This window comes from Mycobacterium sp. E802 (assembly GCF_001666875.1).
Classification (GTDB): domain Bacteria; phylum Actinomycetota; class Actinomycetes; order Mycobacteriales; family Mycobacteriaceae; genus Mycobacterium.
Genome location: NZ_LZJD01000153.1, coordinates 1 through 57,671, shown reverse-complemented (window position 1 = coordinate 57,671; position 57,671 = coordinate 1). Strand labels below are relative to the sequence as shown.

Here is a 57,671-nt window from a genome sequence, read left to right as displayed (position 1 = left end):
CGGGCCATTCCGTCCGGTTTCTGGTCCGCAACCCTGACCGGCTGCACACGAGCGTCGCCAGACTGGGGGTCGATGTCTCCGATTTCGCCGTGGGCGACATCACCGATCGGGATTCGACGCTGCAGGCGATGCAGGGGTGTGATGCCGTCCTGCACAGCGCGGCCTTGGTCGCCACCGATCCGAGTCAGAGCGCACAGATGTTGGCCACCAACATGGATGGCGCCCAGAACGTACTCGGCGGTGCCGCCAAGCTGGGACTCGATCCGATCATCCACGTGTCGAGTTTCACCGCGCTGTTCCATCCCGGACTCAAGACGCTGAACGCCGACCTGCCGGTGGTGGGTGGGACCGACGGGTATGGGCAGTCCAAGGCACAGGTCGAGATCTACGCGCGCGGAATGCAGGACGGCGGTGCACCGGTGAACATCACCTACCCCGGCATGGTGCTCGGACCGCCGGTCGGCGACCAGTTCGGTGAGGCCGGCGAGGGGGTGGCCGCCGCACTGCAACTCGGCGGCATTCCCGGGCGCAGCGCCGCCTGGACCATCGTCGACGTGCGTGACCTCGCCGACCTGCACGTCGCGCTGCTCGAACCCGGACGCGGACCGCGCCGCTACATGGCCGGCGGAAAGCGGGTGGCGGTCAGTGAATTGGCAAGCCTGCTCGCCGATGTCGGCAAGAAGCGCATGCTCACCGTTCCGGTACCCGACACCGCGCTGCGGATGGCCGGTCAGGTGCTCGACCGTCTCGGCCCGTTCCTGCCGTTCGAGATACCGATCACCGAGGCCGGAATGCAGTACTACACCCAGATGCCCGAGTCCGACGATTCACCCAGCGAACGGGAACTGGGTATCTCCTACCGCGATTCCCGAACCACCCTGGCCGATACGGTCGCCGGGTTTCGGCAACTCGACCGCTGAAGGGCCGGGTCAGCTTCCGGCGATCTCACCCGCGGTCTGCACCACGGCCGCCGCCGGCGCCGGGGCACCCAGTTGGCGGGCGGCGAAATCCGCCGCTTGGATTGCCATCCCGTTGCTCTTGTACGAGCTGTGTGCTGCGCGGTCCCGGCCGCCCGGGAAGCAGATCGGGTCGCCCGTCGCGCACAGCTGGATGGTCTTGGTCACATACGGCTGACCGATCGTCAGAGGCGGTGCGCTGCGATCGGCCAGTCCCAGCACCCACTCGTCGGGGGTCCCGAACAGGGCCACCGCCGCCACATGCGAGGCGACCGAGGCCGGCATAGGTCCACTGATACCGGCCGGCAAGACGAAGCCGTCGGGCACGCTGCTGGCCGTCGTGTAGCCGGCGACCGCCGCACCCTGCGAGTAACCACCGAGCACGATCTTCGTGGCCGGGCAGTTGGCGGCGATCGACTGGATCCTGCCGCTGGCGTCGGCGATTCCGTCGGCGGCCTGGCCGAAGTTCAACGATGCCGGGTAGTTCACCGCATAGACGTCCACACTTTCACCCGGCAGCCTGGCGGTGAGCGCATCGACGAATGCCTGTCCGGTCGCGCCGATGCCGGGGGCTTCGAACGTGCCTCGGGCGAAGACGACCTCGACGTCGGCGCAGGCGTCGTCCGCCGCACCGGCCGAGGCGATCATCGGGCCGGTCAACGCGCCAACCGCGATTGCGGCCGAGGTCAGCACGGTGAAGATGCCTTTTCGAGCCAGCTGCCTGATGTTCATGTGCGTCCCGCCCATCCGTCCCGTGTGCCATCACCCGCTGTGGAAGTGGCAACTACCTGCTACAAGACCAACGAGCCGGGCCCTGATTCCGGATCAGTCAAGTGATGTACGCCACCTGAGCACAGCGCGGTTGTGGGAATTGCGCAGCAAGGGCCGAGTGATCAACGCTGCCTGCATCGCGGTCTGATCGGTGAGCCCGGCGTGACACACCACATCATCGACCCGCTTTAATGGCCCGATGGCCACCTCGCGTGTCCGCACAACCGCCCTGGGGTACGCCCTTGTCGCGCCCAGCCTGTTCGGCGTCGTCACCTTCCTGCTGTTGCCGATGCTGGTGGTGGTCTGGCTGAGCCTGCACCGCTGGGATCTTCTGGGCCCGATCGAGTATGTGGGCCTGGACAATTGGGCCTCGGTGTTGAGCGATTCGTCGTTCGCCATGTCGTTGGCGGTGACGTTGCTGTTCGTCATCCTCGTCGTGCCGGTGCAGACCGTGCTAGGTCTGATCGCGGCCGCGTTGCTGGCCCGTGGCCTGCCCGGCACCGGATTTTTCCGCACCGTGTACGTGCTGCCGTGGATCTGTGCTCCACTGGCCATCGCGGTGCTGTGGAAATGGATTCTGGCCCCGACCGACGGAGCGCTGAGCACCGTGCTGGGTCGGCCGGTCGAGTGGCTCACCGATCCGGGTCTGGCCCTGCCGGTGGTGTCGGCGGTCGTGGTGTGGACCAATGTCGGCTACGTGACGTTGTTCTTCCTGGCCGGCATCCTCAACATCCCCGCCGACGTGCACAACGCCGCCCGGACCGACGGCGCCACCGACTGGCAGCGGTTTCGCCACATCACGTTGCCGATGTTGCGTCCGACCCTGTTCTTCGTGCTGGTCACCGGAATCGTCAGTGCCGCGCAGGTATTCGACACCGTGTACGCGCTGACCGCGGGTGGACCGCAGGGGCGCACCGATCTGGTGGCCCACCGCATCTATGCCGAGGCGTTCGGGGCGGCGGCGGTGGGACGCGCCTCGGTGATGGCCATCGTGCTGTTCGTCATCCTCGTCGGCATCACCCTCGTCCAACATGTGTACTTCCGCCGCAGGATCAGCTATGACCTCACGTAACGCACTGATCTATACGGGGCTGCTCCTCGGCGCGGTGATCACGCTGCTGCCGTTCGGGCTGGGACTGCTGACCTCGGTCACCTCGGCCGAGCAGTTCGCCACCGAAGCCCCGCTGTCGCTGCCCGCTCCGCCGACCCTGGCCAACTACGTCGGGCTGTCCGATGCGGGTTTCGGTCGCGCCCTGATGGTGACGGCATTGATGACCGCGGTGATCTTGTTGGGCCAACTGGTGTGCTCGGTGCTGGCCGCCTACGCCTTTGCCCGGCTGCGTTTCCCGGGACGCGACGTGCTGTTCTGGGTCTACATCGCGACGCTGATGGTGCCGGCAACGGTGACCGTGGTGCCGTTGTATCTGATGATGGCCGAGGCGGGGCTGCGCAACACTTTCTGGGCGCTGGTGTTGCCCTTCATGTTCGGTTCGCCGTACGCGATCTTCCTACTGCGCGAGTACTTTCGGTCGATTCCGGGTGACCTGATCAGCGCCGCCCGCCTCGACGGCGCCAACACTCTCGATGTGATCACCCATGTGGTGGTGCCGGCCAGCCGGCCGATCCTGGTGACGTTGGCGTTGATCACCGTGGTGAGCCAGTGGAACAACTTCCTGTGGCCGTTGGTGATCACCAGCGGCAGCAAGTGGCAGGTGCTGACGGTGGCGACGGCCGGGTTGCAGACGCAGTACAACGCGCAGTGGACGCTGGTGATGGCGGCGACGACGGTGGCGATCGTGCCGTTGATCGGGTTGTTCATCGCCTTCTCGCGCAACATCGTCCGGTCGATCGTCGTGACGGGGATCAAGTGAGGCGCTCCACGTTGCTGGCCGCGGGGCTGGCCCTGACCATGGTGATCCTGTTGGTGGCCGCGGCGCTGTTGGGCCGGACCACCGAACCCGCGGGCCGCACGGTGGTGACCGTCCGGCTGTGGGATCCGCAGGTGGCCGCCGCGTACCGGGAGTCCTTCGCCGAGTTCAGCCGGGCACATCCCGACATCAAGGTACGGGTCAACACCGTCGCCTACTCGTCATACTTCGACAGCCTTCGCACCGATGTGGCCGGCGGCAGCGCCGACGACATCTTCTGGCTGTCCAACGCCTACCTCGCCGGCTACGCCGACAACACCCGGCTGCTGGACATCGGGAACACGTTGGGCGCCAACGCCTCCCGGGCCTGGGAACCCTCGGTGGTCAACCAGTTCACCCGGAACGGCACCCTGTGGGCGGTCCCCCAGCTGACCGATGCCGGTATCGCGGTGTACTTCAACGCCGACCTGCTCGACGCCTCCGGAGTGGACCTGGCCGAGCTCACCACGCTGCGCTGGTCGGACGGCCCCGACGACACACTGCGGTCGGTGGCGGCCCGGCTGACCCTCGATGAGCAGGGCCGCGACGCCACGGCCGAGGGATTCGATGCCGGCCGGATCCGGCAGTGGGGCTACAACGCGGCCAACGATCTGCAGGGCATCTACCTCAACTACATCGGCTCGGCCGGTGGAGTTTTCACCATCGGCGACCGCTTCGCATTCGACAATCCGCAAGCGGTCACGGCGTTCCGGTATCTGGTGCGGTTGATCAACGACGATCATGTCGCCCCGCCGGCCTCGGCCACCAACAACATCGGCGACTTCTCCCGCAACGTCTTCCTGCAGGGCCGCATGGCGCTGTTCCAATCCGGCACCTACAACCTGGCCGCCGTCGCCAACCAAGCTCGGTTCCGGTGGGGCGTGGTGATGCTGCCCGCCGGCCCCAAAGGGCGCGTCAGCGTCACCAACGGCATTGCCGCAGCAGCGAACTCGGCCACCCGCCACCCCGACGCGGTGCGCGAGGTGCTGGCCTGGATGGGCAGCAAACGCGGCAACGAATACCTGGGCGCCGGCGGGGCGGCCATCCCGGCCGTACTGGCGGCGCAGCCCGTGTACCACGACTACTGGGCGGGGCGTGGGGTTGATGTCAGCCCATTCTTCCGCGTCCTGCGCGGCCCGCGCATCCCGGCGCCCGGAGCCGCCGGTTTCCCGGCCGGTTACCAGGCGCTGCAGCCGTATTTCGACGAAATGTTCCTGGGTCGCGTCGATGTCGAGAAGACGCTGTCCGATGCGCAGTGGGCGGCCAACACCGCCGCGGCCCGCTAGCGCCCGGTCATCGACGCGGCAGGCTGGTCGGCAGGATGGTCAGCTCCAAGGCCAGGGCGCTACCGCAGACCAACACGAGGACGGCGAAGGTGATCCAGTCCCGCGCACGGGGCCGCGACGGCGCGGCCGAGAACTGGCCGGCCCCACCGCGAGCGGTGATCGCGTCACCCATCTCGTCGCCGCGGCGCAGCGCCACGGTGACCGCGGCCGCCAACAGGTCGACGAGGTTGGACACCCGCTGCTTGCGTCGTTCCCGAAACGTCTCGGCCGGTTCGACCGGACGTAACCGGTGCGCGGCATACAACGTGCGGAACTCGTCGATCAGCATCGGGAAGGCCCGCAACGCCAACGCGATCGTCACCGCCCAGTCGTGCACCGGAATACGCACCAGCCGCAGCGGGCGGCCCAATGTGGCTACCGCCGGGGCGATCTCGGCGACGTTCGTCGTCCAGGACACCAACGCGCCCAGGCCCAGGAGCACGACCGCCAGTGCGGTGATCCGCAGGTAATTGAGCAGACCGCCCAAACCGATCTGCACCGAACCGATGTCGATGAACGGGGATCCGCCGGCCAGCGATGCCAGCGCACCACCGATGAACAACAGGATCCACAAGAAGAACGGGATCGACGGCACCACGCCACGCGGAATGTGCGCCAGCCGGGCCGTCACCAAGACCAGCACCGCGACCGAGGCGATGGGCACCCATCCGGGATAGAACGTCAGCAGAACGCCGATGCCGGCCACCGCCAACAGTTTCGTACCGGCCCACAACCGGTGGATGACGGTGTCACCGGGGACCGGGCGCAACAGCACCACGGGCTTGCGTTGCCCCCGTGCAGGTGTGGTCATCGGGGACCTCCGGCAGCCGTTGGGGCCAGCGCCAGTTCGCCGCGGTGCAGGTGCAGCGTGCGGGGGCACAGGCCTTCCAGGCCGGTGAAGTCGTGCGAGATGACGACGACGGTCAGCCCGTTGTTGTGCCGCAGGTCTTCCAGCAACCGCAGCAGCCCCCGCTGGCTGGCGGCGTCGAGCCCGGCGAGTGGCTCGTCGAGGATCAGCGCACGCGGCGAGCGGGCCAGCAGGCCCGCCAACACCACCCGACGCATCTGACCGCCGGAGAGTTGGTCGATGCGCCGCTCGCCCAGCGCCGCATCCAATCCCACCATCTCCAGCGCAGCAGCGACCCGGTCATGCTCCCGCACCGAGAAGCCTGCGGCCGAGGCGATTTCCTTGTCGACGGTACTGCGCATCAATTGCAGCCGAGCGGCCTGGAAGGACAGCGCCACCGAGCCCACCTGTTGGGCCACCGGCACCCCGTCGAGAAGGCAGGCGCCGTAGGTGGGCACGGTCAGTCCGGCCATGATCCAGGCCAGGGTCGATTTGCCCGAGCCGTTCAACCCGTGCACCAGGACCCCATCGCCCTCGTTGACCGTGAAGGTGATGTCACGTAAAGCTGTTTTGGCCCACGGGGTTCCGCTGGCGTACTCGTGCCCGACACCGGTCAGCTCCAGCACCGGCGCACCGGCATGCGTGGTCGATGCGGCGGCAGTGGGTACCGCCGACGTGTGCACCATGTCGGTGTTGTCTGCGGTGCCGCCGTTACCGCTGAGCGCCACTGTCCGGTCGGCGGAATCGGCCTCGTCGTTGTAGTGCGTGATGTGCACGAGCGACATCTGGTGATGGTCGGTCAGCCCGGACAACACGTTCATCAGGGTGTCGCGGCCCTGTTGGTCGACCATGCTGGTGACCTCGTCGGCGATCAGCAGCGAGGGTTCGCGGGCCAGCGCACCGGCGACGGCCAACCGCTGCAGTTCGCCACCGGACAGTCCCCCGGTGTCGCGCTCGGCCAGGCCGTCGAGCCCGACCTCACCCAGCAGTCGCTCCACGTCGACGGCCGTGCCGACGGGAAGCCCCCACACCACGTCGTCTGCCACCCGGGTCCCCAGCACCTGGCTTTCCGGATGCTGCATCACCACCGCGGTGCCGCCCATGCGGCCCAGCCCCACCGCACCGGCTCGCTCGATGCTGCCCGCGCTGGGTTGGCGCCCGGCCAAAAGCAACATGAGGGTGGTCTTGCCCGAGCCGTTGGGACCGGTCACCGCGACGTGTTCACCCGGCTGAAGCTCCATCGACACCGGCCCCAGCGCATCGCGCTCGACACCCGGATAGCGGAACCGCACGTCGTTCAGCCGGGCCGGAACAGGGGCTACGACGGCGTCCCCCTCGGCGTCGGCGTCGAGTTTGTGGACGTCGGGAACCCCGAGCAGGCGCGCCAGGATGCGTGACAGCGCCCACCAACCGACCATGCTGACGGAGGTGATGCTGAAGACACCGAGCAGCAGCATCAACAGCGGCCAGTAGTCCAGCATCGTGGCGAAGGTGGCCCGCAGCGGATCGGCGGCCGCGTCGAGCATCGGGATCTGCTCGAGCACCTTCGCGATTCCCTCGATGCCTGCGGTCAGCGAATCGAAGATCAGGTTGCGCAGCCGGGTCAGCACGGTGAGCGCCACGACTGCTGCGGCCCCGAACACCACGCCGGCGACGACGGCGGCGCCGAACGCCGTGGCGGTGCCGCGGCCCCGGCGCTTGACCACACCGGTCAAACCGCCGATATAGGCGCAGTCGATGACGGTCATCATCCCGCCCATGCCGGCGATGAGGAAGGCGATGGCACCCGCGGCGACGGTCGCGGCGACCAGCACCCGCAGCCGGTAGCGGTAGGCCAGCAGACCCATCGGCACGGTTCCCAGGACCGAGAGGCCTCCCGCGAACGGCACCACCACTGCGATGATCGCGGTGGCGGCACACAGCGCCGCCATCACCGCTGCCTGCGCAAGTTCGCCGGGAGTGAGGCCGCGCCGAGGCGTCGTCGCCGGAGGTTTCGCGGTCATTGCTCGATTCTGCCAGCCGGAATCGTCCCCGTCGGATGGCCGTCCTGTGAGGCAGAGCACGCGAAAGAACTCGACTGCATAGTAAATCTATGTAATTATGGGCAGATGCCCACCGAGGATGTCATGGTCACCGACGAAACCGAACTCGGCGCCGACCTGCTGTCGGTCGTCGCCCGGTTGAACCGGCTGGCCACGCAACGCACCCGGCTGCCCCTGCCCTGGGCGCAGGCCCGGCTGCTGTCCACCATCGAAGATCAGGGCGAGGCGCGCATCTCCGATCTCGCCCTGCTCGACCACTGCTCACAACCCACCATGACCACACAGGTGCGCCGGTTGGAAGATGCCGGCCTGGTCACCCGCACCACCGATCCCGGCGATGCTCGCGCGGTCCTGATCCGCATCACTGAGCAGGGCCGGCGGACCCTCGATCAAGCCAGGGCCGATCGTGCCGCGGTGATCAACCCGAGGCTTGAACGGCTGAGCCCGCAGGACCGCCAGACGCTGGCAGCCGCCGTCGACGTGATCCGGCGCATGCTCACCGACGTCAACGAGCATCCGCTCTCCCACGAAACCAGTTAGGAGTTACCGCCCCGATGTGGCGCCAACCCAAGGCCGTTTGGGCCGTCGCTTTTGCCTCCGTCGTGGCCTTCATGGGCATCGGACTGGTCGATCCCATCCTTAAACCGATCGCCGACAACCTCGACGCCTCGCCCTCGCAGGTGTCGTTGTTGTTCACCAGCTACATGGCGGTGATGGGGGTGGCGATGCTGATCACCGGTGTGGTGTCCAGCCGCATCGGCCCCAAGCGCACCCTGCTGCTCGGCCTGGTGATCATCATCGCCGGGGCCGGCCTGGCCGGGATGAGCGACACCGTGATGCAGATCGTGGGCTGGCGCGCACTGTGGGGCCTGGGCAATGCGCTGTTCATCGCGACCGCCCTGGCCACGATCGTCAGCTCCGCGAAAGGGTCTGTGGCGCAAGCCATCATCCTCTATGAGGCCGCACTGGGCCTGGGCATCGCAATCGGGCCGCTGGTCGGCGGCGTCCTCGGCTCACTCTCCTGGCGCGGCCCGTTCTTCGGCGTCTCGGCCCTGATGGCCTTCGCGCTCGTGATCACCGCGTTGCTGTTGCCGGCCACCCCGCGTGCCGCGCGCGCCACCACGCTGGCCGATCCGTTCCGGGCGCTGCGCCATCGCGGGCTGCTCGGTGTCGCGATCACCGCACTGCTCTACAACTTCGGCTTCTTCACCCTGCTGGCCTTCACGCCCTTCCCCCTGGACATGACCGCCCACCAGATCGGGCTGATCTTCTTCGGCTGGGGCGTGGCCTTGGCCTTCACCTCCGTGGTGGTCGCCCCGCGACTGCAACACCGGTTCGGCACCGTGCGGGTGCTGATCCTCAACCTGATCGCCTTCACCGCCGTGCTGACGGTGATGGCGGTGTGGACCGATTCCAAGGCCGTACTGGCCTCAGGCGTGGTGATCGCCGGTTTGTTCATCGGCATCAACAACACGCTGATCACCGAGACCGTGATGAAGGCCGCGCCTGTCGAGCGCGGCGTGGCCTCGGCGGCGTACAGCTTCCTGCGCTTCGGCGGCGCGGCCGTCGCACCGTGGCTGGCCGGCGTGCTCGGCGAACAGGTCAACGTGCACCTGCCCTACTGGGTGGGCGCGGCAGCCGTGTTGGCCGGCGCGGGTGTGCTCTTCGCAACCCGACCACACCTGACCGGGATCGATGCCGAGGAGGACGAACTCGACGAGCTGACCGATGAGGCGGCTGCCGTCACCGTCGGCTCCGACACCTGACGGCTGTTGCGCGCCGGCCGACTCGCCGAGATCGACGTGAGGGTCGTGCTTGTGTCGATTTCACGACCCTGGCGTCGATCTCGATGCGCCAAAGGCCTACATCGCGAACAGTAGGAACTGCGTGACCTGGGTCGGTGAAAAATTGTCGTCACTCACCGCGATCACCGATTGCCGGCCGTCGGGCAGCTTGGGCCCCAAGGTGATTCCCTCGATGTTGTCCAGCGGCGCCAGTCCCGCAGTGTCGGTCAGATCTACCAACAGCGTCTTTCTCATTCCGGACGAACCGTCGTCCAGGCGCGCGGAAAAGATCCGAACCGCCACATGGGTGCCGAAGCCACGCTCGATCACCAGAAAGCTGCCGTCGTCGAGCGCCAATAGATCAGACAGACCGTTGTCGCCGCCCGGCCCGGCGCTGACCGGGTCCAGCGGATAGGTGTACTGGCCGTCCACCGCCCCGGTGTCCGGGTCCAAGCGGACGACGCGGGTCCGTGCACCGTGGTGTTCATCCGGTGGCGGCCCGTCGTCGTAGCCGGGACCCTCCATCGCGGCCCACAGGTACCGCCCGTCCGGACTCAGTGACAGGCCTTCCAGGGCGCTGTTGCGACGCGGGCCGTGCTCGCCCGCCGACATCCGCATGGCGTCGGGCAGGGCGAACTCACCGAGGAAGCTGCCGTCGAGCCCGGCAGTCCGCACCCACGGGTCCAGCAGAATCGGGGGCCCCGGCCCGTCCACCCGCCGCTCCCCCTCACTGGTCCAGTACAGCCGCTGCCGGCCTGGATCGAACGCGATGGCCTCGGGATCCGGCGGAACCACCGGCGGGACGACGTCACGGCGCAAGGGGCGAAAGGGTTGTCCGTCGCGGTCCAGCCAGGGGTGGGTCCCGATGAATTGGACGTCATCGATACCGTTGTCCGACAACGTGATCCGGGCGGTGTAGAAGCGTGCCGGATTGTGGGCCGAGCGGTCGTCGCTGACGATGTAGTAGAGGTCGGCGGCCGGGTCGTAGCTGATTCCGGACAGGCCCCCGATCACCGTGCCGTCCAGCGTCGCGCCGTGGGCGACCTGGTGTTGACCGAGAAATTCGAATTCCGCCGAGGCGCGGGCCGGCGCGCACCCGGACAAGACCAGCAGACCGGCCGCCAATATTCGGATCAGCATCAGGTGATGACGGCGCCAACCAAGATGCCGACGACATAGGTGCAGGCGATCGCGATGGCTCCGAACAGCAGTTGTCGCAGCCCCGCGACGGCAATCGGCTTGCGGGTGAACCGTGCCGCCACCGCGCCGGCGATCAACAGGCCCACCCCGCCACAGGCCAGCCCAGCCCACAACAACTCGAAGCCGAGCAGGTAGGGAATGAGCGGGATGATCGCACCGATCGCGAACATGACGAACGACGAACCCGCGGCCACGAACGGCGACGGCTTCTCCCGGGGGTCCACACCCAACTCCTGCACAAGATGGAAGTTCAGGGCCCGATTCTCGTCACGGTGGATTTCCTCGGTTGCCTTCAGCGCGGTTTCGGGAGTCATTCCCATCTCTTGCAGCATGGCCACGAGTTCGGCCCGCTCAGCGCTGGGGTTCTTGAGGAACGACTTACGTTCCACACTCACCTCAGAATCGACCTGCTCATTGGCCGTGGTCACCGAGGTGTACTCACCGAGCGCCATCGAGAAGGCCCCGGCCAATAGGCCCGCCACACCGCTGAGCACGACCGTCTGGGCCGAGGCGCTGGCCCCGACACCGGCGATCAACGCGGTGTTGCTGACCAGACCATCCATCGCACCGAAGGTCGCCGCACGTAGCCAGCCGCCGGTGACGTCGGCGTGCCGGTGATAGCTCACATGCGGCAAACCCGTGGGAGACAGTGACTTACCGACAGACTCCGGCATGACGCCAATCTTGCGCTGCGGTGTCACCAGTGTCCAGGAAGGTAGACCTTGGTAACAACCGCCGCACAGGAACCGTCGCACACGTTACCGTCGGGTATGACCACCACTGCCGAGCATCTTCGAAACGCGTTGGACGGCCGCTGGCGCGACGTCAAGAACGCCATGCGGACCAGACTGTCGGACGAGGTCTTCCGGCCGCACTACACGCCCAACACCGTCATCGCCCGGGCCAAGGTGGCCGAGCAACTCAAGATCATGGCGGCGGCCGGGGCAGCCGAGGACGGCTTCCGCAAGGAGCACGGCGGCAACGGCGACGTCGGGGCGGCCATCACCCAGATCGAGATGCTCGCCATGAGTGATCTGTCACTGATGGTCAAGGCCGGCGTGCAGTGGGGCCTGTTCGGCGGCGCCATCGAGAACCTGGGCACCGAACGCCACCACCAGGCCTACGTCCGCCCACTGATCGACCTGGAACTGCCGGGCTGTTTCGCGATGACCGAGACCGGTCACGGCAGCGATGTGCAGTCACTGGAGACCACCGCCACCTACGATCCGGCGACCCAGGAATTCGTCATCCACTCCCCCACCCCGTCGGCCCGCAAGGACTATATCGGGGGTGCGGCCGAGACCGCCCGCGTAGCAGCCGTTTTCGCGCAGCTGATCACCCCGGACGGCGAAGGGCATGGGGTGCACTGCTTCGTCGTGCCGATCCGCGACGAAGCAGGCAACGACCTGCCGGGCATCACCACCTCGGATTGTCACTACAAGGGCGGGCTGCCCGGCGTCGACAACGGCCGCATCGTGTTCGACCAAGTGCGTATCCCGCGGGAGAACCTGCTCAACCGCTACGCCGACGTCGCCGAGGACGGCACGTACTCCTCGCCCATCGAGAACCCGGGGCGGCGGTTCTTCACCATGCTGGGCACCCTGATTCGCGGCCGTGTCACCGTGGGCGGAAGCGCGGCGGCGGCCGCCCGGGTGGCCCTCGACATTGCCGTCCGATATGCGTTGGAACGCAGACAATTCGACGCTCCCGACAACGAGGGCGAAGTTTTGATCATGGACTACCTGGTGCACCAGCGCCGGCTGTTGCCGCTGATCGCAAAGTCATACGCGCTGCAGTTCGCCCAGAACGAACTGGTGGCCAAATGCCATGAGCTGCAGACCTCCGACGACCCCGACGCCGAGGAGCAGCGCGAGCTCGAAGCGCGGGCCGCCGGCCTCAAGGCCGCCAACACCTGGCACGCCAGCCGCAGCATCCAGGAGGCCCGCGAAGCTTGCGGTGGCGCAGGCTATCTGGCCGAGAACCGGTTGATCGCGCTGCGCGCCGACACCGACGTGTTCACCACCTTCGAAGGGGACAACCATGTGCTGACCCAGTTGGTGGCCAAGGAACTGCTGACCGCCTACGCCGATGACATCAAGGGCATGAGCCCGGTCGAATGGGTGCGGTTCGCCGCGAACTATGCCGGGGAACGGGTGCTCAAACGCACGGCCGCCCAGACCATCATGCAGACCATCCTCGACACCCGCCAGGACAACGAGGAGGAAGGCAGCCTGTTCAACCGCGGGACCCAGGTCCAGATGTTCGAGGACCGCGAGGAGTACATGTTGGCCTCCGTGGCCAGGCGACTACAGGGCAAGGCCAAGGAGATGTCGGCCTTCGACGCGTTCAACGCCGTGCAGGACCACGTGCTGCACGCCGCGCAGGCTCATATCGACCGCGTGATCCTGGAGGCCTTCGTCGCCGGCATCGACGCCTGTGAGGACGAGACCGCCCGCGGCCTGCTCTCCGATGTCTGCGACCTGTACGCCTTGTCGGTGATCGAGGGCGACAAGGCCTGGTTCATCGAGCACCGCTTCCTGTCCACCGAACGGGCCAAGGCCGTCACCCGTGGCATCAACGAACGCTGCCGCTCACTGCGACCGCACGTGGAAACTCTCGTCGACGGGTTCGGCGTCCCCGAGCAGCTGCGCTACGCGGCGATGCTCGATCCCGAGGAACTGGTCAACGGTTAGGGCTTCGGAATCGGGTCGACGGCAACCAGTTTGCCGTCGTCCCCGATCCGGAACCGCACCGTGGCGATGCCGGTCGGCGACTTCGGCGAATCCTGGCCCTGCTGCCACTGGTAGTTGACCACCACACTGTCGTCGGCATTGGTGACCACGTTGATGTAGGGCCGCGGCTCCGGGGTGGCGGGGCCCAGTGGGGTCTGCCGGTCGAAGAACAGCAGCTGCCCGACGCTGTTGGGCTCGGGATCGGACTGGCCCACCTGTACCCAGTACAGCCGGCAGTTGGTGGTGTGTCCGGTGTTGACCTGGGTCCACTGCTTACCCGCCTCGGGGGCGGGCAATTTGGCGATCTCGGCGGCGATCGTGTCGGCGCTGGGACCGTCGGACGGCGCGCAGGTATCGGGCTTCGGCGGCGGTGCCGAAGGCGGACTCCAGCCGCACCCGACCGCGAGGAGACCGACGAAGGCGACGATGGCGATCAGCCGTGGATACACATCCCCGAGCGTAGCGAATCCGGCCGGCTCGACGGGCGGGCTGACGGCGGCGCGCCGATAGGTGACACTGTGTGCGGTCTGATCACGGACCGTCCGTACCACCTACCCAAGGAGACACTGATGGCTTGGTTCCTCGCGATGGAAGGCCCCGCCAACAAGGCCGTCCTGTACGAACTGCAGGAATCAGTCAACGTCCACCAGATCGCCGAGGAGATGGCCAGTGCCGCCACCCTCGACCGCCCGGTGCCGGTGCCCGCGGTGCTGCAGAACAACAAGCAACAGGTGACGGTGTACGTGCGGCCGGCGGCCTGGGGGGTCTGGACGTTCTACCAACTGACCGAAGAGGAGCGGAAGGCCCTCGCCTCGGTGTCGAATCCACTGGTGGAAGCGCTTGCGCAGGCGGCCCGGCAGAAGCAGGCCCGGCCTCAGGGCTGAAGCCGGGTCGGGAGAACTGGCTCCCCCGGATGGACTCGAACCATCAACCGCCCGATTAACAGTCGGGAGCTCTGCCAATTGAGCTACAGGGGACTACCTTCCGCGGAAGCTCCGCGGCCGAGCGTTGACTCTAGCGTACGGACCGCCGCCGCCGCCAACTCGCTCCCGGACGGGCGCGCCGGGCCGGTGGTGAGGCAGGATGGAACCCGCACACATCTGTCGTCTGGGATGCCCGTCGCTGTGGGAGGAATGCTGTGATCCGCTATGCCGCCGTGATCGCCGTCGGCTACGTGCTGGGCGCCAAAGCCGGCCGACGCCGCTACGAGCAGATCGCCAGCACCTATCGCGCGGTGACCGCCAACCCGGCCACCAAGGCCGTCCTGGACGCCGGGCGACGCAAGATCGCCAAGCGCGTGTCACCGGATCCGCAGTTTCTCACCTTGACCCCCATCGACGCAGAAACGTCGGTGTTCTCCACGAAGGAGAGCACCGACGCTTCGTCGAAAACTCGCTGGTAGGGCGCCTAGCCGATTCCCTGGCTGATCGTGCTGCCGGGCAGCAGCGGGCCCGTCACCACACCGTTCTGCCCGACGCCGACCCACGGCGTGCCGACCTGGGCGGGCATGCCGTTGGAGTAGGACAGGCACTTGCCGTCCTCTTTGTTTCCGAACCAGGCCAGGCAGGCCGGCCCGGCCGTGACCTCGGCCGGGGTGGTCGCGACGAACGCCGGGGCGGCCGCTGCGGCGCCGGCCGCCAGGACGAATGCGCCGACTGCGACGAACCGCCGCGTCTGTGTGCTGAAAAGTGTCACCGGGATTGCCTCTTTCACATCTGGGTGCCCGACTGCGCTCACCCTATCGCGATGTCGTCGATCACGCAGTCAGGTCGTCCCCGCTGGCCTGTTCCAGCAGGCTGCGCCGGTAGGACTCCATCGCCACCAGGTCGCCGAACAAAGCGTGATATTCGTCTCCCTGCTCCACCGGCGACATCCGCTGCAGCTTGGATTTCACCTCGGCGATCTGCCGCCCCACCCACACTTCCTGCAGGCGGGCCAGCACGCTGCCGATGTAGCGCGGCAGATGCTCGTCGTCCTCGACGTTGATCGCCTCCACGCCCAGTTCGTTGACCAGGCCGGCCGCCGCCGGGGACGACGCCTGTTCCCGGACCGCCTCGATCCACTGCGCACCGGATATGCCCGCCGCGGTGCCGCCGGCGGCCTCGATGGCCGAGCGCACCGCGGCGTAACCGGGGTGGGTGAAGCTTTCGGCGGTCAACGAGTCGAAGACCGGTCCGGCGATCGCCGGGTACTGCAGGCCGGCTTTGAGCGCCTCGCGCTGCGGCCATAGCGTCGGGTCGGACGGATTCGGGCGTTGCACGGCCGGCGCCGCGGGACGGCCCGGCGCCCCTGAGGAACGTCGGCTGTCCTTGCGGCCGCCGGTGGCCTCCTCCCGCACCCGGCCGATCACCTGAGCCACGTTGTCCCAGCCGACCCAGCCGGCCAACTGGCGGGCGTACTCGTCACGCAGCGTGGGGTCTTTGATGCGCGCGGCCATCGGCACGCACCGCCGCAGCGCGGCCACCCGGCCTTCGGCGCTGTCCAAGTCGTACTCACCCAGTGCGCTGCGAATCACGAACTCGAACAACGGAGTTCGTCGCGCCACCAGATCCCGCAACGCGCCGTCACCGGAGCGTAGCCGCAGATCGCACGGATCCATCCCGTCGGGAGCAACCGCCACGAACGACTGTCCGGACAGGTTCTGCTCACCCTCGAACGCCTTGACCGCGGCGGCCTGGCCCGCGGCGTCACCGTCGAACACGTAGATCAATTCGCCGCGGAAGAAATTGTCGTCCATCATCAGCCGGCGCAACATCGACAGGTGTTGCTCACCGAAGGCGGTGCCGCACGAGGCCACCGCAGTGGTCACCCCGGCCAGGTGCATCGCCATCACGTCGGTGTAGCCCTCGACGACGACCGCCTGGTGCCCCTTGGCGATGTCGCGTTTGGCCCGATCCAGCCCGAACAGCACCTGAGACTTCTTGTACAGCACCGTTTCCGGGGTGTTGACGTACTTGGCCTGATTCTGGTCGTCGTCGAACAACCGGCGCGCGCCGAAGCCGATGGTCTCGCCCGAGGACACCCGGATCGGCCACAGCAGGCGGCGGTGGAACCGGTCCATCGGCCCGCGTTTGCCCTCCCGGCTCAGCCCGGCGGCTTCCAGCTCCTTGAACTCGAACCCTTTGCGCAACAGGTGTTTTGTCAGCGTGTCCCAGCCTGAGGGGGCGTACCCGCAGCCGAATTGGGCGGCCGCCGCAGCGTCGAAGTTTCGCTCGGTCAGGTACTTACGCGCCTCGGCCGCGTCATCCGAGGCCAGCGCCTGGGCGTAGAACTCCTGTGCGGCGGCGTTGGCGGCCAGCAACCGGCTGCGGCTGCCCCGATCCCGCTGGACGTTGGTGGTGGATCCGCCGGTGTAGGTGACGGTGTAACCGACTTTGTCCGCCAGCAGCTCGACGGCTTCGACGAATGTGACGTGCTCGATCTTCTGGATGAAGGCGTAGACGTCCCCACCTTCGCCGCAGCCGAAGCAGTGGAAGTGACCGTGGTTTGGCCGCACGTGGAACGACGGCGACTTCTCGTCATGGAACGGGCACAGCCCCTTCATCGAGTCGGCCCCGGCCCGCCTCAACTGGACGTAGTCGCCGACAACGTCTTCGATGCGGATTTTTTCGCGAATGGCGGCGATGTCGCGATCAGGGATTCTGCCAGCCACCGGCCTAGTGTATGCGGGCGCCGAGGCCCGCAATTCGCGAACATCGATCGTCGGCTTGTGTTCGACGGCTCTCAGCCCAGGGGCCGGGGCGAGCGGGCCTCGTGCACTCGTTCCAACCGGCTCTCGGTGTAGGACGCGATCTGATCGACCACGACGCGCAACCGGGCGCCGTCGTCGTCGGCCCGGTCGAATTCCGGGGCGAACTGCGGGTCCAGACTGCCCGGGGCCTGCGCCCACAGCGCCAGCGCCACCTCGTGGATCAGGGTGCGCTGATCGGCCTGGATCTGCAGGTGCCGGTGGTCGGACATGATGAACTGCAGGGCCAGCATCTTGAGCAACACCACCTCGGCGCGCACCAGTGGCGGCACCGCCAGGTCGGCATCGAACCTCCGCAGCGGCCGGTCGTCGGCGACGGCCCGGGTCTGGGTGATCGCCGCATTGGCAAAGCGGCCGACGAGTTCACTGGTCATGGTCTTGAGCGCAACCGAGGCCGCCAGGGTGCCGTCGTAGCGCCCCACCGCGGCGACCACCGGGATCTGCGACAGCCGCTCGGCGGCGGCCAGCAGATCGTCGTGGCCGACGCTGGGAAACGACCTCGCCCCCAACTCGGCCAGCGAGGCAGCGGCGTCGCGATCGCCGAGTACCCGCAGGTCGATCCGCCCGGAGATCACCCCGTCCTCCACGTCGTGCACCGAGTACGCGACGTCGTCGGCCCAGTCCATCACCTGGGCTTCCAGGCACGGCCGATCGGCCGGGGCCCCGACCCGCATCCAGGCGGCGGCCTCGGCATCGTCGTCGTAGAAGCCGTACTTCTTGCGGGTGCCGAGGCTGGCCCACGGGTACTTTGCGACGGCATCCAACGCCGCCCGGGTCAGGTTGAGCCCGGCCGAACGTCCCTCGCCATCAAGGACTTTGGGCTCCAGCCGGGTCAGGATGCGGAAGTTCTGCGCATTGCCCTCGAACCCGCCGAACGGTTTGGCGATCTCGTCGAGCGCCCGCTCACCGTTGTGTCCGTAGGGCGGGTGGCCGATGTCGTGGGCCAACCCGGCCAGATCCACCAGGTCGGGATCGCAGCCCAGCCCGATCGCCATCCCGCGCCCGATCTGGGCCACCTCCAGCGAATGGGTGAGCCGGGTGCGTGGGGTGTCCCCGTGCCGCGGACCGACCACCTGCGTCTTGTCGGCCAGTCGCCGCAGCGCCGCACTGTGCAGTACCCGGGCGCGGTCGCGCGAGAAGTCGGTTCGGTGCTCGGCGTCCGTCCCGGGCAGGGCAGCACCCTTGGGCGCTTCGACCACCAGACGTTCCCGGTCGAAGTCGTCATACACCGACTGCCTATCCGCGTTCACCGACGCACAGTCTGCCAGGAACCGACGCGCCGCCTCTGCAGCGCACTAGATTGGCGGTCATGCGTATCGCTCGTGTGCTGTCCATGCTGCTCGCGATCCTGATGACCGGGCTGCTGGTCGCCCCGGCCGCCGCCGCCGAACCACCGCTGCGCTTGGCCACCCAGCTCACGGACGACGCCAGGGTGCTGTCGGCCGCACAGACCGGCAACGTGCAGCGCGCCATCGACCGCCTTTACGACGACCGTCACATCAAGCTGTGGGTGGTCTTCGTCGAGACCTTCGACCGGCAGAACCCGATCGGCTGGGCGCAGAACACCATGCAGCTGAGCGATTTCGGCGACGACGACGTGCTGCTGGCGGTGGCGACGGTGGACCGGGCGTTCGCGTTTCAGGTGCCCGACACGGTGAGCACCTCGGCGCGCGCCGACGACCTCCGGCGCAACAGCGTCACCCCGGCCCTGCGTCGAGACGATTGGGCCGGGGCGGCGATCGCCGCAGCCAACGGGCTGAACTCCGAACCGGAATCCCCCGCCGCAACCGGTATCTCGTGGCCGGCGATGTTGATCGCCCTCGGCGTGGTGCTGGTGCTGGTCGGGTTGTTGTGGTGGTGGTCGCGCCGGCGTCGGGCCAAGCGCCGCCGCGCCGAGTTCGAGGCCGCCAAACGTGTCGACCCCACCGACGCCAATGCGCTGGCCGCGGTCCCGTTGGAGGCGCTCGACGAACTGTCCCGATCGATCGTGGTCGACGTCGACAACGCCGTGCGCACCAGTGCCGCCGAGCTGGAGCTGGCCGTCGAAGAGTTCGGCGACCACCGCACCGAACCGTTCAGCGCGGCCCTGCAGAATGCGAAAACGGCCTTGGCCCAAGCGTTCAACGTGCGCCAGACCCTCGACGACGACGCACCCGAGACACCGCTGCAACAGCGTCAGCTGTTGACGCAGGTGGTGGTGTCGGCGGCCCGGGCCGACCGTGAGCTGGAGGCCCAGAGCCAGGCCTTCGAGCAGTTGCGTGACCTGGTGATCAACGCGCCGGCGCGCCTGGACACCATGACCCAGCAGATGGTCGGCCTGACCGCGCGCATCGAACCGTCGGCGCAGACGTTGCAGAACCTGCACACCCAGTTCGACGCGAGCGCACTGAGTTCGGTGGCGACCAACGTGGACGCCGCCAAGGAGCGGCTCGCGTTCGCCGACCGCAGTATCACCACGGCCCGCGGCCTTGTGTCGCGGCCCGCCACCGATCAAACCGCACTGGTGGATGCGGTGCGCTCGGCCGAATCCGCACTCGATCAGACCCGGACTCTGCTCGATGCCGTGGACAGTGCGGCATCCGACATCAACCGGGCCCTGGCCGGGTTGCCCGCAGCCATCACCGATATTCAGGCCGGCATCGACCAGGCGAATTCTCTACTGGCCCAACCTGATACACCACAGGCGGACAAGCTGAGCGTCACCCGGGACGCCGCGGCCAAGGCCGCCGAGGACGCGAAGTCCAACGGCAACGCCGACCCGCTGGGCACGTTCACCCGGCTCACCAAGGCCGACGCCGAACTCGATCAGCTGCTGGCCGGTGTGCACGAACAGCAGGAGGCGGCCGAGCGGCTGGCCCGGGCGCTGGAGCAGGCGGTGTTCACCGCCCAGTCACGGATCAAGGCGGTGTCGGACTTCATCGAGACCCGGCGCGGCAGCATCGGACCGGAAGCCCGAACTCGGTTGGCCGAGGCCCAACGGCAACTCGAGGCGGCGTTGGCCAAGCGGGCCGACAATCCGAACGAGGCCGTCGCGCACGCCAACGGCGCCTCGACACTGGCCGCACAGGCACAAGGTCTGGCCAACGACGACGTCCGCGCCGCACAGCGGTCTTACACCTCCCAGTACGGCGGAGGTGGCGGGTCCGACATGGGCGCGGTGCTCGGCGGGATCCTGATCGGCAATGTGCTGAGGGGCGGCTTTTCCGGTGGCGGCTTCGGAGGTGGATTCGGCGGTGGGTACGGCGGCAGCTGGGGCGGAGGTTTCGGCGGGGGACGCAGCATGGGCCGGCCGACCTCCTACGGCGGCGCGTCGCACTCGTCGGGCCGCAGCTACAGCGGAGGCAGTGGTCGCTTCTGATCGCGAGAAGACATAAACCCGTACCTTCTCGGGCGAAAAAGTACGGGTTTGTGTCTTCTCGGCGAGGAAAGTCAGCAGCCCTTGAGCCGCACCGCCAGGTAGTCCGACACCTTGTCCAGCGCGATGCGCTCCTGGGTCATGGCGTCGCGCCCGCGGATGGTGACCGCGTTGTCCTCCAGGGTGTCGAAATCGACCGTCACGCAATACGGTGTGCCGATCTCGTCCTGACGGCGGTAGCGCCGGCCGATCGCACCGGCGTCGTCGAATTCGACGTTCCAGTTCTTGCGCAGCTCGGCGGCCAGGTCGCGGGCCTTGGGCGACAGGTCGGCATTGCGCGACAGCGGCAGCACCGCGGCCTTGACCGGGGCCAGCCGCGGGTCGAGCTTGAGCACGGTGCGCTTGTCCACCCCGCCCTTGGCGTTGGGCGCCTCGTCCTCGGTGTAGGAGTCGACCAGAAACGCCATCAGCGAGCGGGTCAGACCGGCCGCCGGCTCGATCACGTACGGCACGTACCGGGTGTCGGTGCCCTGATCGTAGAACGACAGCTCCGCGCCGGAATGCTTTGCGTGCGTGGACAAGTCGAAGTTGGTGCGGTTGGCGATACCTTCCAGCTCACCCCACGGGTTGCCGGCGAAGCCGAACTTGTACTCGATGTCGACGGTGCCGTCGGAGTAGTGCGACAGCTTTTCCTTGGGGTGGTCGTACAGCCGCAGGTTGTCGCGGTCGATGCCGAGGTCGACATACCACTGCAGCCGCGTCTCGATCCAGTACTTGTGCCATTCCGGGGCGGTCGAAGGCTCGACGAAGAACTCCATCTCCATCTGCTCGAACTCGCGGGTGCGGAAGATGAAGTTGCCCGGGGTGATCTCGTTGCGGAAGCTCTTGCCGATCTGGCCGATGCCGAACGGCGGCTTCTTGCGTGCCGTGGTGACCACGTTGGCGAAGTTGACGAAGATGCCCTGCGCGGTCTCCGGCCGCAGATAGTGCAGACCTTCCTCGGACTCGATCGGGCCGAGGTAGGTCTTGAGCATCATGTTGAAGTCACGCGGCTCGGTCCACTGCCCCTTGGTGCCGCAATCCGGGCAGACGATCTCGTCCATCGACACCGAGTCAGGGTCATCGAGCCCCTTCTTCGCCGCGTAGGCCTCCTGCATGTGGTCCTGACGATGACGCTTGTGGCAGTTCAGGCACTCCACCAGCGGGTCGTTGAAGACGTCGACGTGACCGGAGGCCACCCAGACCTGCCGCGGCAGGATGATCGCGCTGTCCAGGCCGACGACATCGTCGCGGCCGGTGACCATGGACTTCCACCATTGCCGCTTGATGTTCTCTTTGAGTTCCACACCGAGCGGCCCGTAGTCCCACGCGGACTTGGTGCCGCCGTAGATCTCTCCGGACTGGTAGACCAGGCCACGGCGTTTCGCCAGGTTCGCAACGGTGTCGATGATCGAAGACGGAGCCACGGTGCAACAGCGTAGCCACCGGCACGCTGGCAGCGATAATCCGCCGCGAGTCGCCGGACCGGTTGACATGCAATATCGCGCATGTATTGTGAGCGGTAATGAAAACGGTTTCCAATTTGGCGGACATTCAGCACGATGACGCCCGCGAGCACACCACTGCCCCGGCACCGGCGATGCCGCCGCGTGAGGTCCTCGACACCGCAGGCGAACTGCTGCGTGCGCTGGCCGCCCCGTTGCGGATCGCCATCGTGCTGCAGTTGCAACAGTCGGCACGGTGCGTGCACGAACTGGTCGATGCGCTCGACGTGCCACAGCCGCTGGTCAGCCAGCATCTGCGGATTCTCAAACAAGCCGGAGTCGTCTCGAGCGAGCGCGCCGGACGTGAGGTGCTCTACCAACTGGTCGACCACCACTTGGCCCACATCGTCGCCGATGCCGTGGCCCATGCCGGGGAGGAGCACCCGTGACGGGCGCGGTCCGCTCCACCCGGCAGCGGGCGGCCATCGCCGACCTGCTCAACGAGACCGACGGCTTCCGCTCAGCCCAGGAACTGCACGACGAGTTGCGCCGCCGCGGCCAAGGTATCGGCCTGACCACGGTGTACCGCACCCTGCAATCCATGGCCACCACCGGCAGCGTCGACACCCTGCGCACCGACACCGGTGAATCGGTCTACCGACGCTGCTCGGAAGACCATCACCACCACCTGGTGTGCCGGGCCTGCGGCGCGACCGTCGAGATCACCGGAGGCCAGGTCGAGACCTGGGCCGCCGACGTGGCCCGCGAGCACGGCTTCTCCGACGTCAGCCACACCATCGAGATCTTCGGCATGTGCCGCGGTTGCAGCGACGGGGACAGCTGACGCGACTTTCCGCGTATTAAGCGTGGTGGCGGTTCCAAGGGCGATTTTCCGCCATGGCGCTTCACGCGCGGGGCCGCTGAGCCCGATCGCGTACCAGCGTCAGCACCGTGTGCTCGGTGAGCGGCGCCAGCCGAACGCAGCCCGGCTCAAGCGGGTCCACCCACAACATTTCCTCGATCTCGGCCTGCACCTGCGGCGTGCCGCCCAAGCTCACCAGGTAGAGCCACGCGTCGACGAAGTGGCCGGGTTCATTGGCCGCCGGCGCCTGGAAGTGGCCGAGTTCCTCGGCGGTCGCCGGGTCGAATCCGACGCCGAGTTCTTCGCGTACCTCGCGAAGAAGCGCCTCGATCGGCTGCTCCCCCGGCTCGATCTTGCCGCCGGGTTGCATGAAGGCCGTCGTCCCGCGTTTGCGCACCACCAACAGCCGGCCGCTCGCGTCGAGCACGACCGCCGCCACGATCCGAATGACCGGGGCGCTCACGTGATCAGGTCGCGGCGCACGTCGGCACCGGTGGCCAGCACCATGAGGATCAACGTGCGCAGCGCGTCGTCGGTCAGTCCGGCGGCCGGGAAGTTGTAGCGCAACATCACATCGGCGACCTTCTTGGCCGGCCGCTTGCGGGTAGCGCCCTTGGGCGTCGCACCGTTGGCGGGGGTCTCGACCAACTTCTCCACCAACACCACCGTGCCCAGCATGGTCTTGCTGGCGTGCTCGGACACCCGGTCACGAATCTTGTTGTTCAGCGGCAGATCCCAGGCCAACGGCTGGGTCAGCGAGACCATCTCGAGGTCCTCGGCGATGGCCACCACTCGCACCGAGGCCACCGACCCGTCGACCGCCACCGTCAGTGCACCGTCGGGCTCCTCGACGACCGAGGACACCTCGCCGAGCACCGTGGACAACCGCTGAAGAAGGTCGGTCATGTCAGGCCCGTCCGAAGCGCCGGTTGCGGTTCACGTACTCCTCGCAGGCCGCCCACAGATCGCGCCGGTCGTAATCCGGCCACAGCTTGTCCTGGAACACGAACTCGGCGTACGCCGACTGCCACAGCAGGAAGTTGCTGGCCCGCTGCTCCCCCGAGGTCCGGATGAACAGGTCCACATCGGGGATGTCGGGACGGTGCAGATGCTTGGCGAAGGTCGCCTCACTGATCCGGTTCGGGTTGATCTTGCCTTCGACGGCCTCGGCGGCCAGCGCCTGTGCTGCCTCGACGAGCTCGGTGCGGCCGCCGTAGTTGACGCAGTAATTGACCGTGATGACGTCGTTGCCGACCGTCATCTGCTCGGCGATGTCGAACTCTTTGATGACGCTGCGCCACATCTTGGGCCGTGACCCCACCCAGCGCATGTTCACGCCCATGGCGTTGAGGTTTTCCCGACGGCGGCGCACCACCTCCCGGTTGAAGCCCATCAGGAACCGGACCTCTTCGGTGCTGCGCTTCCAGTTCTCGGTGGAGAACGCATAGACGCTCAGGTGTTTGATGCCCAGCTCGATGGCGCCGCAGGTGATGTCGATCAACACCGCCTCACCCATCTTGTGTCCCTCGGTTCGGCCCAGCCCGCGCTGAGTGGCCCAGCGGCCGTTGCCGTCCATCACCACCGCGACGTGGTTGGGCACCTGGTCGGCCGGGATCCGCGGCGCGACGGCCTTGGAGGTGTGCTGGGGCGGGCGGGCGAAGCGCCCGTTGGTGCCGGGCGGGATCTCCGGGAAGACGACGGGCCACGTCGAGGTATCCGGGAAGACCGGATAGTCCTCAGGCGCCGGGGGCAGCTGTGGGTAGGTGGTCTTGTCCTGCTGCTTGTCCCGCTTCAAAACCATGGGCCATATCCTGCCTGACCAGCGTGGCCCGCTGCTCGGCGACTGTCCGATCGATCCGGTACACGCGCTCGACCAGAGGCAATGTCCGCAGCTGTCTTTCCAGATGCCACTGCAGATGCGCCGCGATCAATCCACTGGCCTGGCTGCGATGGCTCGATGAGGAGGCCTCGGCATATTCCCAGTCACCCTCGTGCAGCGCCGACATCAGCTCCAGCACGGGCTGCGGTGGGGTGGACGATCCGCTGGGCCGACAGTGCACGCACACGCTGCCGCCGGCGGCGACGTGAAACGCCCGGTGCGGGCCGGGTGCGGCACAGCGGGCGCATTCGGTCAGCGCCGGTGCCCATCCGGCGATCGTCATCGCCCGTAGCAGGTAGGAGTCCAGCACCAGCTCCCGGGCCCGGCGGCCGTCGGCGATGGCCCGCAGCGCGGCCACCGTGAGCCGGTGCAGGTCGGGCATCGGCGCCCGCTCCTCGCCGGCCAGCCGCTCGGCGGTCTCCAACATCGCGCAGGCACTGGTGTAGCGGCCATAGTCACTGACGATGTCGGCGGCGAACGCGTCGATGGCCTGCACCTGGGTGACGATGTCGAGGTTGCGGCCCGGGTGCAGCTGCACGTCGATGTGGGCGAACGGTTCCAGCCGGGCGCCGAACTTGCTGCGGGTACGCCGAACCCCCTTGGCCACCGCGCGCACCAAGCCATGGTCGCGGGTGAGCAAGGTGACAATCCGGTCGGCTTCGCCGAGCTTGTGCTGGCGCAGCACCACCGCCCGGTCCCGATACAGCCGCATCGTGACAGTGTCGCATCATGGCCGGACAGGTTCCGTGACGCAGCGCCGATATCCTCGAAAGTGATGGCCAAATCCACCGACTCCACTGCTCCACTCTTTCCGACCCTGACCAATCAGCTCTATGAATTAGCCAGCGGCGCCCTTACCTGCCAGGAGCTGGTAAGCCGTTCCCTGCAAGCGATTTCGGCCAGCCAGCCCACCCTCAACGCCTTTCGGGTGGTGCTCACCGATCAGGCCATGGCCGACGCCGCCCGCGCCGATCGCGAGCGGGCCGCAGGTCGGTATCGCCTGTTGTCGGGGATCCCCATCGCGGTCAAGGACGACGTCGACATCGCCGGGGTGCCGACCCGGTTCGGCACCGTCGGCGACGGGTACGTGCCCACCGCCGACGCCGAGGTGGTACGCCGACTGCGCGCGGCCGGCGCAGTCATCGTCGGCAAGACCAACACCTGCGAGCTGGGCCAGTGGCCGTTCTCCGGCGGGCCCGGCTCCGGGCATACCCGCAATCCCTGGTCGCGCAAGCACAGCCCGGGCGGCTCCTCCGGCGGCAGTGCCGCGGCGGTGGCCGCCGGTCTGGTCACCGCGGCGATCGGATCCGACGGCGCGGGCAGCATCCGCATCCCGGCGGCGTGGACACACCTGGTCGGCATCAAACCGCAGCGAGGCCGTATCTCCACCTGGCCGCTGCCCGAGGCGTTCAACGGCATCACCGTCAACGGCGTGCTGGCCCGGACCGTCACCGATGCCGCCCTGGTGCTCGATGCCGCCTCCGGCAACACCGACGGCGATCTGCACAAGCCGGCGCCGATCCAGGCCGCGGAATATGTCAGCCGCGCACCCGGACCACTGCGAGTGGCCCTGTCCACCAAATTTCCTTTCACCGGCTTTCCAGCCGAGTTGCACCCCGAGATCCGCCGCACGCTGAAGTCCGTCGGAAAACAGCTCGAGCAACTGGGGCACAGCGTGGTGGAGAAGGACCCCAACTACAGCCTGCAGATGTCATGGGACTTCCTGGCCCGCTCCACCGCCGGCCTGCTGGACTGGGCCGAGCGGCTCGGCGATGTGGAGTACGACGAACGCACCCTGGCCAACATGCGGATCGGCCGGCTGCTGTCGGAGAATGCGCTGCGCAAGGCCCGCATGCACGAGGCCGCCGCGCAGCGTCGGATGTCCTGGATCTTCAACCTCGTCGACGTCATCGTCGCGCCCACCACGGCCCAACCACCGCCGCTCACACACGAATTCGATCGTCGCGGGTGGTCGGCCACCGAACGCGCCTCGATCGCGGCCTGTCCACTGACCTGGCCGTGGAACCTGCTCGGCTGGCCCTCGATCAACGTGCCCGCCGGATTCACCTCCGACGGTCTGCCGATCGGTGTCCAGCTGATGGGGCCGGCCGACAGTGAGCCCCTGCTGATTTCACTGGCCGCCGAGCTGGAGGCGATCACCGGCTGGGCCGCCCAACAACCCGACATCTGGTGGAACACCCCGTCCCAGACCGACGCCTCCCAGGCGGCCGCTGCGATCAACGCGTTCGAGAGGCGGGCTGGTTAGCCGAAATTTGGTGCGTTGGATGCATCCTGCGTGGGTCGGCGAGGAGCAGTCAGGCGCTGCGGCTCAGAACCCCAACCGGCCCAACTGCTTGGGATCGCGTTGCCAGTTCTTGGCGATCTTGACCCGAAGGTCGAGGTAAACCTTTGTGCCGAGCAGCTTTTCGATCTGAGTGCGGGCGGCCGTGCCGACCTCACGCAGCCGGGCGCCACCCTTGCCGATCACGATGCCTTTCTGGCTGTCGCGCTCGACGTAAAGGATGGCGTGCACGTCGATCAGGTCGTCGCGCCCCTCACGCTCTTCCACCTCCTCGATGACCACCGCCAGGGAATGCGGCAGCTCATCGCGCACGCCTTCGAGCGCGGCCTCGCGGATGAGCTCGGCCATCAGCACTTCCTCGGGCTCGTCGGTGAGCTCGCCGTCGGGGTAATACGCCGGCCCCGGCGGCAGCTTCGACACCAGGACGTCGGTGAGGACGTCGAGTTGTTCGCCGGCGGTGGCCGACACCGGCACGATGTCGGTGTCCGGGCCGACCAGCTCGCTGACCGCCAGAAGTTGTTCGGCCACACGGTCCTTGGCGACCTTGTCGGTCTTGGTGACCACAGCGATCAAGGTGGTCTTGGGCGCCACTGCGCGGATCTGCTGATAGATCCAGCGGTCGCCGGGACCGATGCGCTCGTCGGCGGGAATGCACAACCCGATCACGTCCACCTCGGAATAGGTGTCCTTGACCAGGTCATTGAGCCGCTGCCCGAGCAGGGTGCGTGGCCGATGCAGCCCGGGGGTGTCGACGAGGATGATCTGGAAGTCCTCGCGGTGCACGATGCCCCGGATGGTGTGCCGCGTGGTCTGGGGGCGGTTCGAGGTGATCGCGACCTTCTGGCCCACCAGCGCGTTGGTCAGCGTCGACTTGCCGGTGTTGGGCCTGCCGACGAAACAGACGAATCCGGAACGGAATTCCGTCATCCGAGCTCCTCGAGTGTGCATACAGATCGCGAAATCAGCTGAATCGACGATCTCACCGCACGCTCGGCGGTCATGAAACGTTCCCCGCCCGATCGGTGACGATCACTGCGGCGTCGGCGGACAGTTCCCGCACAGCAGCCACGCCCGCGTCGTCAGCGGCACCGCCGACCAGCACGGCGGCCTCAATGCCGGTGGCACCACTGGACACCGCCGCGGCCACCGCCGCCTGAAGCGCCGTCAACTGCAGCGACGCCAAGGACACCGGCGCACCGGCGTAGGTGCGCCCGTCCTGGTCCCGCACCGCCGCGCCGCTGGACGCCTCGGCCCGGCCCATCGCACCGCGCGCCAGCACCACGAGTTTGTTGTCTTCAGCGTCGAGCTCAGTCATCTATATCTCGCGTCTCCTGTTCCGCAGTTTCAGCCGGGCTGACCAGCACCGTGCCGATCCGCACCCGTCCGCGATGATCGGAACCGCCCTCGGCGCGCAACCGCAGACCGTTCCACGTCACTTCGGCGCCCGGCAGGGGCACCCGGCCCAGTTCGAAGGCGACCAGACCGCCGACGGTATCCACGTCGAGATCCTCGTCCGGAGGTAGATCGTAGAGCTCACACACGTCTTCGATCGGCAGTCGTGCCGATACCCGGTACTCCCGCTCGCCGAGGTCTTCGATCGGCACCACCTCGCCGGCGTCGTACTCGTCGACGATCTCGCCGACGATCTCTTCCAGCACATCCTCGATTGTGACCAGACCGGCGATGGCGCCGTATTCGTCGACGAGCAGCGCCATGTGATTGCGGTCGCGCTGCATCTCGCTGAGCAGTTCGTCCAGTGGCTTGGAATCAGGGACAAACACCGCTGAGCGCATCACCTGCGCCACATTGGTGTCGCGGCCGCCATTGGTCGAGTAGTACGTCTGCTGGACAAGGTCTTTCAGGTAGACCACGCCGACGATGTCGTCGACGTTCTCACCGATCACCGGGATGCGGGAATGGCCGCTGCGCACCGCCAACGATGTCGCTTGGCCGGCTGTTTTGTCGCTTTCGATCCACACCATCTCGGTGCGCGGCACCATCACCTCGCGGGCGGCGGTGTCGCCGAGTTCGAAGACGGACTGGATCATCCGGCGTTCCTCGTCGGCCACCACGCCGCGCTGCTGAGCCAGGTCCACGACTTCGCGCAGCTCGATCTCGGAGGCGAACGGCCCGTTGCGGAAGCCCCGGCCCGGGGTCAACGCATTGCCCATCAACACCAGCAGCCGGCTGATCGGGGTGAGCAGCACCGATATCGCCTGCAGCGGCAGCGCCGACATCAACGCGATGGAGTAGGCGTTCTGCCGGCCGACCGTGCGCGGGCCGACGCCGATGGCCACAAAGCTCGTCACCACCATGATCGCGGCCGAGGCCACCAGGCCCCAGCCGACACCGAGCAGCCCGTCCAGGAAGGACACCAGCAGCACGGTGGCGCTGATCTCGCAGGTGATCCGCAGCAGCACAACGAGATTGGTGTACCGGGGCCGCTCGGCGACAACTCGACCGAGCCGCGCGGCGCCGGGGCGCTCCTCGCGGACCAGTTCCTCGATGCGCGCGATCGAGACGGTGGACAACGCAGCGTCGATGGCGGCGAACAACCCGCCGAAACCGACCAGCACCACGGCGCCGAGCAGCGGAAGGATGCCGGTCACGGTTCGTCGAAATATCGTGACTTGTCCAGCAACCGCTGGTCCTTCTCGCTCTGCCGGTCGGCGTGGTACGCCTCGACCTGCTCGGCCACCCACTCCTCCAGCAGCTGGCGTTGCAGCGCGAACATCTCTTTTTCCTCGTCCGGCTCGGCATGGTCGTAGCCGAGCAGGTGCAGCACCCCGTGCACGGTCAACAGGGCCAGCTCCTGACCGAGCGAGTGCCCGGCCTTGGCCGCCTGCTGTTCGGCGAACTCCGGACACAACACGATGTCACCCAACATGGCCGGACCCGGCTCGGGCGCATCGGGGCGACCGCCGGGCTCCAACTCGTCCATCGGGAAGCTCATCACATCGGTGGGACCGGGCAGGTCCATCCACCGCATGTGCAGGTCGGCCATCGCCGCGCTGTCCAGCAACACCATCGACAACTCGGCGGCCGGGTGCACGTCCATCTTGGCGATGACGAAGCGGGCGACGCTGATCAGCTCGTCCTCGGAGACGTCGATGCCCGACTCGTTGGATACCTCGATGCTCATGATCGGCGGGGCCGTCCGTTCGACGAACGGCGCTGGGCACGGTTGAGCAAAGCCGGCTCCTCATGTCGGGCGTATGCGTCGACGATCTCGGACACCAGGCGGTGGCGGACGACGTCGGCGCTGGTGAGTTCCGCGAAATGGATGTCCTCGATGCCGTCGAGGATGCTCATCGCGGCCCGTAGGCCCGATCGCGCCCCGCCGGGCAGGTCGACCTGCGTAACGTCGCCGGTGACAACGATTTTCGAGCCGAACCCCAGTCGCGTCAAGAACATCTTCATCTGCTCGGCGGTGGTGTTCTGCGCCTCGTCGAGGATGATGAACGCGTCATTGAGGCTTCTGCCACGCATGAATGCCAGTGGTGCCACCTCGATCACCCCAGCGGCCAACAGGTTCGGGATCGCCGCCGGATCCATCATGTCGTGCAGCGCGTCATAGAGCGGGCGAAGGTACGGGTCGATCTTCTCGGTCAACGTCCCCGGCAGAAAGCCGAGGCGCTCACCGGCTTCCACCGCGGGTCGGGTCAGGATGATCCGGTTGACCTGCTTGGCCTGCAGCGCGCTGACTGCCTTGGCCATCGCCAGGTATGTCTTTCCGGTACCGGCCGGTCCGATGCCGAACACGATCGTGTGCGCGTCGATGGCGTCGACGTAGCGCTTCTGGTTGAGCGTCTTGGGGCGGATGGTCTTGCCGCGACGGCTCAGGATGTCGAGGGTGAGCACCTCGGCCGGCGATGCATCTTCGGCACCGGTCAGGATCGCCACGCTGTGGCGCACCGCCTCGGGTGTCACCGCCTGCCCGCTGGAGGCGACGGCGATCAGCTCGGCCACCACCCGCTCGGCCAAGGCCACGTCGGCCGGCTCGCCGGTGAAGGTGATCTCGTTGCCGCGCGCGTGGATGTCGGCGGTCAGAAGCCTTTCGAGGGCCCGCAGATTCTCATCGGCCGAGCCGAGCAGGCCCACGATGATGTCGGGCGGAACAGTGATGCTGGAGCGGACCGATTCCGATGCGGTGGTCGACGAGTCAGCGGTCGTGTCGCGGGGCGTCACGTGGAGTTTGTGCCTGCTTTCCGGGTTCTCATAACGGCCGGCTGCCGTTGTACTGTTGCCAGTTTACCGCTGGCCGGCGACACGCCCCAATGATTGAGCAGGCGGGCGGTGATGTGCCGGGCCAGACCCTGTGACGAGTGTGTCGGTTGTCGTGGCATTTCGGCCCGTCTGGCACGACGACGTGCACATTCGTCACAGTGCGCGGCAACGTCTGTATGCCGGGTCTGCGTGCCCGACATACAGGTGCTACAGCTCCCAGCGCGCGGTCAGCGCCCCGATCGCCCCCAGTGCCACGGCCGCTGCCGTCGACGTCCGCAGCACGGTCGGCCCCAACCGCACCGCCGTGGCACCGGCGCGGGTCAGCGACGCGATCTCGTCGTCGGCGATGCCGCCCTCGGGCCCGACGATGATCATCACCGAATCTGCTTGGGCCACAGGCAATTCGGTAAAAGGCGCGGTGGCCGATTCATGCAGCGCCAGCACCACTGCCCCACCGGCCACGGCGTCGGCGACCCGCTGGGTCAACGCTGCCGTGGAGACCACGCCCTCGATCGCCGGGATGTGGGCGCGGCGGGACTGCCGAGCCGCCGAACGGGCCACCGCCTCCCACCGTCGCAGGCCTTTGTCCACCTTGGGGCCCTCCCAACGGGCCACGCACCGCGACGCCTGCCAGGCGACAAAGGCGTCCGCACCGGCCTCGGTGGCCAGCTCGACGGCCAGCTCGGATCGATCCGATTTGGGCAGTGCCTGCACCACGGTGACGGCCGGGCGCGACGGCGCGATCTCGAGCCGCTCGGTCACCCGCGCCGACAGCCGGCCCTTGGCGGTCTCCTCGACCACGCAGTGCGCCAAGCCTCCGGCACCGTCGCTGAGGTCGATCTGTTCGCCGACCCGGATGCGACGCACGTTGGACGCATGGAATCCCTCGTCACCGTCGACGACGGCGAGCTGCCCCGTGCCCGGCAGCACATCGACGTAGAAAAGCGCCGCACTCACCGGGTCAGCGGCCGGAGAACGTCTCGCGCAGCCGGCTGAACAGGCCGCCAGAACTCGTCGAGGCCTGCGTCGAGCGCACCTCGGCGGCGTCGCGGGTGCGGTTCTCCTTCAGCTTGCGCAGCAGCTCGGTGTCGGTGCTGTCCAGCCGGGACGGCACCACGACGTCGATGTGGGCGTGCAGGTCGCCGCGGACGCCCGAGCGCAGATGCGGCATACCGTGCCCACGCAGCGTGGTCACCGCACCGGGCTGGGTGCCCGCCTCGATGGTGAGTTCGGTGGCGCCGTCGAGGATCGCGTCGACGGTGACCGTGGTACCCAACGCCGCATCGACCATCGGCACCGAGATCGTGCAGTGCAAATCGTCGCCGTCCCGGACGAACGTTTCGTGTTGCTTCTCGTGCACCTCGACGTAGAGGTCTCCGGCCGGACCGCCGCCCGGCCCGACCTCACCCTGGGCGGCCAGCCGCACCCGCATGCCATCGCCGACACCGGCCGGGATCTTCACACTGATCTCGCGGCGGGCCCGCACCCGGCCGTCACCACCGCAGCGGTTGCACGGATCGGGAATGACCTCGCCGATGCCGCCGCACACCGGGCAGGGACGGGTGGTCATCACCTGGCCCAGCAGCGAGCGTTGCACGGTCTGGATCTCGCCACGTCCATCGCAGGTGTCGCACGCCACCGGCGTGGAGTTTCCGTTGGTGCCCTTGCCGTGGCACAGATCGCACAGCACGGCGGTGTCGACGGTCACCTGCTTGGTGACGCCGGTGGCGCATTCGGCCAGATCCAGCCGCATCCGCAACAGCGAATCGGCTCCGGGCCGCACCCGGCCGATCGGCCCGCGCGAGGACGTCCCGCCGCCGAAGAATGCCTCGAATACGTCGCCGAGACCGCCGAAGCCGCTGAACCCGCCGGGGGCGCCGCCGACGGATTCCATCGGGTCGCCGCCCATGTCCACGATGCGGCGCTTCTCCGGATCCGAGAGCACCTCGTAGGCGACCTGGATCTCGGTGAAGCGGCTCTGCGCCTCTTCGTCGGGGTTGACGTCGGGATGCAGCTCACGTGCCAACCGCCGATAGGCACGTTTGATCTCCGAATCACTCGCGCCCTTGCTCACTCCGAGCAAGCCGTAATAATCGCGTGCCACGCTGACCTTGCCTGACCTTTCCGTGCCGGATGACCGGCTGTCTTACCGGGTACCTAAGACTTCGCCGATGTAGAGAGCAACCGCCGCGACGTTGGCGATAGTTCCCGGATAGTCCATTCGGGTGGGACCCACCACACCCATACCGCCGTATACCTTGCCCGAACTGCCGTACGCCGTGCTGACCACCGATGTCCCCAGCATCTGTTCGGCCTCGGTCTCATGACCGATACGCACGGTCACCTTGCCCGCTTCCTGCTGGGCTGCCAGCAGTCGCAGTACCACCACCTGCTCCTCGAGCGCCTCCAACACCGAACGCAGCGATCCGCCGAAATCGGCGGTGTTGCGGGTCAGGTTGGCAGTGCCGCCGAGCAGCAGCCGTTCCTCGGTGTGCTCGACGAGCGTCTCGACCAGGACCGTCGCCGCGCGGCCCACCGCATCGGCCAGCGCGTCGCGTCCGGTGAGGTGGCTGGCCAGATCGCTCACGGCGATCGACGCGGCGCTGATCGGTTTGCCTTCCAGCGCTTGCCCCAGCATCTCGCGCAGCTTGGACAGTTGGTGCTCGTCGATCGAGTCGCCGAGTTCCACGATGCGCTGGTCCACTCGGCCCGAGTCGGTGATGACCACGAGCAGCAGGCGGGCCGGGGTCAACGCCACCACTTCCAGGTGTCGCACCGTCGAGGTGGACAGCGTGGGGTACTGCACGATGGCGACCTGCCGGGTCAGCTGGGCCAGCAACCGCACGGCGCGCCGCAGCACGTCGTCCAGATCGACCCCCGACTCCAGAAACGACAAGATCGCGCGACGCTCCGACGACGACAACGGCTTGACGTTGTCGATCCGGTCGACGAACTCGCGGTAACCCTTCTCGGTGGGCACTCGCCCGGAACTGGTGTGCGGCTGGGTGATGTAGCCCTCGGCTTCCAGCACCGCCATGTCATTGCGGACCGTGGCGCTCGATACGCCGAGGTTGTGCCGCTCCACCAGGGTCTTGGAGCCGATCGGCTCCTTGGTGGCCACAAAGTCGGCGACGATGGCCCGCAGCACCTCCAAACGACGTTCGTCGGCACTCCCCACCAGTTCACCTACCCTTCGCAGCCGCGACATGTCCATGTTGCCCGGTTCATTTTACTGACCAGCAGCAGGTTGACCGATCGAGCGTATTAGCCTGGGCAACCATGCCGATGTCGACACCGCGCGACGCTGCGACCGAGGTGGGCCGGCGATGATCTTCAAAGGCGTCCAAGAAGGCAAACCGTACCCCGAGCACGGGTTGTCCCACCGGGATTGGTCCCGCATCCCGCCGCGCCAGCTGCGTCTCGACGAACTGGTCACCACCACCACGGTGCTCGCGCTGGATCGGCTGCTGTCGGAGGACTCCACGTTCTACGGCGATCTGTTCCCGCACGCCGTGAAGTGGCGCGGTGACATCTACCTAGAGGACGGCCTGCACCGCGCGGTGCGCGCGGCCTTGCGTAACCGGACCATCCTGCACGCCCGGTTGTTCGACATGGACGCGCTGGCGCCCAACCCGGCCTGACCGCCGGGTCGGGCGAGGTCGTCAGTTGCTCATCGCCTCGCGCAGGCTGCGCGGGCGCAAGTCGGCCCAATGCTCTTCGACGTAGCTGAGGCACTCCGTGCGGCTGGCCTCCCGGAACACCACCCGCCACCCGGCCGGCACATCGGCGAACGCCGGCCACAGGCTGTGCTGGTCCTCGTCGTTGACCAGCACGTAGAACGTGCCGTCCTCGTCATCGAACGGATTGGAACTCATCAAGACTCCTCGTCGAGGGGTGGGCCAGGTTCGCCCCCAGTACCCGGTCGGACAACAGGCCGAGGCAACTGAGGTTCGGGAAGCCCGGCCCCTGGGTCAGCCCGGCCAGCCCGGGCAGGAACAACTTGGGGTAGACGTCGGTCAGGGCCAGGTCGTGGCCGATGTGCTCTTGCAGCGTGTCACCGGTCAGCGGTCCGCCGAGCCCCAACTCGAGCAGGTCCAGGGCGTCCTGGCTGAACAGCGGGGCGAACCACAAGGCGTCGGCGCCGGACCCGTCGATCACCAGGTCGAAGCCGTGCACGGTCTCGACCGCTTCACCACCGGTGTTGGTCGACAGCGTCAACCGGATCCGCTCGTCACGAGCCACTGCATGGGCAACGCGGCCGCGCAGGTGACGGATTCGGTCATCGGCCAGCAAGGCGTCCTGCACCCGCGCCGAGAACACGCCACGATCGGTGCGCGCCAGGGCATCCCGGCGCTCGGCCAGCGTCAGCCCGGTCCATCCGGTCGGATCGGAGAACAACGTGTTCTCGAAGAATCCCTCGCCGCGGGTGAACAGGGTGACCGTCGGGGAGATCACCGTGATCGTCGAAACCCGGTGGCGGAACAGCTCGTTGAGCATCGAGGCGGCGGTCTCACCCCCACCGATCACCGCCACCCGCTCGGCGGTGATCAGCTCGTGCTTGCCGGCCTGATGCCAGAACTGGGCGATCGACATGACCCGCGGGTTGCCGGGCAACACCGAGCGTTCAGCCTGACCCGGCCCGGTGATCATCAACCCGTCGGCGTCGACGGTGTCCTCGGCGGTGTGCAGCACCCAGCGCTGGGCGTCACCACCGACCGAAATACGTTCCACTTCACCGGAAACGACGCGCATCCCGATGTCTTCGGCCACCCAGCGCAGGTACTGGCTCCAGCGCCGGTGGGTGGGTGCGGGCCGGCCGCGGTCCACCCATTCGGCGAATCCGCCGGTGGCGATCAGGTAGGCCTGCCAGCTGTGCCGGGTCATCCGCTCGTCGAGTTCGGCGTTGCGCCGCGGCACCAGCGACGACCGGTACGGGAAACCGACGTCCTTCTCGGGGCCGGTACCGAGCCGGTGGTTACCGTCGGTCCAGCCGCCGACGGCCTGCCAGTTGGCGGCCACCCCGGCCCGTTCGACGACGACGACCTCCGGCGCGGGCACCCCCATCGCCCGTAATTCGGCAGCCTTGGCGGCCACCGCGATCGCCTTGGGTCCGGCACCGATGACGGCCAGCCTCGGGGCCGACGGGGCACTCATGAACTCACCTCTTGCAACACCTCTCGCAATGCGTCCAGCCACATCGCCTGCATGGTGGCGACGTCGTCGGCGGACAGAATGTCGGGCAGGGTCCGCCACTGGGTGCCCAGCACCGCCGAACCGTCGCGATCGATCACCGCTGCCATGATCGTGAGTTCATGGCGCACAGCGACATTCGGTTCCGGCACCGGCGTCACCCCGCGTTGCAGGGACCGGTCCTGCACCAGGGCGTGGTCGGCGGCGTCGAGTTCGATACGGCCCAGATAGTTGAGCAGCACCTGTGGATCACGATGGGCGCCGAGCCGCTCGGCGGTGTCCTCGCGCAGGTACCGCAACAGTCCGTAATCGACGGGGTCGCCGGGGATGGCGGCCACCTGGGCGGCCACCCCGCGGGCGTCGTCGGCAGTCAGACGCAATGGGTAGATCATGCTGAGCAACCCGGCGGTGTCACCGGTATCCACCTCATCGCGCTCGGAGACCACCGCATTCACCCGGCCGTGCGTCTCCAGCGCCAACAGCGGCGCCGGGGTCGGCCGGCCGCAGTGCCGACGCCAATCTGTCACGGCGCGAGCGGTTGCCGCGGCCAGCACCTCGGTGACCGGCACGTCACCGGTCAACAACCGGCCGGTCACGTCGGGATCGGCGACGGCCATCGTGATCGTCACATCGGCCATCCGGTCGACGGTCGGGTCGACCCGTCGGGCACCGATGTCCGGATCGGCCCCGTCGAACTGGCGCTCCCAGAAGTCGCACGTATCGAGTTCGGCCGCGCGGGCCGTCAGCAGTTGGGACCACTGCCGCAGCGAGGTGTGTTCACGCACCGGGACCGGAGACCGTCCGGCCGCCAGTGCATGCCAGGCGTTCTCCAGCTCACCGACCACGATCCGCCACGACGCCGGATCGAGGGCCAGCACGTGCGCGGTCAGGATCAGCAGACCACCGTCGGTTTCCGGGTGGTGCAGCCAGACCGCTTCGAGCATCGTCCCGGCCTCGGGGTTCATGCGTTGCACGGAGAGCTCGGCCTGCTCGGCCACCGCGGCGTCGAGATCACCGGAGCCGCTCGCCTCGGACAACACCTCGCCGGGGCTGTGTGCGACGAGCGTCAGAGTGTCACGGTCCAACCGCGAGCGCAGGACCTCATGTCCGTCGATCACGTTCTGTAGCAACGCTTCCAGGTGCGTCCGGGTGATGCCGGCGGGCAGCCGGAACACCTCGGTCTGCGCGATCCGCCGCGGGTCGCCGTACTGGTAGAGCCAGCGGCCGTTGGGCAGCAACGGAATCGGGCCGGTTCCGGACGCGGCGGTATCGGCGCGGTCGACGACGGCCGCATCGGCATCCATCGCGGCCGCGAGTTCGCGCACGGAAGCACAGTCCAGCATCAGCCGGGCCCGCAATGGCAGGCCACGCCGGCGCACCGCCTGGACCACCGACAGCGCCACGATGCTGTCCAACCCCAGGTCGAGGAAGTCCGCGGTGACGTCCAGGTCGGATTCCTGCGACGTGCCCAGCATCTCGGCCAGCACCTCGGCGAGCACCCGTTCGGTTTCGGTGGCCGGGCGCTCGGCACCCTCTGTCGCGCCGCCGACGCTGATTGCCGCCAGGGCCGCGTCGTCGACCTTCCCGTTGGTGGTCAGCGGGATCTCGTCCACCATGACGATGTGATGCGGTACCAGATGCCTTGGCAGCGTGGCGCTGAGCAGCCGGCGCAATTCGGGCACCGGCGTATCCGACACCACGTAGGCGATGAGTCGCGGGCCGCTGCGATGCTGCCGCACGGCGACGTGGGTGTGCCGCACCCCGGGATGGGTGTGCAGTGTGGCGGCCACTTCCCCGGGTTCCACCCGGAAACCACGGATCTTGACCTGATCGTCGCTGCGGCCCAGAAATTCGATGGCGCCCGATTCTGGATTGCGGCGGACCACGTCACCGGTGCGGTACATGCGCGCTCCCGGCGTGAACGGGTCGGCGACGAACCGCCGCGCGGTCTCCCCCGCCCGGCCCAGGTAGCCGCGAGTCAATTGGCCTCCGGCCAAATACAATTCGCCGTACACACCGTCGGGAACCGGGCGCAGCCATCCGTCGAGCACGTAGGCCGAGGTGGAGTCCGTGGGGCGCCCGATACACGGCTGGCCGTACTCGGCGATCGCCGCCACCAGCGCTTCGACCGTGGTCTCGGTCGGGCCGTAGCAGTTGTGTGCCGACATCCAGGTGCGCTCGCACTCGTCCTGAATCCCCTGCCAGGTGGCGGTGTCGATGGCCTCACCGCCCAGGGCCAGCACGGCCAGCGGCACCCGGGTGAGCAGTCCGGCTGCCCGCAGCGAGGCGAACATCGACGGCGTGGTGTCGATCATGTCGATCGCGAAACGTCCGATGGTGTCCACCAGGGCCTCGGCATCGCGCTGCACCGCATCCCCGATGATGTGCACGGTGTGCCCGTCGAGCAGGGCCGCCAACGGTTGCCACGCCGCATCGAACGTGAACGACCAGGCGTGCGCCACCCGCAGCGACCGGCCGAGCCGTTTGGCCGCCGGCTGTAGTACCTGACGGGCGTGGTCGGCGGCGTAGGCCAGCAGTGCCTGATGGGTTCCGATGACGCCCTTGGGCTTTCCGGTCGTACCGGAGGTGAACACGATGTAGGCGCCTTGGCCGGGATGCACCGGTGCAGGCCGGTAGTCGGTCTCGGACTCGGAGTCCGAGTCGGCGTTGACGGCGGCCAACAGCGCGTCATCGATGAGCACCGGCGACGACTGGTCCGCACTGATCTGACGGACGATCTCGGCCACCCGCTCCTCGGGCATGGCCGGATCCAGCGGAACGATCAGCCCGCCGGACTTGAGCACCGCGAGCATCGCCACCACATAGTCGGGCCCGCGACGCAACCGGATCGGCACCGGGGTCTCGTCCGTGACACCACGGTGGCTCAGCTCTGCGGCCAGCTGATCCGAGGCATCATCGAGTTCGCGGTAGCTGAGTTCCCCGGTCTCCCAGCTCAATGCCACCGAACCGAGCCGGGTTGCCGCGACCCGACTGAACGCAGTGTGAAAACCACCGTCCGACCGGGCCGGCGTGGGTGGCCCGACCGGTTGCGGCTCGTCATCGAGCAACAACGAGACCTCGCGCAGCGGGCGGTGCCAGTTGTCCAACAGTCGCCGCACAACCGTCAGCACCCGCAGGCCCAGACCGCGCGGGTCGAGCATTCCCAGTGCCCCGTCGAGGTTTTCGACCAACACCGTGAGCCGGCCATGGGTGGGATGCGCGGCGATGGTGACCGGGAAATGCGACAGGCTCTCCAGGGCCGAGGGCCGCAGCACCGCCCCGCCGAGCTCGAACTCGTCACTGCCGACCAGCCCGCCGGGGGGGAAGTTCTCGTACACCAGCAGCGTGTCGTAGAGCTCGCCGATACCGCCGAGCGAACGCAGCTCGGTGTGGCTGAGGTAACTGTGGTCACGCAACTCGGCGGCCTCGCGTTGCAGGGCCAGGCACTGGCTCGCGACGGAGGTGGCCGGGTCGAGCCGGACCCGCAATGGCACGGTGTTGATGAACAGGCCGACCATCGACTCCACCCCGGCCAGCTCGTCGGGGCGTCCCGACACCGTGACCCCGTACACCACGTCGGTGCGCTCGGTGAAAACCGAAAGGATTGCCGCCCAGGCCATCTGGAACAGCGTGTTGACGGTGACGCCCTGGCTCCGGGCCGTCTCGAAGATCGCGTTGGACTGCTGCTCGTCGAGGGTCACCTCGGTGCGGGCCGGCAGGCCCGGTTGCGTTTCCCGGCCGGACAGCACCGGCGAGAGCAACGTGGGTGCGGTCAGGCCGGACAGATGCGCCTGCCAGCGGGCCCGGCTGGCCTGCTGGTCACGGCCGGCCAGCCAGCCGATGTAGTCGCGATATGGACGCACCGCGACAGGCAGTGCCGCCACGTCACCTTGGGCCCCGTAGAGCGCGAGCAACTCACCGACGAAGACCGGCAACGACCATCCGTCGATCGCGATGTGATGAGCCACGATCACCAGACGCCAACGCAGATCCGGCTTTTCGATCAGCAGGAACCGGATCAACGGTCCACGGCCCAGGTCGAAACGCCGGGCGCGTTCCTCGGCTTCCAGCCGCAGCGCCTGCTCGTCGTCGGCCTGGACGTGGTGCCACGGCAGGTCCACAACCGAGGGCACCACGGCCACCGGACGGCTCAGATTGCCCTGGAAGAAGCTGGCTCGCAGGTTCGGATGGCGCACCAGCATCGCCTCGGCACAGGACCGCAACAACTCGACGTCCACTGCACCCTCGACGTCGGCGGCCATCGCGATGACATACGGGTCGGCACCGTCATCACCTTCGGTCAGCCCGGCCAACGAGTACAGCCCCTGTTGCAGCGGGCTCAGCGCCAGGACGTCCTCGACGCCCGGCGGTGCTCCGGTCGTGGTCATGTCGAGATCCCTTGGTCCTGGCCCCATCCCGCGGTCAGCGCGGCCAGTTCGTCCGGGGACAGGCCGGATGCGGACATCGGGGCATGGTGCACGTCCGCCGCCGCTGCATCATCACCGGCCGCGTCGATTGCGGCCGCGAGCTCGGCCAGCACGGGGTGTTCGAACACCATCCGCGCCGTCATCGCGACACCGGCGTCGCGAGCCCGTGCCGCGAGTTGGACCGCCAGGATGCTATCGCCGCCGAGGGTGAAGAAGTCGTCATACCGGCCCACGTCGGTGACCCCGAGCAGATCCACCAACATGTGTGCCAGGGTCTGCTCGGTCGCAGTGGCCGGCGGCTCCGCCGGTCCCGATGCGGTGGGCCGCGGACGGGTCAGCGACGCGGTGTGCAGGTCGGCGACGACAGTGAGCACGGCGCCGGCGAACGCCTCGGGCAGTGCGGCGCGCGCACCCTCGAGGACACTCTCGGCGTCGGCCACCGTCGGCTCCAGCACGAGGTAGCCGGCCAGCGTCGCGGCGCCCCGGGTCTCCCAGTAGCGGGTCGTGGCGGCCGCCACCCCGTCAAGGGCTTCCAGCGCGGCCTGCAGGCGCGGCTCCCCCGCAGTGACCGGCTCGAGCCGACCGTCGGCCGTCCAGCGGGCCCGGTCACCGGTGCGGTAGAGCACCCCGTCCCCGAACGGATTGGGCACGAATCGTTCCGCGGCGATCCCGTCGGCTGTGCGGGCAGCCTCGTCGACGGCACCGCCGGCGTAACAGACCTCCCCGGTGACGCCGATGGCCACCGGACCGCACCACTCGTCGAGCACGTAGACGCGGTCGGCATCGCGGGTCTGCGGCAGACCGGCCGGTGGCACCGCCTTGCGGCTCCAATCCTGCAGCAGCAGTTCACGTTCGGCTGCGTCGATGATCGCGATGTCGCGCAGCGACTGATCGGCGTCTGTGGCGAACGCCGCGACGATGCGCTGCAACCAACCGACAAACCGCTGCGCGGTGGCAGGTTCGTAGAGCTCGGTGCGGTAGATGACGGTGCCCTTGTACCCGGAGTCGGATCCGGTTTCGGCGAAGAAGTTCAGCGATAGGTCGGCGTGCGCCACCTCGAAGGTGGGAACCAGTGCGGTGAACCGGGTTTCACCTTCTGCGCTGGAGTCGATGAGCTGGTCGGCCGGCACGTCCTCACGCACGTGCACCACCACGCCGAACAACGGGTTGCGCGCCAGGGACCGCACCGGGCTGACCGCATCGACCACCCGGTCGAACGGCAGGTCCTGATGCTGATAGGCCGACAGTGCCATATCCCTGGACCGGCGCAGCACCTCGCGTAGCGTCGGGTTGCCGGACAGATCGTTGCGCAACACCACGATGTTGATGAAGAACCCGATCAACGCGTCGAGTTCCGGTGCGGTGCGCCCGGCGACCGGGGTGCCCAGCGCGATGTCGGTGCCCTGTCCGGCTTTGTGCAGGGCGAGCGCCACAGCGGCCTGCAGCAACATGAACTCGGTGACCCCGAGCTCGCGGGTCAGTTCGATGAGTTTGGCGCGGGTTACGCCGTCGATGGTGAAGTCGAACGCCGCGCCTTCGCCGGTGGGGACCGGCGGCCTCGGGAAGTCGGGCTGCAGCCCGTTTTCGGCGTCGCTGTCGCCGGACAGACCGGCCAGTTGTTCGCTCCAGTACGCCCGTTGGTCCTCGATGGTCTCGTCGGCACTCGCGAACAGCTCGGCCTGCCACGAGGCGAAGTCGGCGTACTGCACCGGCAATGGCGCCCACTCCGGGGCGTGGCCGGCCCGGCGGGCGTGGTAGGCGGTCAGCAGATCGGTGAACAGCACCGTGCCCGACCAATGGTCGGCAGCGATGTGGTGCACGATCAACGAGAGCACATGCGACTCGCGGGTGGACAGCATCGCCGCCCGCACCGGCCACTCGTGTTCCAGGTCGAAGCAGTGCCGTCGTTCGGCCTCGAGTTCGCGCTGCACCCATTCCTCGCCCTCACCGTCGGCACGACGCACGGCCACCGGGGCGGCCGGGTGGACGATTTGGTAAGGCACACCGTCGATTTCGCGGTAGGTGGTACGCAGGATCTCGTGCCGGGCCACCACATCGCTGACTGCGGCCGCCAGCGCCTCGACGTCGCAGGGCCCCGTCAGCCGTGCCGCGAAGGGCACGTTGTTGACCGGGTTGGGGCCGTCGATGCGGAACTGGAACCACTGCCGGTGCTGGGCGGCCGACATCTGTGCCGGACCCTCGTGGGCCGTGGGAACGATCGCAGGCCAGCCCCCGGCGACTCCCGAGGCGCGCAGCTCGTCGACCCGGGCGGCCAGGCCCGCCACGGTGGCGTGCTCGAAGACATCGGCCACCCCGAGTTCGACCCCGCAGCGCGTCCGCACTGCGGCAACCAGTTTGGTGGCCAGCAGTGAATGGCCGCCGAGATCGAAGAATGAATCGTCGGCGCCGACGCCGTCGCGCTCGAGCAGTTCGCCGAACAGCGCCACGATCTCGTGCTCGGTTTCGGTCTCGGGGGCGCGGAACTCGGTGGCCGACTGTATCTGCGGCTCCGGCAGGGCCCGGCGGTCGATCTTGCCGTGTGCGGTGATCGGGATCTCGGGCAGCTCGACGAACGCGGCCGGGATCATGTACTCGGGCAGTGCGGCGGTGACCCGGGCCCGGATGCGCTCGATCTCGACCCGCTCGGCATCAGCGGCCGGCGTGATGTAGGCGACCAGGCTCTTGCCCAGCGACGGCAGATCGCTGACGACCACGACGGCCTGGCCGACCGACGGATCGACCGAGATGGCCGCGGACACCTCACCGAGCTCGATGCGGAAGCCGCGGATCTTGACCTGCTCGTCGGCCCGGCCGACGAACTCGATGTCCCCGTCGGCGTTGCGCCGGGCCAGGTCACCCGAGCGGTACATCCGTCCACCAGGATTGAACGGGTCGGCGACGAACCGTTCGGCGGTCAACCTCGGGCGGTCGTGGTACCCGTGTGCGACATGGGTTCCGCCGATGTAGATCTCGCCGATCACGCCGACCGGGACGGGTTGCAACGCGTCGTCGAGCAGGTGGATCGTGGTGTTGATCTTCGGCTTGCCGATCGGCACGATCCGAGCACCCTGCTTGCTCTCCACCTTGTATCGCGTGCAGTTCAGCACGGTTTCGGTGGGGCCGTAGAAGTTGTGCAGCAGCGAGTCGAAGGTGGCGCGGAACTTGTCGGCGATCTCGCCCGGCAGCGCCTCACCACCGATCGGAACCCGCTGCAGGGTGCGCCATTCGTTGACGCCCGGCAGCGACAGGAACAGGCCGAGCAGCGACGGAACGAAGTGCATCGAGGTGATGCCCTCATTGCGCAGTAGGTCGGTGAGGTATCCGATGTCGGCCAGACCACCGGGCTTCGGGATCACCAGGCGCGCACCGGCGGACAGCATGCCGAAGATCTCACCGATCGACACGTCGAAGCTCTGCGAAGCCACCTGCAGCAACCGTTCATCCTCGGTCACCTGGTAATCCCCGCCGAACCAGACGAAGTACTCGGCGATCGGACGGTGCGGTACCGGCACGCCCTTGGGCAGGCCGGTCGAGCCTGACGTGTAGATCAGGTAGGCGGTGCTGTCCGGGTACAGCGGCCGCACCCGATCAGCGTCGGTGGGGTCGGTGGCCGGGTAGCTTTCCAGCCCGGTAACCGGCTCGCGCAGAACGATTTTCGGGTCCGAGTCGGAGAGGATGTAGGTGAGCCGATCTTCGGGGTAGGTCGGATCGACCGGCAGGTACACCGCGCCCGCCTTGACGATGCCCAGTGCGGTGATGACCAGCTCCGGGGACTTTTCCAGCAGCACCGCCACCCGGTCCTCGGTGCCGATGCCCTGCTCGATCAGCCAGTGCGCCACGCGGTTCGCCGACTCGTTGATTTCACGGTAGGTGTAGTGGCGCCCCTCGTAGACCACCGCAATGGAATCCGGTGTGCGCGCGGCCTGCTCGGAGAACAGCGCGGTCAGTGTCGTCGCCGGGGTGTCGAATTGCTCGCCGGTGGACATCGCGTGCAGCCACTCGGCGTCCTCGGCGGTGAACAACTCCAGCCGCGACAGCGGTCGCTCGGGCTCGGCGAGGGCGCTGTCCAGCAGCACCACGAAGTGGCGCAACATCTGTGCGGCCAGGTCGGCATCGACCACCTCGGTGAGGTGCTCGGCCTCGACCACCGCACCGTCGCCGTCGAGTTCGACCATGAAACCCAGCGGCAGCTGGGTGTGGTTGCCGCGCAGGTCCGCCCGCTCGGACACCACGCCGTCTGGGGCGAATCCGCCGCCGTCGGATTCGCGGAATCCGAAGCTCACCCGGGTCATCCGCTCGGCGCCGTGACGCCGGTCCGGGTTGAGCTCGGCCACCACCCGATCGAGGTTGACGCGCTGATGCGCGAAGGCACCGATTGCGGTGTCCCGGGTGGCACTCACCAGATCGCGGAAACCTTCGGCGCCCCGGGGCCGAAGCCGCATCGCGACGGTGTTGCCGTAATAGCCGATGGTCTCGTCGGTATCGCGGTTGAGCACCGGCGTGGCGATCAGGAAATCGCCGGTGTGGGTGTAGCGGTAGACCAGGGCACCGAAGGCAGCCAGCAGCACCATGTAGGGCGTGGACCCGGTGTCGCGTGCCAGCGCCGACACGCGCTGAACGGTGTCGGCGGACAACCGCACGGTGCTGCGCTGGGATCGGAAGCCGGTGGGTACCACCGAGCCGGCGGGGCCGGGCAATTCCAGCGGCTCGGGCGGATCGGCCAGTACCTCGCGCCAGTACGCCAGATCGTCATCGGTGTTGGTCGCGGCGGTGGCCGTCACGTGCGGCGTCTCGGGCAACTCGGCTCCGGAGTAGGCCCGGGTGAGGTCGGTGAAGAACACCCGCCAGGAGCCGTCGTCCCAGGCGATGTGGTGGGCGACCAGCAACATCACGTGCTCTGACGGCCCGGTCTTGATCAGCGTGATCCGCAGCGGGGAATCACTGCCCAGATCGAAGGCCGTACCGAATTCCCGCTGCGCCAGCACCTCGAGGCGCAGCTTGCGGGCCCGCTCGGATTTGTCGGAGAGATCGTGGATCGCCCAACCCGGGGTCAGGTCATCGTTCACGGTCGCCGTCGGTTCGCCGTTCTCGTCGGCGTGGTAGGTGGTGCGCAGGATCGGGTGCCGGGCCGCGACCGCGTTCAGTGCGCTGTGCAGGCGCTCGGCGTCGATCACCCCGGTGAGCCGGTAGGACAGGCAGATGTTGAGCAGCACCCCGCTCGGGTCGAGCCCCTGCACGAACCACATCCGCCGCTGCCCGTCGGAGAGCACGGTGGGATCGACCGGTGTACCGCCGTTGTCGGCTTCGGGCCCGGATCCGGACGCCGAGGCCAGACCCCGCTCGGCAAGCCGCCGCCGCATCAGCTCCAGACGCGCGTCGGAGGTGCGGGCGGCGATCCTGTCCGCGCTGGTATCGGCACTAACCATGTCAGTCACGCGAAAATGCTTCCTTTTCAGGTCTTTCCATCTGCTCGATCAGTTCGGTGGCGGTGGCGCCACCGAGGATGGTGGCCAGCGGCACTGATCGGCCGGTGGCCTTTTTGAGCTTCTTACGTAGGTCGATTGCCAACAGCGAGTCGACACCGAGATCCAGCAACGACGCCTCCAGGTCGAGGCCGGTGGTGTCGGTGAGCTTGAGCACCGCTGCCAGCGCGTTCCGCATGGCACCGGTGGCATCGGCAGCCTCGGCGGTGTCATCTGCCGCCACCTCCGCGACGGTCACCGAAACCGTTGGCTCGGTTGCTCTCCCGAGGAAGGTGCGCAACCGGTCGGCGTCGGCGCTGAACACCAGCGGATCGGCCGGGTAATCCCGCAGCCCGGCCTCCACCGCCAGGTCCGGCGCCATGGCCCGCAGCCCGGACCGCTCGACCCGGCTGACCTCACCGGAATCGATGATGCCGTCCCCCGGCCACAGTCCCCAACGCACTGCGGTGCACTGCCTTCCGGCGGTGCGCAGTTGCCCGGCGAGCGCGTCCAGCAGCCGATTGGCCGCCGAGTACGCGGCGTGGCCGTATCCGCCCCACAGGCCGGACACCGAGGAGCACAACACGATACGGGCATCGGGGCGCATCGGCCAGACCTCGGTGAGGTTGGCCAGTCCGTTGACCTTGGCCGCGAACGTATCCCGCACGCTCGCCCCGGTCAGCTCACCGCCCGGGGCAATCGTCGCAGCTGCGGCCGCGTGGATCACCAGCGACGCCGGGCCGATCGCCGACTGTGCGACCGTCGCGGCGATCTGTTCCGGATCGGTGAGATCGCAGTGCGGCGCGACGATCTCGGCTCCGAGTCCGGCCAGTGCGGCTATCTGATCGTCGTCGAGCCCGCTGCGGCTGAGCAGCACGATCCGCCGGGCGCCATGGGCGGCCAGGTGGCGGGCGTAGTGCAATCCCACCGCCCCGGCTCCGCCGGTGATGACCACCTCGTCGAAGATTCCCGACTCGGCGTCCCACGACCGCGCCTCGGTGGTGTCGTCGCGCATCCCCCGTCGCCACATCGTGTATCCGGAACCGTTGTCCCGCAACGCGATGTCGTCTTCGTCGGTCAGCATCGCGGTGACTGCCAATGCGCCGGCGGCCGGGTCGAGTGGCATCGCGGGCAGGTCGAGGCGCCGGAAGGTCTGGTCCGGATGTTCGTAGCCGAGGCTGCGGTGCATCGCGGCCAGCGCGGCAGCCTCGGGACGCGACTGCTCCGCAGTACTCCCCTGCTCAGCACCGACGGTGACCAGCCACACGTCGCGGGTTTCGGTGCTCACCGCGCCGGCGTAGCCGAGCAACCCGTCCTCGACCCGCCGGCTCAAGGCTTCCGCTGCGCGGGACGCGTCGACGTGATCGGACACCGGCGCCACCACGATCAGCAGATCGGCCTCGGCCGGCGAGACGACCGTGGTCTGGGTGTTTTCGTCGAGCGCACGGCTCAACGCCGCCGCCGGCCCCTGATCACCGGCCAGGTCGAGCACCGCGACACGGCGATGTCCCGGCACGGTACGCAACGGCCACTGCTCCCAGTGCTCCACCGCCACCGTCAGCCCGGCTACGGCAGGCAGTGGTTGCGGTGTGGCCCAGAGGTGTTCGGCACGCATCGGGGCGAACGGGAAGTCGCGCAGAGACCGGTCACCGTGATTCGGGAGGTCGTCCCAGCGGTAGCCGGGATCGGCCATCGCCACGGTGACGATGTTGGTGCTCAGGCGGTCGGTGATGGGCTCGTCCCGCCGCCCCGATCCCACCATCAGGGCCGGACCACCGGTGATTTCGGCCTCGTCGAGCAGGTCGCCCATCGCGAACAACAGCGCCGGGTGCGCCGAGAGTTCCACGAATATCCGGGCTCCGCGGCGCGCCGCCGTCTCGACGGCCCGGTCGAAGCGCACGGTGCTGCGCAGGTTGGTGTACCAGTAGTCGGCGAAACCGGTACCCGCCTCGACCACGTCGGCGGTGGCCGAGCCGATGAATTGCACCGCAGACTCGTCGAACTGCCCTGTGGGCAGCATCGATTCGAGCTCGTCGCGGGCGGTGTCCAGCGCGGTGGTGTGCGCCGGGAACCACATCTCGATTTCCTTGGCAAAGGATCCGCGGCCGGCGACGGTCGCCACCGCCGCGGCGACCGCGTCGGTCTCCCCCGACACGGCGACCGACGAGCGGGAGTTCACCACCGAGAGCTCGAGCCAACCGGGTGTCTCGGCAACCACTTTCGACGCCTCGTCAACCGTGATGCCGAGTACCGCGACCCGGTAGGGGCCGGTCAATCGATCGAGCACGGTGGCGCGGGCGATCACCACGGCGACCGCCTCGGGCAGCGTGATCATGCCCGCCACGTAGGCGGCCCCGATCTCACCCAGACTGTGTCCGACCGTGATATCCGGTAGCACCCCGCAGGAACGCCAGACCGCGGCCAGCGCCACACCGTGGACGAACTGGGCGCCCTGGATCTGCACCTGCGAGAAATCGTTGGTGACCAAATCCGAATTCGGGTCGGCCAGAAGATAATCCAGTGGAGAGGCGGCGCCGGCGGCCTCGAACTCGGCGGCGCACTTGTCCACCTCGGCCCGGTAGATGGGCAGCCGGTCATAGGCCTGCACCCCCATCGAGGGCCACTGGCTGCCCTGGCCCGGGAACACGAAGGCGATGCGCGCACTCGCACCCGGTGCGGTCGGACCGCCCGGCGCCCGGGTCACGAGCGGATGCTCGGCGCCCTCGGCCAGCGCCCCGAGACCCGATGCCAGCTCGTCGCGGTCGGCAGCCCGGATCACGGCCCGGTGCCGGCGCAGGCGTCGCGTCGACAGCGTCGTGGCGGCAACGTCGGCGGGGCTCACGTCCGGGCGGGTGTCCAGATAACGCAGGATCGCCGCGGCGTCGGTGCCGAGAAGATCCTCGGTGTGCGCACTGAGCAGAACAGGAGTGCGGGTGTCGGGAAAGGCGATTCGCTCGCGGGCTTCACTCATGCGGCGGCCCCGGGGACATCGGCGGTGTCGGGAACCGAGACGATCGCGTGGGCATTGGTCCCGCTCATACCGAAGGCCGAGACTGCAGCGATGCGCCGGCCGTCGACCGCGGGCCAGTGGGTCAGCTTGGTGGCCAGCCGCAAACCTTGAGCATCCCAGTCGATCTCGCGACTGACCTCATCGACGTGCAGGGTGGCCGGAATGGCAGCGCGCTCGGCGGCCAGGATCACCTTGGCCAGGCCGAGCCCGCCGGCGGCGGCCTGTGCGTGCCCCACGTTCGATTTCACCGAGCCCAACAGCGCGCCCGTGCCGGGTGCCGTGGCTCCGTAAGTCTGTGCCAGCGAACGCAATTCGGTACGGTCTCCGAGCCTCGTGCCGGTGCCGTGGCCCTCGATCATCCCGACGTCCTCCGGGCGTACCCCGGCCTGCTCGATCGCCTTGGCGAACAACCGCTGCTGAGCGCTGCCGCTGGGGGCGGTGAGCCCGGTGGTCCGTCCGTCCTGGTTCACCGCGGTGGCGCGGATCTCGGCCCGGATACGTCGGCCGTCCCGCAGCGCTGCGGATCTGCGTTGCAGCACGAACATCGCCGCGCCCTCGGCCCACACCGTCCCGCTGGCATGGGCGCTGTAGGGACGGCAGTGCCCGTCGTCGGAGAGTGCGTGTTGCTTGGAGAATTCGACGAAGTAGCCGGGGCTGCCCATCACGCACACGCCGCCGGCCAGCGCCATGTCGCAGTCCCCCGCCCGCACCGCGCCGACCGCGGTGTGGAATGCGGTCAACGCCGACGAGCAGGAGGTGTCGACGGTCAGCGCCGGACCGCACAAATCCAGGGTGTAGGCGATACGGCCGGAGATCACCCCGAGGGAGGTGCCGGTGATGAGATGACCGCTGTGGTGCGAGAACTCCGACAGCGGCGGGCCGTACTCCAAACCCGATGCCCCGACGTAGCAGCCGACGTCGTGTCCGGCCAGATCGTCGGGGTTGATGCCGCTGTTCTCCAGGGCACGCCAGGCCAGGCGTAGACCGATGCGTTGCTGCGGATCCATCGCGACGGCTTCGCGCGGCGAGATGCCGAAGAATGCCGGGTCGAATGTCGCTGCGCTGGAAAGGAACCCACCGAGATCATGGATGCGTTTGAACCCGTCACGACGTGATCCCTGGAGCAGCTCGCGCACCGGCCAGCCGCGATCGGTGGGGAACCGGCTCAACGCCTCACGCTGTTCGGCCAACAACGCCCAGTAGCCGTCGGCCGTGTCGATCCCGCCGGGAGCCTCCAGCGACATCCCCACGATCACCACCGGATCGGCGATGTCGACGGGTCTCTGCCCGCTAGAGCTCATTGACCAGCTCCGCCACGTCCTCGAGCTGGGAGTTGAGATAGAAATGGCCGCCGTCGAACATCGAGCACGTGTAGGCGCCCGCGGTGTGGGTTTCCCAGCGTCGCAACATGTCCTCGCTGATGCGGTGGTCGCGGTCCCCGCCCAGGGCGTAGATATCCGCAGCGATGGTCACATCCTCGGCGCATGCGTAGCGGTTGAACGCCGCGTAGTCGGCCCGCACCGCCATCAGCAGCAACTCGACGAAATCCTCGTCGGCGAGCAGTGCCTCGTCGGTGCCGCCGAGATCGACCATCTCGGCAAGAATCTCGGATTCGGCCATCGGGAGTGCGGGCGCGGCCGCCACCGCCGACGGCGCCTCGCTGGCCGAGACCCACACGGCGTCGATCGCCACACCGCGGCGTTCGGCGATGCGGGCGAACTCGAAGGCCACCACTGCCCCCATGCAGTGCCCGAACAGCCGCAGTGACCCGATACCGGCCCAGTCACCGGCGTCGAAGAGGTCCTTGGCGAGTTCGGGGACCGTCGGCGGCGCCGGATGGGTCAACCGGTCGCCGCGTTGCGGGTACTGCATGACGTAGGCGTCGGACCCGGCGGCGGCCAGCGCCATCCCGAATCCGCGGTAGGCCAGTGCCGCTCCCCCGGCGTGCGGGAATATCAGTGTGGCTGTTGAACTTTCGGCCCCCGGGTAGCGGTTCACCCAGGGCTTGACGGTGATCTGGGTATCCGGCCCGGTCACGATGGCACAGCGGTGTCGAGCGCGGCCACCGCATCCCGACGCCGCGCCGCGCGCACGAAGCCGTTGCTCCGCGGCTCGAGATCGCGGCGCGGCACGTCTCCGGCGACGACGATGCCCGCCCCGGCGGTCAGCGCCACCATCACCATCAGGAGCGGATCCGCGACCTCGGACGGCGAGAAGGCTCCGATGCGGTCATCGCCGGTGACACCGAGCGTGCCGATGAGTTCGGCGACGGCCGCACGGGCGGCGGCATGGGTCATCGGAACGTCGACCGCCGTGTCGACGGACGTCAGGAAGGCGGCATCGTCCGGGGACGAACTCAACGGGGAGACGTCACACCCATACGCACCGATCCGCAACGCTTCCGAGACGGTGAGCGCGGGCAGCCAGTTCGGCGGCCCGTCACCGGTGAACAGCGCCATCCGGACGCCGGCGCGCTCCAACACCCGCTCGGCCGGCTCGAGAACGTCGACCGGTACGCATACCCCACCGGCGGCCAGGATTCCGAGCGTCGCGATCACCGTGTCGATGTCGGCGCAGAAGCCGGCAGAGCCGATCACCGCCACCCGGTCACCGGGACGCACCCCGGCCACCGCGAGGGCGCCTGACACCGCGAGCGCCTGCTCACGCAGTTGTCCGTAGCTCAGGCGCGTCGTCGGCCCGTACACCGCCACGTCGCCGGGAGCGGCCTGCGCGCGAGCGAAAAACCCCTGGTGCAGCGGTTCGACCGGTCCCACGTGCGTGATCTCTGTAGTCGTTCGACTTACTGCGTCCACAACGACCTCCTGACGATAAGCAAGCCTGCCCTAACTGAAGTAACTCTAACCTTAGTTGCCGAACGCTGGTTCTGGGGATGTGCGTCCCAACTCGGACGCAACTTCGGCGCTGTCCATGCCGCTGACCTCCAGGTACAGCTCGGAAACCAGCTGAAGACGGTCTGACCCGGCTTCCCTTGCGGTCAACAGCGCGGCCATGGCCGCGACGGTGCGAGCCGCGAAGATGTCGGCGACCATCACCGTCGAGGTGTCCAACCAGTCGCGAATTCGGGCCACGAGCTGGGTGCCCAGCACCGAGTCCCCGCCGAGGGCGAAGAAATCGTCGTCGACACCCACGCCGGTCTGCCCCAGGACGTCCCCGACGATCCCGCACAGGGCCGTTTCCAGTGGGTCCGACGGCTCCCGGTATGCCCTCGTCTCGGGTGCCCCGAGCGCAGCCAGCATCCGGATCGCCGCCTTGCGGTCGGTCTTACCCCGGGCGTATGGGAGCTGATCGGCGATCAGCAGGACCTGAGGAATCATGTGGGCGGGGACCAGCTCGGCCATCGCCGCGACCACCGACTCCTGATCCAGGCCCCCGTCCGCACCGGCCCGATCGGCCCGGACCACCGCTCCCAGCAGATCGTGGCCACCGTCGACGGGTACCAGCACCGCCACCGCCGCATCGACGCCTGGGACGCGGCACAGCGCGGCCTCGACCTCGCCGAGTTCGATGCGGAAGCCGCTGACCTTGATCCGGTGATCGGCCCGGCCGACAAACTCCAGCGTCCCGTCGGGCCAGGACCGCACCAGGTCCCCGGTGCGGTACCAGCGCCGCCCGTCGTGTTCGACGAAGCGTTCGGCAGTCAGGTCGGGCCGCCCGCGGTACCCGCGGGCGATACCCCGCCCACCGACCCACAGCTCGCCCGGAACCCAGTCGGGGCAGTCCTCACCCCGCGCGTCGACCACCCGGCAGCAGTTGTTGGGCAGCGGTACCCCGAACGGCACCGCGGTCCAATGCGCGGGCAGGGCGTCGTCGTCGAACCCGACTTCGAAGATGGTGTTGTGCGTCGCGGTCTCGGTGGCCCCGCCGAGCCCGGCGAACCGCACCCGCGGTGACGCGGCGCGCAATGCGCGCACCAGGTCCGGACGCACCCAGTCACCGCCGGTGGGCACCACGCGCAACGAGGACAAGGGACCGCCGGCGGCGACCAGCATCTCCAGCCAGCCCGTCAGGAAGTGCAGAACCGTGACTTGGTGCTCGTCGATCAGCCTGACCCAGACGTCCGGATCCCGGCGGTCCCCCTCGTCGACGACCACCATCGAACCACCCGAGCGCAGGGTCCCGTAGACGTCGATCACCGACAGGTCGCATTCCAGGTGCGACAACGCCAGACAGCGATCGGCCGGGCCGATGCCGAAATGATCGTTGATGAACTCGATGGTGTTCATCGCCGCGTCGTGGGTGATCTCGACGCCCTTGGGCTCGCCGGTGGAACCCGAAGTGAACAATACGTAGGCCAGGTCCGACGGCTCGACCTCAACGGGAACGAAATGCATTGGGTCACCGATGATCTCGGCGTCGGCCACGGTCAGGTGCGGCAGGTGGGGATGGTCGTCCCCCGCCCCGCAGATCAGCGCGAAGTCCACGCCACCGGTATGCAGGATGCGCTCGGCACGATCCGCGGGCTGATCCACCCCGACCGGCAGATACGCGGCGCCGACCATCGAGATGGCCAGCAGCGCGATGACCTGTTCGACGCTCTTGGGGCCCAGCACCGCGACCACCTCGCCGCGGCACACACCGCGGGACTGCAGCGCAGCCGCGACGGCCAGCACCTTGTCCTGCAGCTCGCCGTAGCTGAGGTTGCCAGCACTGCAGAACACCGCGGGCGCGTCGGGCGTGGCTGCGGCGTTGGTGCGGAATCCGGTGTGCAGCACGTCGCCGCTGGGAGTCGAGACCGATCCGTTGAGCTCGGCCCGCACCTGGCGTTGCTGCTCGGAGATCGCCGGCGGGTCGGCGGTATCCCAGGCCGCGTCATCGGCGGCCAGGCGACGCAGTTCGGCGAGGTGGTAGGCGAACATGGCCTCGGCAACACCGGGCCGGAAGGCCTCGGTCCGTACGTCCCAGTTGATCATCAGGCCCTCGGCCAGCGGGGTCGCCTGGGCATCGATGAGCACCTGGGGACCCTGCGAGATGGTCCACACCGGGGCCCCGAACTGATCGGTGACATCACCGGCGAACAGGTCACCCAGGCCGAGGGCACTGGTGTACACGATGGTGGCCAACGTCTGGCTGCCGCGGTGGCGGCTCATGTCACGCAGCACGTCGAGCCCGGACACCGACGAATGCGCGGCCGTGGCGTGCAGGGTCTCCTGCACCACCCGAGCCCGTTCGGTGGCCGTTGCGGCCCCGGTCAAGTCGATGTCGAGCAACAGTGACGAGGTGAAGTCACCGACAAGCTTGTCCACGTCGGGGTGATAGGGCTCGCGGCCGAACATCGGCAGGTTGAGCAAGAACCGCGACTGCGTCGACCAGTGCGCCAGCGCGTTCGCATACGACGCACCGACCGCCATCGCCGGGGTGATGCCACGTCGATGCGCCGCGGCGAACAGTGCGTCGCGCGTCGGCACGTCGAGGATCTCCCACAGCCGGATACTGCGGTGCGGGTTGCGCTGATCGGACAACGGAACCAGCGGCAGTGCAGGCGGATCCGGCAGATCCGGCACCCGCTCGCCCCACCACTGCACGTCCTGTTGCGACGGTGGGAGCGCCGTGGCGGTCAGCCGAGCCCGGTACTCGCGGTAGGTGTAGCCCAACTCGGGCAGGTCGGCACCGCGGTAGAGCGCGGCCAGGTCGGCCATGAAATTGCGGTAACTCACCGCATCCGCGCACTGCATGTCCATATCGACATGGAGGCGGGTGCGTCCGCCGGGCAGCAGCGACAGGCTCAGCTGTAGCACCTCGTCGTGCAGCATCTGGTGGGATTTGGACTCCCTGGTGAGCTCCAACTGTTCTTCTGCGGCAGCCGGATCCAGGTCGCGCAGGTCATAGATAGTGACCGGCAGCGGGCGGTCACCGATCCGCTGCGTGCCGTCGGGCAGGATCTCGACCCGCAACATCGGATGACGCGCGGCCAGCTTCTCCGCCGCGGCGCTCAGCCGCTGCGGATCGACGCCGACGCCGTCGAATTCGACGTAGAGGTGGGCGCCGACGCCGCCGAGTTGCTGGTCGTTGTTGCGCCCCACCCAGAACGCATGCTGGATGGGTGCCAGCGGGAACGGCTCATCACCGACACCGCCACCGGCGGTGTCGGTGACCGTGTCTTCGGCTTCCGCGTTCGGGACGTGTTCGGCGACCAGATCGATCCACGCGGAGATGGTGGGATTTGCTGCCAGAGCGGCAAATCCGACATTGATGCCCTGCTTGCGCCACCGGCCCGACAGCGACATCATGCGGATCGAGTCGAGCCCGGAGGCGATCAGGTCGGCGTCAGGGTCGACCTCCTCAGGGCTTACCCCCAGGAGCGCGGCGACCTCGTCACGAACCGTTTGGGAACTTGTCGCAACCACACTCACCACGCCTCCGAATCATTCGCACCGAACTCTTAGTGCAGGCTGTCCTAACTTTGTGGAGGTTACCCTATATTCGATCTGTCAACAGACCCACCCGACGGGAGTCACAACACCGATGACCACCGGTTTTGACCGTGAACAGGACGAACTGGCAAACGGATTCACGCCGTTCCCCTCCGACCGCGCCGAGGTGTACCGCCAGGCCGGGTACTGGCAGGGCAAAACCCTGGACAGCATCTTGCGCGATGCCGCCGCCCGTTGGCCGGACAAGGCGGCCGTGGTGGACGTCACCGGGAGCGCCACCTTCCGCGAGCTCGACGCCCTGGCCGACCGCATCGGCGCGGCGCTTTCCGCCCGTGGCATCGCGCCCGGCGACCGGATCCTGGTGCAACTGCCCAACACCCGCGAATTCGCCGTCGCCGCTTTCGGTTTGCTTCGCGCCGGGGCGGTTCCGGTGTTCTGCCTACCCGGTCACCGTTCGGCCGAGCTCGGGCATTTCGCCGAGGTGAGCGGGGCTGTCGGGTTGGTGATCCCCGACGTCGCCGCCGGTTTCGACTACCGTGACCTGGCCGCACAACTGGTGGCCACACACCCGCGGGTGCACCATGTGCTGGTCGACGGTGACCCGGGCGCCTTCGAATCATGGTCTGCCCTCAAGGATTTCGCCGAGCCGGGGCCACCGAACGTCACCGTCGACACCACGTCGCCCGCAGTGCTGCTGGTCTCCGGCGGCACCACCGGACTGCCCAAACTCATCCCCCGCACCCATGAGGACTACCTCTACAACGCCACGGCCTGTGCCCAGGCCTGCGAGATGGTGCACGACGATGTCTATCTGGCGGCACTACCGGCCGGCCACAACTTCCCGTTGGCCTGCCCAGGCCTGCTCGGCTCGATGACGGTCGGGGCAACCACCGTCTACACCGACGACCCGAGCCCCGAATCGGCCTTCGCCCTGATCAACACCCACCGTGTCACGGTGACCGGTCTGGTCAACGCCCTGGCCAAGCTGTGGGCCCAGGCCTGCGACTGGGAACCGGTACTGCCGACCTCGCTGCGCGTGGTCCAGGTGGGTGGATCGCGCATGTCCCCGGAGGAGGCCCGGTTCGTCCGCGAGGGTCTGAGCCCCGGCCTGCAGCAGATCTTCGGAATGGCCGAAGGGATGCTGAATTTCACCCGGCCCGGTGACCCGGTAGACGTGGTGGAGAACACCCAGGGCCGGCCGATGTCTCCGCACGACGAGATGCGGGTGGTCGACGAGGACGGCCACGAGGTCGCGTCCGGCCGCGAAGGTGAGCTGCTGGTCCGCGGCCCGTACACGTTCAACGGCTACTACCGCGCCGAGGAGGCCAACGCACGCTCGTTCAGTCCCGACGGGTTCTTCCGCACCGGCGACCGGGTCCGGATCTTCACCGACGGGCCACGGGCCGGCTACGTGGAGGTGACCGGGCGCATCAAGGACGTCATCCACCGCGGCGGTGAGACGGTGTCAGCCACGGACCTCGAAGACCACCTGCTGGCCCACCCCGCGGTGTACGCGGCTGCCGCGGTGGCGTTGCCCGACGAGTATCTCGGCGAGAAGATATGCGCTGCAGTGGTTTTCAAGGGCGCACCGGTCAGCCTGGTTCAGCTCAACGAATTCCTGGACCAACGTGGCGCATCCGCCCACGCCAGGCCCGACGTTCTAGTCCCGATGCCGACCTTGCCCACCACGGCGGTGGGCAAGGTCGACAAGAAGAAGCTCGTCGCCACGATCACCGGGTGAGGCCGCCTAACCGCCCGCCGAAACCTCG

The 57,671-nt window shown here is 68.0% G+C and carries 46 protein-coding genes and 1 tRNA gene (1 of these 47 running past the window's edge); 15 read left to right on the top strand and 32 right to left on the bottom strand.

Annotated features, from left to right (window positions below; translation table 11 throughout):
- Window positions 1-920: the 3' portion of an NAD-dependent epimerase/dehydratase family protein gene (locus tag A5699_RS22085; protein WP_067773881.1), read on the top strand. Its footprint begins 67 nt before the window's first position; 920 of the gene's 987 nt are visible here — the last part of the coding sequence; the start codon falls outside the window, past its left edge; its stop codon occupies window positions 918-920.
- 9 nt (window positions 921-929) lie between these two features.
- Here the strand turns inward: A5699_RS22085 and A5699_RS22080 are convergent, their stop codons facing one another.
- Window positions 930-1,688 (bottom strand): cutinase family protein, encoded by a 759-nt coding sequence (locus A5699_RS22080; protein ID WP_067773922.1) that lies wholly within the window; start codon window positions 1,686-1,688, stop codon window positions 930-932.
- 238 nt (window positions 1,689-1,926) lie between these two features.
- On the opposite strand from A5699_RS22080, the gene A5699_RS22075 reads away from it, so the two are divergent.
- The 3 genes from A5699_RS22075 to A5699_RS22065 are packed head-to-tail and all read left to right on the top strand — an operon-like array spanning window position 1,927 to window position 4,920.
- Window positions 1,927-2,799 carry a carbohydrate ABC transporter permease gene (locus A5699_RS22075; RefSeq protein WP_067773878.1) on the top strand — a complete coding sequence of 291 codons (873 nt, stop codon included), beginning with the start codon at window positions 1,927-1,929 and terminating at the stop codon, window positions 2,797-2,799.
- Window positions 2,786-3,598, top strand: coding sequence for a carbohydrate ABC transporter permease (locus A5699_RS22070; protein ID WP_067773875.1), 813 nt, complete (start codon window positions 2,786-2,788; stop codon window positions 3,596-3,598). The genes A5699_RS22075 and A5699_RS22070 overlap by 14 nt, the downstream gene beginning before the upstream one ends.
- 38 nt (window positions 3,599-3,636) lie before the next feature.
- A complete protein-coding gene (locus A5699_RS22065; RefSeq protein WP_067773919.1) occupies window positions 3,637-4,920 on the top strand; it encodes a sugar ABC transporter substrate-binding protein in 1,284 nt (427 codons plus the stop codon).
- A gap of 7 nt (window positions 4,921-4,927) precedes the next feature.
- Here A5699_RS22065 and A5699_RS22060 read toward each other — a convergent pair whose 3' ends face one another.
- Window positions 4,928-5,770, bottom strand: a complete 843-nt coding sequence (locus tag A5699_RS22060; protein WP_067773872.1) for an energy-coupling factor transporter transmembrane protein EcfT — start codon at window positions 5,768-5,770, stop codon at window positions 4,928-4,930.
- Window positions 5,767-7,809 carry a DUF2232 domain-containing protein gene (locus A5699_RS22055; RefSeq protein WP_067773868.1) on the bottom strand — a complete coding sequence of 681 codons (2,043 nt, stop codon included), beginning with the start codon at window positions 7,807-7,809 and terminating at the stop codon, window positions 5,767-5,769. Before A5699_RS22055 ends, A5699_RS22060 begins: the two co-directional genes overlap by 4 nt.
- A 105-nt stretch (window positions 7,810-7,914) precedes the next feature.
- Here A5699_RS22055 and A5699_RS22050 point away from each other — a divergent pair, with 105 nt between their 5' ends.
- Both A5699_RS22050 and A5699_RS22045 read left to right on the top strand, forming a co-directional pair.
- Window positions 7,915-8,388: a MarR family winged helix-turn-helix transcriptional regulator gene (locus A5699_RS22050; protein ID WP_067773865.1), complete on the top strand. Its 474-nt coding sequence runs from the start codon at window positions 7,915-7,917 to the stop codon at window positions 8,386-8,388.
- 14 nt (window positions 8,389-8,402) lie between these two features.
- On the top strand, window positions 8,403-9,614 hold the full coding sequence (locus A5699_RS22045) for an MFS transporter (protein ID WP_067773862.1): 1,212 nt from the start codon (window positions 8,403-8,405) through the stop codon (window positions 9,612-9,614).
- 96 nt (window positions 9,615-9,710) lie between these two features.
- On the opposite strand, the gene A5699_RS22040 is transcribed toward A5699_RS22045, so the two are convergent.
- Complete coding sequence (locus tag A5699_RS22040; RefSeq protein WP_067773859.1) at window positions 9,711-10,772, bottom strand: esterase-like activity of phytase family protein; 1,062 nt, start codon at window positions 10,770-10,772, stop codon at window positions 9,711-9,713.
- A complete protein-coding gene (locus A5699_RS22035) occupies window positions 10,772-11,506 on the bottom strand; it encodes a VIT1/CCC1 transporter family protein (RefSeq protein WP_067773856.1) in 735 nt (244 codons plus the stop codon). The genes A5699_RS22040 and A5699_RS22035 overlap by 1 nt, the downstream gene beginning before the upstream one ends.
- A gap of 96 nt (window positions 11,507-11,602) precedes the next feature.
- On the opposite strand from A5699_RS22035, the gene A5699_RS22030 reads away from it, so the two are divergent.
- Window positions 11,603-13,525, top strand: coding sequence for an acyl-CoA dehydrogenase (locus tag A5699_RS22030; protein ID WP_067773853.1), 1,923 nt, complete (start codon window positions 11,603-11,605; stop codon window positions 13,523-13,525).
- On the opposite strand, the gene A5699_RS22025 is transcribed toward A5699_RS22030, so the two are convergent.
- Complete coding sequence (locus tag A5699_RS22025; RefSeq protein ID WP_067773916.1) at window positions 13,522-14,013, bottom strand: LppP/LprE family lipoprotein; 492 nt, start codon at window positions 14,011-14,013, stop codon at window positions 13,522-13,524. The genes A5699_RS22030 and A5699_RS22025 overlap by 4 nt on opposite strands.
- Window positions 14,014-14,133: 120 nt before the next feature.
- Between A5699_RS22025 and A5699_RS22020 the strand changes: the two genes are divergently transcribed.
- A complete protein-coding gene (locus tag A5699_RS22020; protein WP_067773914.1) occupies window positions 14,134-14,448 on the top strand; it encodes a hypothetical protein in 315 nt (104 codons plus the stop codon).
- Between the two features lie 17 nt (window positions 14,449-14,465).
- Here the strand turns inward: A5699_RS22020 and A5699_RS22015 are convergent.
- Window positions 14,466-14,541, bottom strand: a tRNA-Asn gene (locus tag A5699_RS22015).
- Window positions 14,542-14,702: 161 nt separating this feature from the next.
- On the opposite strand from A5699_RS22015, the gene A5699_RS22010 reads away from it, so the two are divergent.
- Entirely contained in the window at window positions 14,703-14,966 is a 264-nt protein-coding gene (locus tag A5699_RS22010) for a hypothetical protein (RefSeq protein ID WP_067773850.1), read from the top strand.
- 5 nt (window positions 14,967-14,971) lie between these two features.
- On the opposite strand, the gene A5699_RS22005 is transcribed toward A5699_RS22010, so the two are convergent.
- The 3 genes from A5699_RS22005 to A5699_RS21995 all read right to left on the bottom strand — a co-directional run bounded on the left by A5699_RS22005 (window position 14,972) and on the right by A5699_RS21995 (window position 18,562).
- Window positions 14,972-15,259, bottom strand: a complete 288-nt coding sequence (locus A5699_RS22005) for a hypothetical protein (RefSeq protein ID WP_197508361.1) — start codon at window positions 15,257-15,259, stop codon at window positions 14,972-14,974.
- A gap of 61 nt (window positions 15,260-15,320) precedes the next feature.
- Window positions 15,321-17,216, bottom strand: coding sequence for a DNA primase (dnaG, locus tag A5699_RS22000; RefSeq protein ID WP_067773847.1), 1,896 nt, complete (start codon window positions 17,214-17,216; stop codon window positions 15,321-15,323).
- 71 nt (window positions 17,217-17,287) lie between these two features.
- Window positions 17,288-18,562, bottom strand: coding sequence for a deoxyguanosinetriphosphate triphosphohydrolase (locus A5699_RS21995; protein WP_067773844.1), 1,275 nt, complete (start codon window positions 18,560-18,562; stop codon window positions 17,288-17,290).
- A gap of 59 nt (window positions 18,563-18,621) precedes the next feature.
- On the opposite strand from A5699_RS21995, the gene A5699_RS21990 reads away from it, so the two are divergent.
- Window positions 18,622-20,670 (top strand): TPM domain-containing protein, encoded by a 2,049-nt coding sequence (locus tag A5699_RS21990; RefSeq protein WP_067773841.1) that lies wholly within the window; start codon window positions 18,622-18,624, stop codon window positions 20,668-20,670.
- Between the two features lie 71 nt (window positions 20,671-20,741).
- On the opposite strand, the gene A5699_RS21985 is transcribed toward A5699_RS21990, so the two are convergent.
- The gene (locus tag A5699_RS21985; RefSeq protein ID WP_067773838.1) at window positions 20,742-22,133 is read right to left on the bottom strand and encodes a glycine--tRNA ligase; all 1,392 of its coding nucleotides are present in this window, start codon (window positions 22,131-22,133) and stop codon (window positions 20,742-20,744) included.
- Window positions 22,134-22,306: 173 nt separating this feature from the next.
- Between A5699_RS21985 and A5699_RS21980 the strand changes: the two genes are divergently transcribed.
- Window positions 22,307-22,600 (top strand): helix-turn-helix transcriptional regulator, encoded by a 294-nt coding sequence (locus A5699_RS21980; RefSeq protein ID WP_231965799.1) that lies wholly within the window; start codon window positions 22,307-22,309, stop codon window positions 22,598-22,600.
- Window positions 22,597-22,995: a Fur family transcriptional regulator gene (locus A5699_RS21975; protein ID WP_067773832.1), complete on the top strand. Its 399-nt coding sequence runs from the start codon at window positions 22,597-22,599 to the stop codon at window positions 22,993-22,995. The genes A5699_RS21980 and A5699_RS21975 overlap by 4 nt, the downstream gene beginning before the upstream one ends.
- Window positions 22,996-23,056: 61 nt before the next feature.
- On the opposite strand, the gene A5699_RS21970 is transcribed toward A5699_RS21975, so the two are convergent.
- The 4 genes from A5699_RS21970 to recO are packed head-to-tail and all read right to left on the bottom strand — an operon-like array spanning window position 23,057 to window position 25,604.
- Window positions 23,057-23,476, bottom strand: a complete 420-nt coding sequence (locus A5699_RS21970) for an NUDIX domain-containing protein (RefSeq protein ID WP_067773829.1) — start codon at window positions 23,474-23,476, stop codon at window positions 23,057-23,059.
- Entirely contained in the window at window positions 23,473-23,919 is a 447-nt protein-coding gene (locus A5699_RS21965) for a hypothetical protein (protein ID WP_067773826.1), read from the bottom strand. Before A5699_RS21965 ends, A5699_RS21970 begins: the two co-directional genes overlap by 4 nt.
- Before the next feature lies 1 nt (window position 23,920).
- Complete coding sequence (locus A5699_RS21960) at window positions 23,921-24,814, bottom strand: decaprenyl diphosphate synthase (RefSeq protein WP_067773823.1); 894 nt, start codon at window positions 24,812-24,814, stop codon at window positions 23,921-23,923.
- Complete coding sequence (recO, locus tag A5699_RS21955) at window positions 24,750-25,604, bottom strand: DNA repair protein RecO (RefSeq protein WP_067773908.1); 855 nt, start codon at window positions 25,602-25,604, stop codon at window positions 24,750-24,752. The genes A5699_RS21960 and recO overlap by 65 nt, the downstream gene beginning before the upstream one ends.
- Before the next feature lie 63 nt (window positions 25,605-25,667).
- Here recO and A5699_RS21950 point away from each other — a divergent pair, with 63 nt between their 5' ends.
- A complete protein-coding gene (locus tag A5699_RS21950) occupies window positions 25,668-27,158 on the top strand; it encodes an amidase (protein WP_067773905.1) in 1,491 nt (496 codons plus the stop codon).
- Window positions 27,159-27,221: 63 nt separating this feature from the next.
- On the opposite strand, the gene era is transcribed toward A5699_RS21950, so the two are convergent.
- The 8 genes from era to hrcA form a co-directional block, all read right to left on the bottom strand.
- Entirely contained in the window at window positions 27,222-28,121 is a 900-nt protein-coding gene (gene era / locus A5699_RS21945; RefSeq protein ID WP_067773820.1) for a GTPase Era, read from the bottom strand.
- 70 nt (window positions 28,122-28,191) lie between these two features.
- On the bottom strand, window positions 28,192-28,509 hold the full coding sequence (locus A5699_RS21940) for a cytidine deaminase (RefSeq protein WP_067773817.1): 318 nt from the start codon (window positions 28,507-28,509) through the stop codon (window positions 28,192-28,194).
- Window positions 28,502-29,803: a hemolysin family protein gene (locus A5699_RS21935; protein ID WP_067773814.1), complete on the bottom strand. Its 1,302-nt coding sequence runs from the start codon at window positions 29,801-29,803 to the stop codon at window positions 28,502-28,504. Before A5699_RS21935 ends, A5699_RS21940 begins: the two co-directional genes overlap by 8 nt.
- Entirely contained in the window at window positions 29,800-30,336 is a 537-nt protein-coding gene (gene ybeY / locus A5699_RS21930; RefSeq protein WP_067773811.1) for an rRNA maturation RNase YbeY, read from the bottom strand. The genes A5699_RS21935 and ybeY overlap by 4 nt, the downstream gene beginning before the upstream one ends.
- Complete coding sequence (locus A5699_RS21925) at window positions 30,333-31,382, bottom strand: PhoH family protein (protein ID WP_067773808.1); 1,050 nt, start codon at window positions 31,380-31,382, stop codon at window positions 30,333-30,335. The genes ybeY and A5699_RS21925 overlap by 4 nt, the downstream gene beginning before the upstream one ends.
- A 246-nt stretch (window positions 31,383-31,628) precedes the next feature.
- Entirely contained in the window at window positions 31,629-32,378 is a 750-nt protein-coding gene (locus A5699_RS21920) for a 16S rRNA (uracil(1498)-N(3))-methyltransferase (RefSeq protein ID WP_067773805.1), read from the bottom strand.
- A gap of 4 nt (window positions 32,379-32,382) precedes the next feature.
- Window positions 32,383-33,525 (bottom strand): molecular chaperone DnaJ, encoded by a 1,143-nt coding sequence (gene dnaJ / locus A5699_RS21915; RefSeq protein ID WP_067773802.1) that lies wholly within the window; start codon window positions 33,523-33,525, stop codon window positions 32,383-32,385.
- A gap of 42 nt (window positions 33,526-33,567) precedes the next feature.
- Window positions 33,568-34,599, bottom strand: coding sequence for a heat-inducible transcriptional repressor HrcA (hrcA, locus tag A5699_RS21910; RefSeq protein WP_067773902.1), 1,032 nt, complete (start codon window positions 34,597-34,599; stop codon window positions 33,568-33,570).
- Window positions 34,600-34,747: 148 nt separating this feature from the next.
- Between hrcA and A5699_RS21905 the strand changes: the two genes are divergently transcribed.
- Window positions 34,748-35,062: a type II toxin-antitoxin system VapB family antitoxin gene (locus tag A5699_RS21905; RefSeq protein WP_066898240.1), complete on the top strand. Its 315-nt coding sequence runs from the start codon at window positions 34,748-34,750 to the stop codon at window positions 35,060-35,062.
- 21 nt (window positions 35,063-35,083) lie between these two features.
- On the opposite strand, the gene A5699_RS21900 is transcribed toward A5699_RS21905, so the two are convergent.
- The 9 genes from A5699_RS21900 to A5699_RS21860 all read right to left on the bottom strand — a co-directional run bounded on the left by A5699_RS21900 (window position 35,084) and on the right by A5699_RS21860 (window position 55,881).
- The gene (locus A5699_RS21900) at window positions 35,084-35,296 is read right to left on the bottom strand and encodes an MbtH family protein (protein WP_067773799.1); all 213 of its coding nucleotides are present in this window, start codon (window positions 35,294-35,296) and stop codon (window positions 35,084-35,086) included.
- Complete coding sequence (gene mbtG, locus A5699_RS21895; protein ID WP_067773796.1) at window positions 35,274-36,575, bottom strand: NADPH-dependent L-lysine N(6)-monooxygenase MbtG; 1,302 nt, start codon at window positions 36,573-36,575, stop codon at window positions 35,274-35,276. Before mbtG ends, A5699_RS21900 begins: the two co-directional genes overlap by 23 nt.
- Window positions 36,572-40,999, bottom strand: a complete 4,428-nt coding sequence (locus A5699_RS21890; RefSeq protein ID WP_067773793.1) for a non-ribosomal peptide synthetase — start codon at window positions 40,997-40,999, stop codon at window positions 36,572-36,574. Before A5699_RS21890 ends, mbtG begins: the two co-directional genes overlap by 4 nt.
- A complete protein-coding gene (locus tag A5699_RS21885) occupies window positions 40,996-46,464 on the bottom strand; it encodes a non-ribosomal peptide synthetase (RefSeq protein WP_157561396.1) in 5,469 nt (1,822 codons plus the stop codon). Before A5699_RS21885 ends, A5699_RS21890 begins: the two co-directional genes overlap by 4 nt.
- 1 nt (window position 46,465) lies before the next feature.
- Window positions 46,466-49,471, bottom strand: a complete 3,006-nt coding sequence (mbtD, locus tag A5699_RS21880) for a mycobactin polyketide synthase MbtD (RefSeq protein WP_067773787.1) — start codon at window positions 49,469-49,471, stop codon at window positions 46,466-46,468.
- Window positions 49,468-50,811 carry a polyketide synthase gene (locus A5699_RS21875; protein WP_067773784.1) on the bottom strand — a complete coding sequence of 448 codons (1,344 nt, stop codon included), beginning with the start codon at window positions 50,809-50,811 and terminating at the stop codon, window positions 49,468-49,470. Before A5699_RS21875 ends, mbtD begins: the two co-directional genes overlap by 4 nt.
- On the bottom strand, window positions 50,801-51,547 hold the full coding sequence (locus A5699_RS21870; RefSeq protein ID WP_067773781.1) for a thioesterase II family protein: 747 nt from the start codon (window positions 51,545-51,547) through the stop codon (window positions 50,801-50,803). The genes A5699_RS21875 and A5699_RS21870 overlap by 11 nt, the downstream gene beginning before the upstream one ends.
- Window positions 51,544-52,284 carry an AMP-binding protein gene (locus tag A5699_RS21865; protein ID WP_067773778.1) on the bottom strand — a complete coding sequence of 247 codons (741 nt, stop codon included), beginning with the start codon at window positions 52,282-52,284 and terminating at the stop codon, window positions 51,544-51,546. The genes A5699_RS21870 and A5699_RS21865 overlap by 4 nt, the downstream gene beginning before the upstream one ends.
- A gap of 90 nt (window positions 52,285-52,374) precedes the next feature.
- Entirely contained in the window at window positions 52,375-55,881 is a 3,507-nt protein-coding gene (locus A5699_RS21860; protein WP_067773899.1) for a non-ribosomal peptide synthetase, read from the bottom strand.
- Between the two features lie 112 nt (window positions 55,882-55,993).
- Here A5699_RS21860 and A5699_RS21855 point away from each other — a divergent pair, with 112 nt between their 5' ends.
- Window positions 55,994-57,643, top strand: coding sequence for a (2,3-dihydroxybenzoyl)adenylate synthase (locus tag A5699_RS21855; RefSeq protein ID WP_067773775.1), 1,650 nt, complete (start codon window positions 55,994-55,996; stop codon window positions 57,641-57,643).
- Window positions 57,644-57,671: the final 28 nt, after the last annotated feature.

What these genes read in the sequence shown, in the direction of transcription:
- A5699_RS22030 (WP_067773853.1), top strand. Translation starts at nt 11,603, where the DNA reads ATGACCACCACTGCCGAGCATCTTCGAAACGCGTTGGACGGCCGCTGG.
- A5699_RS22060 (WP_067773872.1), bottom strand. Translation starts at nt 5,770, where the DNA reads ATGACCACACCTGCACGGGGGCAACGCAAGCCCGTGGTGCTGTTGCGC.
- A5699_RS21890 (WP_067773793.1), bottom strand. Translation starts at nt 40,999, where the DNA reads ATGACCACGACCGGAGCACCGCCGGGCGTCGAGGACGTCCTGGCGCTG.
- A5699_RS22035 (WP_067773856.1), bottom strand. Translation starts at nt 11,506, where the DNA reads ATGCCGGAGTCTGTCGGTAAGTCACTGTCTCCCACGGGTTTGCCGCAT.
- A5699_RS22020 (WP_067773914.1), top strand. Translation starts at nt 14,134, where the DNA reads ATGGCTTGGTTCCTCGCGATGGAAGGCCCCGCCAACAAGGCCGTCCTG.
- A5699_RS21905 (WP_066898240.1), top strand. Translation starts at nt 34,748, where the DNA reads ATGATCTTCAAAGGCGTCCAAGAAGGCAAACCGTACCCCGAGCACGGG.
- A5699_RS22040 (WP_067773859.1), bottom strand. Translation starts at nt 10,772, where the DNA reads ATGCTGATCCGAATATTGGCGGCCGGTCTGCTGGTCTTGTCCGGGTGC.
- A5699_RS22050 (WP_067773865.1), top strand. Translation starts at nt 7,915, where the DNA reads ATGCCCACCGAGGATGTCATGGTCACCGACGAAACCGAACTCGGCGCC.
- A5699_RS22045 (WP_067773862.1), top strand. Translation starts at nt 8,403, where the DNA reads ATGTGGCGCCAACCCAAGGCCGTTTGGGCCGTCGCTTTTGCCTCCGTC.
- A5699_RS22070 (WP_067773875.1), top strand. Translation starts at nt 2,786, where the DNA reads ATGACCTCACGTAACGCACTGATCTATACGGGGCTGCTCCTCGGCGCG.
- A5699_RS21900 (WP_067773799.1), bottom strand. Translation starts at nt 35,296, where the DNA reads ATGAGTTCCAATCCGTTCGATGACGAGGACGGCACGTTCTACGTGCTG.
- A5699_RS22080 (WP_067773922.1), bottom strand. Translation starts at nt 1,688, where the DNA reads ATGAACATCAGGCAGCTGGCTCGAAAAGGCATCTTCACCGTGCTGACC.
- A5699_RS21990 (WP_067773841.1), top strand. Translation starts at nt 18,622, where the DNA reads ATGCGTATCGCTCGTGTGCTGTCCATGCTGCTCGCGATCCTGATGACC.
- era (WP_067773820.1), bottom strand. Translation starts at nt 28,121, where the DNA reads ATGACGGAATTCCGTTCCGGATTCGTCTGTTTCGTCGGCAGGCCCAAC.
- A5699_RS22075 (WP_067773878.1), top strand. Translation starts at nt 1,927, where the DNA reads ATGGCCACCTCGCGTGTCCGCACAACCGCCCTGGGGTACGCCCTTGTC.
- A5699_RS21940 (WP_067773817.1), bottom strand. Translation starts at nt 28,509, where the DNA reads ATGACTGAGCTCGACGCTGAAGACAACAAACTCGTGGTGCTGGCGCGC.
- A5699_RS21960 (WP_067773823.1), bottom strand. Translation starts at nt 24,814, where the DNA reads ATGGTTTTGAAGCGGGACAAGCAGCAGGACAAGACCACCTACCCACAG.
- A5699_RS22065 (WP_067773919.1), top strand. Translation starts at nt 3,637, where the DNA reads ATGGTGATCCTGTTGGTGGCCGCGGCGCTGTTGGGCCGGACCACCGAA.
- A5699_RS21875 (WP_067773784.1), bottom strand. Translation starts at nt 50,811, where the DNA reads ATGAGCTCTAGCGGGCAGAGACCCGTCGACATCGCCGATCCGGTGGTG.
- A5699_RS21965 (WP_067773826.1), bottom strand. Translation starts at nt 23,919, where the DNA reads ATGACCGACCTTCTTCAGCGGTTGTCCACGGTGCTCGGCGAGGTGTCC.
- A5699_RS21950 (WP_067773905.1), top strand. Translation starts at nt 25,668, where the DNA reads ATGGCCAAATCCACCGACTCCACTGCTCCACTCTTTCCGACCCTGACC.
- mbtG (WP_067773796.1), bottom strand. Translation starts at nt 36,575, where the DNA reads ATGAGTGCCCCGTCGGCCCCGAGGCTGGCCGTCATCGGTGCCGGACCC.
- A5699_RS21885 (WP_157561396.1), bottom strand. Translation starts at nt 46,464, where the DNA reads ATGGTTAGTGCCGATACCAGCGCGGACAGGATCGCCGCCCGCACCTCC.
- mbtD (WP_067773787.1), bottom strand. Translation starts at nt 49,471, where the DNA reads ATGAGTGAAGCCCGCGAGCGAATCGCCTTTCCCGACACCCGCACTCCT.
- ybeY (WP_067773811.1), bottom strand. Translation starts at nt 30,336, where the DNA reads ATGAGCATCGAGGTATCCAACGAGTCGGGCATCGACGTCTCCGAGGAC.
- A5699_RS22055 (WP_067773868.1), bottom strand. Translation starts at nt 7,809, where the DNA reads ATGACCGCGAAACCTCCGGCGACGACGCCTCGGCGCGGCCTCACTCCC.
- A5699_RS21980 (WP_231965799.1), top strand. Translation starts at nt 22,307, where the DNA reads ATGCCGCCGCGTGAGGTCCTCGACACCGCAGGCGAACTGCTGCGTGCG.
- A5699_RS21855 (WP_067773775.1), top strand. Translation starts at nt 55,994, where the DNA reads ATGACCACCGGTTTTGACCGTGAACAGGACGAACTGGCAAACGGATTC.
- recO (WP_067773908.1), bottom strand. Translation starts at nt 25,604, where the DNA reads ATGCGGCTGTATCGGGACCGGGCGGTGGTGCTGCGCCAGCACAAGCTC.